The sequence below is a fragment of the Streptomyces sp. NPDC050674 genome, assembly GCF_040654575.1.
In the GTDB taxonomy this organism is placed as follows: Bacteria; Actinomycetota; Actinomycetes; order Streptomycetales; family Streptomycetaceae; genus Streptomyces.
On the sequence record NZ_JBFAIG010000029.1, the window covers coordinates 1 to 54533 of the forward strand.

At 72.3% G+C, this 54533-nt stretch carries 57 protein-coding genes (1 of these 57 running past the window's edge); 25 read left to right on the forward strand and 32 right to left on the reverse strand.

Translation table 11 applies throughout. The features are described from left to right. The 3 genes from AB0I06_RS32450 to AB0I06_RS32460 all read right to left on the reverse strand — a co-directional run. On the reverse strand, window positions 1-1391 hold a 1391-nt coding region (locus AB0I06_RS32450), incomplete at its 3' end, for a phosphoketolase family protein (RefSeq protein WP_363122440.1). A gap of 232 nt (window positions 1392-1623) precedes the next feature. Beyond that, window positions 1624-3501, reverse strand: coding sequence for an RICIN domain-containing protein (locus AB0I06_RS32455; RefSeq protein WP_363122441.1), 1878 nt, complete (start codon window positions 3499-3501; stop codon window positions 1624-1626). Between the two features lie 429 nt (window positions 3502-3930). Beyond that, a complete protein-coding gene (locus AB0I06_RS32460) occupies window positions 3931-4383 on the reverse strand; it encodes a DUF4442 domain-containing protein (protein ID WP_363122442.1) in 453 nt (150 codons plus the stop codon). 165 nt (window positions 4384-4548) lie between these two features. Here AB0I06_RS32460 and AB0I06_RS32465 point away from each other — a divergent pair, with 165 nt between their 5' ends. Together AB0I06_RS32465 and AB0I06_RS32470 are read left to right on the forward strand one after the other, a co-directional pair. Further along, window positions 4549-5556: a hypothetical protein gene (locus tag AB0I06_RS32465; protein WP_363122443.1), complete on the forward strand. Its 1008-nt coding sequence runs from the start codon at window positions 4549-4551 to the stop codon at window positions 5554-5556. Window positions 5557-5630: 74 nt separating this feature from the next. Next, window positions 5631-6935 carry an MFS transporter gene (locus AB0I06_RS32470; RefSeq protein ID WP_363122444.1) on the forward strand — a complete coding sequence of 435 codons (1305 nt, stop codon included), beginning with the start codon at window positions 5631-5633 and terminating at the stop codon, window positions 6933-6935. Here the strand turns inward: AB0I06_RS32470 and AB0I06_RS32475 are convergent. Both AB0I06_RS32475 and tuf read right to left on the reverse strand, forming a co-directional pair. Next, entirely contained in the window at window positions 6897-7742 is an 846-nt protein-coding gene (locus AB0I06_RS32475; RefSeq protein ID WP_363122445.1) for a fused MFS/spermidine synthase, read from the reverse strand. The two genes, AB0I06_RS32470 and AB0I06_RS32475, sit on opposite strands and share 39 nt — an antisense overlap. Before the next feature lie 85 nt (window positions 7743-7827). Beyond that, window positions 7828-8997: an elongation factor Tu gene (gene tuf / locus AB0I06_RS32480; protein ID WP_363122446.1), complete on the reverse strand. Its 1170-nt coding sequence runs from the start codon at window positions 8995-8997 to the stop codon at window positions 7828-7830. A 370-nt stretch (window positions 8998-9367) separates the two neighbouring features. Here tuf and AB0I06_RS32485 point away from each other — a divergent pair, with 370 nt between their 5' ends. Continuing rightward, window positions 9368-10159, forward strand: a complete 792-nt coding sequence (locus AB0I06_RS32485; RefSeq protein WP_363122447.1) for a VTT domain-containing protein — start codon at window positions 9368-9370, stop codon at window positions 10157-10159. Window positions 10160-10180: 21 nt separating this feature from the next. Here AB0I06_RS32485 and AB0I06_RS32490 read toward each other — a convergent pair whose 3' ends face one another. Continuing rightward, complete coding sequence (locus AB0I06_RS32490) at window positions 10181-11350, reverse strand: thiolase family protein (protein ID WP_363122448.1); 1170 nt, start codon at window positions 11348-11350, stop codon at window positions 10181-10183. Window positions 11351-11443: 93 nt separating this feature from the next. On the opposite strand from AB0I06_RS32490, the gene AB0I06_RS32495 reads away from it, so the two are divergent. The 3 genes from AB0I06_RS32495 (at window position 11444) to AB0I06_RS32505 (ending at window position 13227) form a co-directional block, all read left to right on the forward strand. Further along, on the forward strand, window positions 11444-11914 hold the full coding sequence (locus tag AB0I06_RS32495) for a helix-turn-helix domain-containing protein (protein ID WP_363122449.1): 471 nt from the start codon (window positions 11444-11446) through the stop codon (window positions 11912-11914). 159 nt (window positions 11915-12073) lie between these two features. Next, a complete protein-coding gene (locus AB0I06_RS32500) occupies window positions 12074-12949 on the forward strand; it encodes an undecaprenyl-diphosphate phosphatase (protein WP_363122450.1) in 876 nt (291 codons plus the stop codon). 98 nt (window positions 12950-13047) lie between these two features. Beyond that, complete coding sequence (locus tag AB0I06_RS32505; RefSeq protein WP_363122451.1) at window positions 13048-13227, forward strand: hypothetical protein; 180 nt, start codon at window positions 13048-13050, stop codon at window positions 13225-13227. 12 nt (window positions 13228-13239) lie between these two features. Here AB0I06_RS32505 and AB0I06_RS32510 read toward each other — a convergent pair whose 3' ends face one another. Beyond that, complete coding sequence (locus AB0I06_RS32510; RefSeq protein WP_363122504.1) at window positions 13240-13869, reverse strand: DUF4291 domain-containing protein; 630 nt, start codon at window positions 13867-13869, stop codon at window positions 13240-13242. A gap of 105 nt (window positions 13870-13974) precedes the next feature. Here AB0I06_RS32510 and AB0I06_RS32515 point away from each other — a divergent pair, with 105 nt between their 5' ends. Then, entirely contained in the window at window positions 13975-14445 is a 471-nt protein-coding gene (locus AB0I06_RS32515; RefSeq protein ID WP_363122452.1) for a nuclear transport factor 2 family protein, read from the forward strand. Window positions 14446-14513: 68 nt separating this feature from the next. Next, entirely contained in the window at window positions 14514-16079 is a 1566-nt protein-coding gene (gene lnt, locus AB0I06_RS32520; RefSeq protein WP_363122453.1) for an apolipoprotein N-acyltransferase, read from the forward strand. Here the strand turns inward: lnt and AB0I06_RS32525 are convergent. Next, window positions 16003-16908 carry a Gfo/Idh/MocA family oxidoreductase gene (locus AB0I06_RS32525; RefSeq protein ID WP_363122454.1) on the reverse strand — a complete coding sequence of 302 codons (906 nt, stop codon included), beginning with the start codon at window positions 16906-16908 and terminating at the stop codon, window positions 16003-16005. The genes lnt and AB0I06_RS32525 overlap by 77 nt on opposite strands. A 10-nt stretch (window positions 16909-16918) precedes the next feature. After that, window positions 16919-18103: an FAD-dependent oxidoreductase gene (locus tag AB0I06_RS32530; protein ID WP_363122455.1), complete on the reverse strand. Its 1185-nt coding sequence runs from the start codon at window positions 18101-18103 to the stop codon at window positions 16919-16921. A gap of 92 nt (window positions 18104-18195) precedes the next feature. Here AB0I06_RS32530 and AB0I06_RS32535 point away from each other — a divergent pair, with 92 nt between their 5' ends. From AB0I06_RS32535 to AB0I06_RS32545, 3 genes are all read left to right on the forward strand, one after another. Beyond that, on the forward strand, window positions 18196-18786 hold the full coding sequence (locus tag AB0I06_RS32535; protein WP_363122456.1) for a TetR/AcrR family transcriptional regulator: 591 nt from the start codon (window positions 18196-18198) through the stop codon (window positions 18784-18786). Window positions 18787-18829: 43 nt separating this feature from the next. Then, on the forward strand, window positions 18830-19342 hold the full coding sequence (locus AB0I06_RS32540; RefSeq protein ID WP_363122457.1) for a DinB family protein: 513 nt from the start codon (window positions 18830-18832) through the stop codon (window positions 19340-19342). A gap of 313 nt (window positions 19343-19655) precedes the next feature. Next, entirely contained in the window at window positions 19656-20021 is a 366-nt protein-coding gene (locus tag AB0I06_RS32545) for a hypothetical protein (protein WP_363122458.1), read from the forward strand. A 346-nt stretch (window positions 20022-20367) separates the two neighbouring features. Here AB0I06_RS32545 and AB0I06_RS32550 read toward each other — a convergent pair whose 3' ends face one another. The 5 genes from AB0I06_RS32550 to fabG all read right to left on the reverse strand — a co-directional run bounded on the left by AB0I06_RS32550 (window position 20368) and on the right by fabG (window position 25080). Next, complete coding sequence (locus AB0I06_RS32550; protein ID WP_363122459.1) at window positions 20368-20868, reverse strand: hypothetical protein; 501 nt, start codon at window positions 20866-20868, stop codon at window positions 20368-20370. A gap of 116 nt (window positions 20869-20984) precedes the next feature. Further along, a complete protein-coding gene (ung, locus tag AB0I06_RS32555; protein ID WP_363122460.1) occupies window positions 20985-21668 on the reverse strand; it encodes a uracil-DNA glycosylase in 684 nt (227 codons plus the stop codon). 92 nt (window positions 21669-21760) lie between these two features. Then, window positions 21761-23347, reverse strand: coding sequence for an ABC transporter substrate-binding protein (locus AB0I06_RS32560; RefSeq protein WP_363122461.1), 1587 nt, complete (start codon window positions 23345-23347; stop codon window positions 21761-21763). A gap of 200 nt (window positions 23348-23547) precedes the next feature. Continuing rightward, on the reverse strand, window positions 23548-24306 hold the full coding sequence (locus AB0I06_RS32565; protein ID WP_363122462.1) for an SDR family oxidoreductase: 759 nt from the start codon (window positions 24304-24306) through the stop codon (window positions 23548-23550). A gap of 12 nt (window positions 24307-24318) precedes the next feature. After that, window positions 24319-25080 carry a 3-oxoacyl-ACP reductase FabG gene (fabG, locus tag AB0I06_RS32570; RefSeq protein ID WP_363122463.1) on the reverse strand — a complete coding sequence of 254 codons (762 nt, stop codon included), beginning with the start codon at window positions 25078-25080 and terminating at the stop codon, window positions 24319-24321. A 228-nt stretch (window positions 25081-25308) separates the two neighbouring features. Between fabG and AB0I06_RS32575 the strand changes: the two genes are divergently transcribed. Next, window positions 25309-25809 carry an excalibur calcium-binding protein gene (locus AB0I06_RS32575; RefSeq protein ID WP_363122464.1) on the forward strand — a complete coding sequence of 167 codons (501 nt, stop codon included), beginning with the start codon at window positions 25309-25311 and terminating at the stop codon, window positions 25807-25809. Between the two features lie 36 nt (window positions 25810-25845). On the opposite strand, the gene AB0I06_RS32580 is transcribed toward AB0I06_RS32575, so the two are convergent. Together AB0I06_RS32580 and AB0I06_RS32585 are read right to left on the reverse strand one after the other, a co-directional pair. Next, window positions 25846-26259 carry a DUF3037 domain-containing protein gene (locus tag AB0I06_RS32580; RefSeq protein ID WP_363122465.1) on the reverse strand — a complete coding sequence of 138 codons (414 nt, stop codon included), beginning with the start codon at window positions 26257-26259 and terminating at the stop codon, window positions 25846-25848. Further along, window positions 26256-27011 carry a HipA family kinase gene (locus tag AB0I06_RS32585; protein ID WP_363122466.1) on the reverse strand — a complete coding sequence of 252 codons (756 nt, stop codon included), beginning with the start codon at window positions 27009-27011 and terminating at the stop codon, window positions 26256-26258. Before AB0I06_RS32585 ends, AB0I06_RS32580 begins: the two co-directional genes overlap by 4 nt. 198 nt (window positions 27012-27209) lie before the next feature. Between AB0I06_RS32585 and AB0I06_RS32590 the strand changes: the two genes are divergently transcribed. Then, complete coding sequence (locus tag AB0I06_RS32590; protein ID WP_363122467.1) at window positions 27210-27653, forward strand: Rieske (2Fe-2S) protein; 444 nt, start codon at window positions 27210-27212, stop codon at window positions 27651-27653. Here the strand turns inward: AB0I06_RS32590 and AB0I06_RS32595 are convergent. Further along, a complete protein-coding gene (locus AB0I06_RS32595; RefSeq protein ID WP_363122468.1) occupies window positions 27640-28290 on the reverse strand; it encodes a cysteine hydrolase in 651 nt (216 codons plus the stop codon). The two genes, AB0I06_RS32590 and AB0I06_RS32595, sit on opposite strands and share 14 nt — an antisense overlap. A gap of 132 nt (window positions 28291-28422) precedes the next feature. On the opposite strand from AB0I06_RS32595, the gene AB0I06_RS32600 reads away from it, so the two are divergent. Continuing rightward, window positions 28423-28893, forward strand: a complete 471-nt coding sequence (locus AB0I06_RS32600; protein ID WP_363122469.1) for a pyridoxamine 5'-phosphate oxidase family protein — start codon at window positions 28423-28425, stop codon at window positions 28891-28893. A gap of 145 nt (window positions 28894-29038) precedes the next feature. Here the strand turns inward: AB0I06_RS32600 and AB0I06_RS32605 are convergent, their stop codons facing one another. Continuing rightward, entirely contained in the window at window positions 29039-29941 is a 903-nt protein-coding gene (locus AB0I06_RS32605) for a LysR family transcriptional regulator (protein WP_363122470.1), read from the reverse strand. Between the two features lie 75 nt (window positions 29942-30016). Between AB0I06_RS32605 and AB0I06_RS32610 the strand changes: the two genes are divergently transcribed. After that, window positions 30017-30970, forward strand: a complete 954-nt coding sequence (locus AB0I06_RS32610) for a DMT family transporter (RefSeq protein WP_363122471.1) — start codon at window positions 30017-30019, stop codon at window positions 30968-30970. 79 nt (window positions 30971-31049) lie between these two features. On the opposite strand, the gene AB0I06_RS32615 is transcribed toward AB0I06_RS32610, so the two are convergent. Further along, window positions 31050-32381 carry an aminotransferase class I/II-fold pyridoxal phosphate-dependent enzyme gene (locus AB0I06_RS32615; protein ID WP_363122473.1) on the reverse strand — a complete coding sequence of 444 codons (1332 nt, stop codon included), beginning with the start codon at window positions 32379-32381 and terminating at the stop codon, window positions 31050-31052. A 35-nt stretch (window positions 32382-32416) separates the two neighbouring features. Between AB0I06_RS32615 and AB0I06_RS32620 the strand changes: the two genes are divergently transcribed. Both AB0I06_RS32620 and AB0I06_RS32625 read left to right on the forward strand, forming a co-directional pair. Next, entirely contained in the window at window positions 32417-33103 is a 687-nt protein-coding gene (locus AB0I06_RS32620) for a pyridoxamine 5'-phosphate oxidase family protein (RefSeq protein WP_363122474.1), read from the forward strand. Beyond that, window positions 33103-33735 (forward strand): FMN-binding negative transcriptional regulator, encoded by a 633-nt coding sequence (locus AB0I06_RS32625; protein WP_363122475.1) that lies wholly within the window; start codon window positions 33103-33105, stop codon window positions 33733-33735. The genes AB0I06_RS32620 and AB0I06_RS32625 overlap by 1 nt, the downstream gene beginning before the upstream one ends. Before the next feature lie 17 nt (window positions 33736-33752). Here the strand turns inward: AB0I06_RS32625 and AB0I06_RS32630 are convergent, their stop codons facing one another. The 3 genes from AB0I06_RS32630 to AB0I06_RS32640 form a co-directional block, all read right to left on the reverse strand. Continuing rightward, window positions 33753-34703, reverse strand: a complete 951-nt coding sequence (locus AB0I06_RS32630) for an EamA family transporter (RefSeq protein ID WP_363122476.1) — start codon at window positions 34701-34703, stop codon at window positions 33753-33755. 229 nt (window positions 34704-34932) lie between these two features. Beyond that, window positions 34933-35937: an EamA family transporter gene (locus AB0I06_RS32635; RefSeq protein ID WP_363122505.1), complete on the reverse strand. Its 1005-nt coding sequence runs from the start codon at window positions 35935-35937 to the stop codon at window positions 34933-34935. Window positions 35938-36021: 84 nt separating this feature from the next. Continuing rightward, window positions 36022-36519, reverse strand: a complete 498-nt coding sequence (locus tag AB0I06_RS32640; RefSeq protein ID WP_363122477.1) for a Clp protease N-terminal domain-containing protein — start codon at window positions 36517-36519, stop codon at window positions 36022-36024. A 271-nt stretch (window positions 36520-36790) separates the two neighbouring features. Between AB0I06_RS32640 and AB0I06_RS32645 the strand changes: the two genes are divergently transcribed. Then, the gene (locus AB0I06_RS32645; protein WP_363122478.1) at window positions 36791-37219 is read left to right on the forward strand and encodes an SRPBCC family protein; all 429 of its coding nucleotides are present in this window, start codon (window positions 36791-36793) and stop codon (window positions 37217-37219) included. Between the two features lie 59 nt (window positions 37220-37278). Here the strand turns inward: AB0I06_RS32645 and AB0I06_RS32650 are convergent, their stop codons facing one another. Then, window positions 37279-37905 (reverse strand): PadR family transcriptional regulator, encoded by a 627-nt coding sequence (locus tag AB0I06_RS32650; protein ID WP_363122479.1) that lies wholly within the window; start codon window positions 37903-37905, stop codon window positions 37279-37281. Between the two features lie 165 nt (window positions 37906-38070). On the opposite strand from AB0I06_RS32650, the gene AB0I06_RS32655 reads away from it, so the two are divergent. Continuing rightward, window positions 38071-38889, forward strand: a complete 819-nt coding sequence (locus AB0I06_RS32655; protein ID WP_363122480.1) for a PhzF family phenazine biosynthesis protein — start codon at window positions 38071-38073, stop codon at window positions 38887-38889. Between the two features lie 50 nt (window positions 38890-38939). On the opposite strand, the gene AB0I06_RS32660 is transcribed toward AB0I06_RS32655, so the two are convergent. After that, complete coding sequence (locus tag AB0I06_RS32660; RefSeq protein WP_363122481.1) at window positions 38940-39740, reverse strand: type II CAAX endopeptidase family protein; 801 nt, start codon at window positions 39738-39740, stop codon at window positions 38940-38942. Window positions 39741-39808: 68 nt separating this feature from the next. Further along, entirely contained in the window at window positions 39809-41326 is a 1518-nt protein-coding gene (locus AB0I06_RS32665) for a glutamate-cysteine ligase family protein (protein ID WP_363122482.1), read from the reverse strand. A gap of 542 nt (window positions 41327-41868) precedes the next feature. Between AB0I06_RS32665 and AB0I06_RS32670 the strand changes: the two genes are divergently transcribed. The 3 genes from AB0I06_RS32670 (at window position 41869) to AB0I06_RS32680 (ending at window position 44323) form a co-directional block, all read left to right on the forward strand. Next, on the forward strand, window positions 41869-42453 hold the full coding sequence (locus AB0I06_RS32670) for a hypothetical protein (protein WP_363122483.1): 585 nt from the start codon (window positions 41869-41871) through the stop codon (window positions 42451-42453). 432 nt (window positions 42454-42885) lie between these two features. Next, window positions 42886-43089: a DUF5999 family protein gene (locus tag AB0I06_RS32675; RefSeq protein ID WP_352119691.1), complete on the forward strand. Its 204-nt coding sequence runs from the start codon at window positions 42886-42888 to the stop codon at window positions 43087-43089. 208 nt (window positions 43090-43297) lie between these two features. Next, the gene (locus AB0I06_RS32680; RefSeq protein WP_363122484.1) at window positions 43298-44323 is read left to right on the forward strand and encodes a LacI family DNA-binding transcriptional regulator; all 1026 of its coding nucleotides are present in this window, start codon (window positions 43298-43300) and stop codon (window positions 44321-44323) included. 86 nt (window positions 44324-44409) lie between these two features. Here the strand turns inward: AB0I06_RS32680 and AB0I06_RS32685 are convergent, their stop codons facing one another. The 5 genes from AB0I06_RS32685 to AB0I06_RS32705 all read right to left on the reverse strand — a co-directional run bounded on the left by AB0I06_RS32685 (window position 44410) and on the right by AB0I06_RS32705 (window position 49182). Next, window positions 44410-44814, reverse strand: a complete 405-nt coding sequence (locus tag AB0I06_RS32685; protein WP_363122485.1) for a hypothetical protein — start codon at window positions 44812-44814, stop codon at window positions 44410-44412. A gap of 127 nt (window positions 44815-44941) precedes the next feature. Continuing rightward, on the reverse strand, window positions 44942-45991 hold the full coding sequence (locus tag AB0I06_RS32690) for an endo-1,4-beta-xylanase (protein ID WP_363122486.1): 1050 nt from the start codon (window positions 45989-45991) through the stop codon (window positions 44942-44944). Between the two features lie 57 nt (window positions 45992-46048). After that, the gene (locus AB0I06_RS32695; RefSeq protein WP_363122506.1) at window positions 46049-46813 is read right to left on the reverse strand and encodes a carbohydrate ABC transporter permease; all 765 of its coding nucleotides are present in this window, start codon (window positions 46811-46813) and stop codon (window positions 46049-46051) included. Between the two features lie 74 nt (window positions 46814-46887). Then, complete coding sequence (locus AB0I06_RS32700; RefSeq protein WP_363122487.1) at window positions 46888-47886, reverse strand: sugar ABC transporter permease; 999 nt, start codon at window positions 47884-47886, stop codon at window positions 46888-46890. A 6-nt stretch (window positions 47887-47892) separates the two neighbouring features. Beyond that, window positions 47893-49182 (reverse strand): extracellular solute-binding protein, encoded by a 1290-nt coding sequence (locus AB0I06_RS32705; RefSeq protein ID WP_363122489.1) that lies wholly within the window; start codon window positions 49180-49182, stop codon window positions 47893-47895. 424 nt (window positions 49183-49606) lie between these two features. On the opposite strand from AB0I06_RS32705, the gene AB0I06_RS32710 reads away from it, so the two are divergent. Continuing rightward, entirely contained in the window at window positions 49607-51586 is a 1980-nt protein-coding gene (locus tag AB0I06_RS32710; protein ID WP_363122490.1) for an amino acid transporter, read from the forward strand. 1 nt (window position 51587) lies between these two features. Here AB0I06_RS32710 and AB0I06_RS32715 read toward each other — a convergent pair whose 3' ends face one another. Continuing rightward, the gene (locus AB0I06_RS32715) at window positions 51588-52184 is read right to left on the reverse strand and encodes a DUF1707 domain-containing protein (protein WP_363122491.1); all 597 of its coding nucleotides are present in this window, start codon (window positions 52182-52184) and stop codon (window positions 51588-51590) included. A gap of 125 nt (window positions 52185-52309) precedes the next feature. On the opposite strand from AB0I06_RS32715, the gene AB0I06_RS32720 reads away from it, so the two are divergent. Both AB0I06_RS32720 and AB0I06_RS32725 read left to right on the forward strand, forming a co-directional pair. Then, window positions 52310-52705: a helix-turn-helix transcriptional regulator gene (locus tag AB0I06_RS32720; protein WP_363122492.1), complete on the forward strand. Its 396-nt coding sequence runs from the start codon at window positions 52310-52312 to the stop codon at window positions 52703-52705. 77 nt (window positions 52706-52782) lie between these two features. Next, entirely contained in the window at window positions 52783-53202 is a 420-nt protein-coding gene (locus AB0I06_RS32725; protein ID WP_363122493.1) for a TOBE domain-containing protein, read from the forward strand. A gap of 64 nt (window positions 53203-53266) precedes the next feature. Here AB0I06_RS32725 and gcvP read toward each other — a convergent pair whose 3' ends face one another. Beyond that, window positions 53267-54533, reverse strand: partial view of an aminomethyl-transferring glycine dehydrogenase gene (gene gcvP, locus AB0I06_RS32730; protein WP_363122494.1) — the 3' end only. Its footprint extends 1619 nt past the window's final position; only the last 1267 of its 2886 coding nucleotides appear in the window; the start codon falls outside the window, past its right edge; the stop codon is at window positions 53267-53269.

Sequence of the window (54533 nt, forward strand, 5' to 3'; positions counted from 1 at the left end):
ATCACCCGGCCGTGCCGGTCCAGGTGCTCGTCCACGGACAGGGTCCCGGCCTGCCAGGCCTTCCCGCTGGCGTCGTAGACGGCCTGGAGCCGGTTGGAGGCGGTCTCGTCCGGGCCGACCAGGCGGAAATCGCGGCGGTCGGAGGTGTCGCTCATGATCCGGGCGAGGAGGTCGCCGAGGACCCGGGTCGGTTCGTGCAGCGTCGTGCCGGGTTTGTCGACGGGGACGGCGAACTCGTCCAGCGGCGGGACGGGCAGGTCGCGGACGAGCAGTCCGCCGTTGGCGTACGGGGTGGCGCCAAGGCGCCTGGTGCCGTCGGGGACGCAGGCGAGGACGTCCGCGACGGGACGGCCCTCCGCGTCGAACAGCTCCTCGGGCCGGTAGGAGCGCAGCCAGGACTCCAGTTGCCGCAGATGGTCGGGGTTGTCGCGGACGCCGGACAACGGCACCTGGTGGGCGCGCCACGTGCCCTCGACGGGTTCGCCGTCGACCTCGGCCGGGCCGGTCCAGCCCTTCGGGGTGCGCAGCACGATCACCGGCCAGTGCGGGCGCCCGGTCACGCCCTCCTCACGGGCGGCGCGCTGAGCCTCGGCGATACGGTCCAGGGCGGTGTCCATGGCCTGCGCCATCGCGCGGTGGACGGTGGCCGGATCGTCGCCGGAGACGTGGATCGGCTCGTGGCCGTAGCCGCGCAGCAGCGCGTCGAGTTCGTCCTGCGGCAGACGGGCGAGGACGGTCGGATTGGCGATCTTGTAGCCGTTGAGGTGCAGGATCGGCAGGACGGCACCGTCGTGGACGGGGTCGAGGAACTTGTTGGCGTGCCAGGACCCGGCGAGCGGGCCGGTCTCCGCCTCGCCGTCGCCGATCACACAGGCGACGAGCAGGTTCGGGTGGTCGAGGGCGGCGCCGTAGGCGTGGGCGAGGGAGTAGCCGAGTTCGCCGCCCTCGTGGATCGAGCCGGGCACCTCGGGGGCGACGTGGCTGGGCACCCCGCCGGGGAAGGAGAACTGCCGCATGAGCAGCTCCATGCCGCGCGCGTCCCGGCTCGCGTCCGGGTACTTCTCGCTGTAGCTGCCCTCCAGCCAGGAGTTGGCCAGGACCGACGGCCCGCCGTGACCCGGGCCCCAGATGCACAGGGCGTCCAGCTCGCGGGCCTTGATGACCCGGTTGAGGTGGGTGTGGACGAGGTTGAGCCCGGGTGAGGTGCCCCAGTGGCCCAGCAGCCGCGGCTTGATGTGCTCGGGCCGCAGCGGCTCGGTGAGCAGCGGGTTCGCCAGCAGGTAGATCTGACCGGCCGCCAGGTAGTTGGCGGCCCGCCAGTGGGCGTCCAGCGTGCGCAGTTCCTCCTCGGTCGGTGCGGTCCTGCAGTCCCGGCGCGGGGCCTCGGGCATGAGCGACTCCCTGGGTTCTGCGGGCGGCCTCAGGAGGAGTACCAGTGTGGTCCGGTTCAATGCCTGGCGCCTCTCGGCGATGCCCGGACCCGCTCGATATCAGCCGCCGGCTCTTGCGGCCGGCCGCAGCGCGGGAGGTGTTGCCGACGGCGGCTCGGACCCCGGGCAGCCGTACCCCGGCGGGCGGCCCGCCCGCAGGACGACACCTCAACGGCGACGGCGCCCCCTGTTCCTACGGCAAGGTGACGGCGGGGAGGGCCGTCACCGTGTCCGTCACGGTGTCCGCCAGGGTGATGGTCACCGTGTCGAGGACGCCGGGGCCGGACCCGGTTTCGGTGTCCTCGGCACCGGACGGTGCCTCCTCGCAGCAGTCCACCTCCGCGAACCGCGGCTCGTACCGCTCCTGCGGCGGCTCCTCGGGCCGGGTGTGGGGCGGGCTGGGCCGGATACCGGGCGAGGCGTCGCCGTAGGGCTGCCGCCCCTGCTCGCGCCGGCTCTCCCGTGGAGGGTCCTCGGCGCGCTTGTGCCGTGACTCCCCCGGCCCCTCGGGACCGGGCACCGTTTCCAGGGCCCAGCGCTGGGCCGCGGATCCGTCGCGTCCGGTGACGACGACGTCCCGGTCCTTCCCGGGAGCCACGGCCCGTCCCCTGCTGCCGCGCGGCAGGAGCTCGCCGCGCACGGTCAGGTCGTAGCGGACGACTCCGGCGTGCACGAGGCACCCGGCCAGGACGACCGAGCCGTCGGTCGCGTCGGAGCCGAGGCACAGGGTGGGGTCGGCGGCGCTGCGCAGGACACCGTCGTCCTGGTACGACCAGCGCTGGGACCCGCTCGCGGAGCAGGCGGCCAGGGCGACGGGGGCTTCGGCCCGGATACGGCCGCCCCGGACGTCGAGGCACAGCCCGGCGCCGAGGTTGCGCAGCCGCCCGCGCGCCACTTCTGCGGGGTTGCCGACGGAGGCGGCCGAGGGCGGGCCGACGGACGGGGCCCCGCCGGCCGGAGCCCCGGACGAGGAGTTCGCGGCATCCGGGCCCGCGGGCGAGGATCCCCCGCCGTCCGGGCGGACGGAGTGGCCGCTGACCGCGCCCCAGGTGGCCTGCGGGCCGGTGGTGCCGTTCTCCTCCGTCCAGCCCCGGGCGGCGAGCAGGGTCGCGAGCAGGACGAGGGAGGTCACCCCGACCGCGGCCGCCAGCGCCTTGGTGTGCCTCCTCGACGGTCCGGGACGGCCGTGGACAGGCAGGGCACGCGTCCGGAGGCGGTGGCGTCCGCCGGGGGGCGTGATGCCCCGGTTCCCGTCGCGACCCGGCCGTGACTCCAGGTAGCGGCGGGCGCCCCAGCCGAGCACCGTCTCGGCGAGCAGCTCTTCAAGACCGCCTTCGAAATGGCTGAGTTGTTCGGCGGCGTGACGGCAGTAGCGGCAGGCCATGAGATGCCGTTGCACATCGGGCAGCAGGGCCCCGCCGCGACGCATGGGAACGTCCAGCAGACGGTTGTAGTAGCGGCATTCCCGCGTCGGCGCGAGTTCCCGGTGCGCTCGTACGCACCCCGCCCGGAATTGCTCGCGGGCCTCTTCCAGCGCTGCCGACGCGATGGCGGTGTCCACCCCCACCAGACCAGCCGGTACGGATATGGGTTCGGCTTCGACCTCGGTGTGCCACAGCAGGCATTGGGAGGCCGCCGGAAGGCCGTGGAAAGCACGCTCGGCGAGACGTCGCCTTTCGGGCGTACTGGACCGGGCGGCGCGCAGACCGCGGGCGCCGACGGTTTTGCGGAGTTCCGGCAGGACATGGGAAATGCCGTCGTCGGCGGCCCATGTCCCGACGGTCTCCCGGACGGCCGTCAGCAGGCGGGGACGCAGGGCGCCGGCGCCCGGCCCGGCCAGTTCCCCGCGGAAGGCGGCGGCTGCCGCCATCGACGCGGAGTCCTCAGCGGAGGCCAGGCAGATCACGGCGTATTCGTAGACCGCGCGCCAGTGCCGCGCCAGCAACAGCGCGACGGCGTGCGGCCCTTCATCCGGTTCGCCGACCCGGGCGAGGAGATTGCGGTCGGACTCGGCGGGCCCCGCTCCGGGGCGTGGCGAGTACGGCGGCCGTGGGGGGTGGGGGGAGTGCACGGAACCATGTCCTTCCAGCCGCGGAACGGCATGCGAATGGCGCGTCCGTCGGAAAGCAGGGGGTGATTGGTGCATACCTGTGCCGCATCTGCTGCGGACTCGGTGTGAGGCGGCTCACTTTCGCACACACGACTCACAGGTAACAAGGAGTTCGGATGACCCATGTTCAAAACGCGGCGAATTCAGATTGGTTACCGGCGGTATCCGCACCGGCTTTCGAAAATGCTGCCACTCAGGGACGCCAAGTTGTGTGCGCACAAAGGCGATCGGTCCACGAAATCTCCCCCTGGAGGTGCCGCTCAGTTCGTGGCGCGGCTGCGGGCCGCCCTCGGGGAACCGGACGGCGCACGCCCGGGGCGCCGTGGCAGGACTGCCCGGCATGCGAAAACCCCGGCACCGGGCCGGGGTCACGCATACTCGCGGGTGGGGTCAGCCGTTGGGCCGCAGGGTCCACACCACGGTCATCTCGCCGGTCACGGCGCCGTCGGCCCGCTGGATGGCGATGGCCACCGGGAACTCGGGACGCTCCCCGGCGTCCAGCTGCGCGACGACCTCGGCGGCCGGGCGGCCGAGGGTGGCCTTCGCGGTCACGGCGCCCATCGCCAGCTTCTTGTAGGAGATCTCGGCACTGACCGCGAGCGGCACGGCACGCGAGAGCTGGTCACCGAACGCGGCCAGCACGATCGCCCCGCTCGCGGACTCGCCCAGCGTGAACATCGCTCCGGCGTGCGGGCCGCCCACGTGGTTGTGGTACTCGCTCTGGTCCGGCAGCGACACCACCGCACGCTCCGGCGAGGTCTCCAGGAACTCGAGGTTCAGGGTCCGGGCCATGGGCACGGTGGCGGCGAGCATCTCGCCGATGGACATCTGCTCTGCGCTCATGACCGCATGTTACTCACGAGTAGAGAGGGCTGACCAGGGAGGTGTGACGACCGCCGCACCGACCCGTACTCCACCGGCCGCACCGCCGCGTACCCAGGGGTTGCTACGCCTCTGTCCACGGGCGGTGACCGAATCGTGTCCGGAGCGCGGCTAGGGTGGCTGCCCATGTGGCCAGGACAGCAGCCGCCCGGGGGCGAGCAGAACCCGCAAGGGAACAACCCGTACCAGCAGCCGGGGTACCAGCAGCCGAATCCGTACCAGCAGCCGGGATACCAGCAGCAGCCCAACCCCTATGGGCAGCAGCCGCAGTGGGGCACTCCGGCTCCGGCCGGAGCGCCGCAGCCCCCGCAGGGCGGCGGCGGCAAGAACCGGACGAAGCTGGTCGCGATCATCGCCGCCACCGCGGTGGTCGTGGCCGCCGGTGTGACCGGTTTCCTGGTGCTCGGCGGCGACAAGGACGACACGGCGGACGGCGGCGGCAAGACCGGCAAGGCGTCGTCGAGTCCGTCGGCCGAGGAGCCGAGCGCCCCCGCCACGGGCGACAACCCCCGCGGCGGCGAGGCGGAGCAGCCCACCGTCAAGGGCTGGAAGGTCGTCGTCAACCCCAAGTGGGGCACCGCCTTCGACGTTCCCGCGGACTGGGAGGTGGCCTCCCCCACCTCGTCCGTCTTCTTCGAGGACGAGAAGTCCGACGACGGCAAGGCGCTGATCATCATGTCGGCACCGGCGTTCTACAAGTCCAAGTGGTGCACGAGCGACGACAACAAGGACGGCAGGTCCGAGACCGAGTCCCTGGCCGGAGCCGGCACCAAGGGCGCCGACGGCGCCAAGAACACCGACGAGGTCGCGGTCAACCAGGTGGCCTGGTGGGTGTACGGCGGCTACACGCAGCCGGACAGGAAGAGCGTCAAGGCCGACGCCAAGGCCAAGCCCTACACCACCGCCTCGGGCGTGAAGGGCAGCGTCGCCTGGGCGCACTCGGAGAACACTCCCGACAAGGGCAAGTGCGCGAGCGACGGCAAGGCGGTCACCTTCGGTTTCAAGAACTCCGCCGGTGACTTCGTCGCCTGGAGCCTCTTCGGCGCCAAAGGCGTCAAGGGCGAGGTGCCCGAGAAGACCATCATGAAGATCCTCAGCACGGTCCGCCTGCACGGCGAGCCGACCGGAGGCTGACGCGGACGGAACGGCCCGCTCCTGTCCTGGGAAATCGTTTGGCGGAGCGGGCCACCGGCAGGGATAGTCACCCGGTGACATCCCCCACCGCCTCCTCCCGGAGCCCCCGCAGACCCGGCCGCGCCGGCCGCAACCACTCCCTGCTGACCGCCGCCGCGGTGATCACCGGCCTGGGCAGTAACGGCGCCTTGGTCGCGGGGGCGTTCGCGGTGCTGGAAGCGGGCGGCGACGGTGGCGACATCGGTCTGGTGGCGGCGGCGCGGACCCTGCCCCTGGTGCTGTTCCTGCTGATCGGCGGCGCCGTCGCCGACCGTCTGCCCCGGCACCGCGTGATGGTCGCGGCCAACGTCCTGAACTGCCTCTCGCAGGCCGCCTTCGCCGCCCTGGTGCTGGCCGGGGAGCCCCGGCTGTGGCACATGATGCTGCTCGCCGCCCTGGGCGGTACCGGCCAGGCGTTCTTCGGCCCGGCCGCCGAGGGCATGCTGATGTCCTCGGTCGAGGGCGAGAACGCGGGGCGCGCCTTCGCCGTGTTCCGGATGGCCATGCAGGGCGCCGCCCTGGGCGGTGCCGCGCTCGGCGGCGCCATGGTCGCGGCGATCGGGCCCGGCTGGGTGCTCGCGGCGGACGCGGCGGCCTTCGCGCTCGCCGGGGCGCTGCGTGCCTTCCTCGACGTCGGCCACATCCCGCCCCGGGCTCCGGGCGGCGGTCTGCTGGCCGATCTGCGGGACGGCTGGAAGGAGTTCGCCGGCCGCCCCTGGCTGTGGGGCATCGTCGTCCAGTTCTCCGTCGCCAACGCGGTCGTCGCCGCCGCCGACGCGGTCTACGGCCCGCTCGTCGCCCGCGACCACCTCGGCGGCGCGGGTCCCTGGGGCCTCGCCCTGGGCGCGTTCGGCGCGGGCACGGTCGCCGGTGCCCTGCTGATGACCCGCTGGAAGCCCCGCCGGCTGCTCCTCGCCGGCACCCTGTGCGTGTTCCCACTGGCCCTGCCCTCGGCCGCCCTCGCCGTCCCGGTGCCGGTGGGCGTCCTGTTCGCGGTGATGTTCTTCGCCGGAGCGACGGTGGAGGTCTTCGGGGTGTCCTGGATGACGGCCCTGCACCAGGAGATCCCCGAGCACAAGCTCTCCCGCGTCTCGGCGTACGACTGGTTCGGCTCGGTCGCGCTGGTCCCCCTCGCCACGGCCGTGGCGGGACCGACGGAGGAGGCCTTCGGCCGCACAGCCGCCCTGTGGGGCTGCTCGGGCCTCGTCGTCCTGGTCACGGCGGCCGTGCTGTGTGTCCCGGACGTCCGCAACCTGCGCCGCACGACCACACCGGTGGCCCGGGGCGGCACCGCGCGGACGTCAGCCGATGCCGAACGCCCCCTCGGGGGGCTCGGGTGAGGGCACGGCGTCCTCGTCCCGCACCGCCCGCGCGCTGCCGACGAACTCCCGCAGCGCGGCGTCGTGTTCGACCCGGGCCGGGAAGGCGTCGGAGGCCGTGAGCCGGGCCAGGGCGGCGACGTCGATCGGCCGGCGCCCGGCCACGAGCACCGCGTTCCCGAACCGCCGCCCCCGCAGCACGCCCGGCTCGGCGATGAGCGCGAGCTCCCCGAAGACGGTGGCCAGCGTGGCGAGTTGCGACCGCAGGAAGGCGAACGGCGCGGCGTCGGGGAGATTGGCGAGGTACGCCCCGCCGTCCCGCAGCACCCGCCCGGCCTCACGGACGTAGGCGACGGAGGTCAGGTGCGCCGGCACCCGCGACCCGGTGAAGACGTCCGCGACGAGAACGTCCGCCGAGGCGGCGGGAGCGTGCTCCAGCCAGTTCCGTGCGTCCGCCGCGTGCAGGGCGATGCGCGCGCCCCGCGGCAGCGGCAGATGCTCCGACACCAGCTCCAGCAGTCCCCGGTCGGCCTCGACGACGTCCTGCCGTGAGCCCGGCCGGGTCACGGCCACGTACCGGGGCAATGTGAGGGCCCCGCCCCCCAGATGCACCACGTCCAGCGCCCGCCCCGGCTCGGCCACGACGTCCAGCACATGACCGAGCCGCCGCGTGTACTCGAACTCCAGGTGCGCGGGTTCGTCGAGATCGACGTAGGACTGCGGCGCCCCGTCCACGGTCAGCAGCCAGGCCCGGTCCCGGTCGACGTCGGGCATGAGCTTGGCGGTGCCGTGATCGGTGACTCTGGTCACGGGAATGGGATCCTTCACCCCGCCATTGTGCAGGGGCGATCCCCCTTCGGGGCGCGGGGAACCACGCGGCCGGCCACCACGGCCCCGCGGTCCCCCGACGACCTCAACCCACCAGGGTCACGGTCCCCGCCCCCACGGTTCGCCCACCCTCACGGACGGCGAACCCGAGCCCCGCCTCCAGCGGCACGTCCCGCCCCAGCTCCACGGTCATCACCACCGTGTCACCGGGCCGGGCCACGGCCACGTCCCCCAGGTCGACGTCCCCCACCACATCCGCCGTACGGATGTAGAACTGCGGCCGGTACCCACTGGAGACAGGCGTCGTACGCCCGCCCTCACGCGCGGACAGCACATACACCCGCGCCGTGAACCGCCGGCTCGGCACCACACTCCCGGGCGCCGCGACCACATGACCGCGCCGGACGGCATCCCGAGGCACCCCCCGCAGCAGCACGGCCACGTTGTCCCCGGCCTGCGCCTCCTCCATCGGCTTGCCGAAGGTCTCCAGCCCGGTGACCACCGTCTCGACGGCGGCCCCGAGCACCTCGACCCGGTCCCCGACGCGCACCACGCCGCGCTCGACCGCCCCGGTCACCACGGTCCCGCGCCCGGTGATGGTCAGGACGTTCTCGACCGGCAGCAGGAACGGCGCGTCCAGGTACCGCTCCGGCATCGGAACGTAGGTGTCCACCGCGTCGAGCAGCGCCTCGATCGACGCCGTCCAGCGCGGGTCCCCCTCCAGGGCCTTCAGGCCGGAGACACGGACGACGGGCACGGAGTCGCCGCCGTAGCCGTGCGCGGTGAGCAGGTCGCGGACCTCCAGCTCGACCAGGTCGGTCAGCTCCTCGTCGCCCGCGTCGGCCTTGTTGAGGGCGACCACGATGTGGTCGACGCCCACCTGCCGCGCGAGCAGGACGTGTTCGGCGGTCTGCGGCATGATCCCGTCCAGCGCGGAGACGACGAGGATCGCCCCGTCGAGCTGCGCGGCGCCGGTGACCATGTTCTTGACGTAGTCGGCGTGGCCCGGCATGTCGACGTGCGCGTAGTGCCGGGTGTCGGTCTCGTACTCGACGTGCGCGATGTTGATGGTGATGCCGCGCGCCGCCTCCTCGGGCGCCCGGTCGATCCGGTCGAACGGCACGAAGGCGCCGCTGCCCCGGTCGGCGAGGACCTTGGTGATGGCGGCCGTGAGGGTCGTCTTGCCGTGGTCGACATGACCCATCGTGCCGATGTTGAGATGCGGTTTCGTACGGACGTAGGCCGTCTTGGACATGGCGGTACCTCGAAGCGTCTGATCGGCGGAGAAGAGCGTGGGACCCCGAGGACCTGCCCGACCCTCCCCTTGCGGGGTCCGCCGGACGAACCGGAGAGGGTCAGCTTCGGGCGCCGTCGGCGACGGCCGTGAGAACGGCGACGGCAGCCTTCGGGGCATCCGTGACCACGGATGCGGCGAGGGTGAAGGCGTGCCGGAACATGTCGTCGATCCTTGCCGACGCGTCATCGCACGTCGAATGGTTTTCGGCGCAAGGGTCCGCGCACGGGCTCGCGCACTGGCCTGCACACGGGCTTGCGCACCGCCGGCTGTGACGCTCGTGAGACGAACCATACGGCGATCACACACATTTGTCGGTTAGTGTCACCGGATGCTCGATGCCACCACCCGCTCTGGGGGCACCGCCACGGCCTCTCCCCGGGCCACCGCCGCGGAGCTCGCCGTCGCCGTCCCCCCGGCACCGACCGCCTCGACCGCCGTACCGACCCGTTTCGCCGCCCGCTGCACGAGAGTCCTGCTCTCGCCGTGGTCGCGGCTGTCCCTGCTCGCCGTGCTGCTCGCCGCGGGCGGGTGCGGGGTGCTGCTGTTCGAGCCGCAGCGGCTGCTGACGGAGGGTCTGCCGGCCCAGCTCGGCGGAGCCGCCGCGGCGCTGGTGTTCGCGGTGGCGTACGGCGTGTGCACCGTGGCGTTCGTGCCGAGGCCGCTGCTGAACCTCGCGGCCGGCGCGCTGTTCGGTTCGCAGCTGGGCCTCGGCGTCGCGCTGGCGGGCACGGTGCTCGGCGCCGGGATCGCCTTCTGCCTGGGCCGGGCGCTGGGCCAGGACGCCCTGCGGCCGCTGCTGCGGGGGCGCTGGCTCAAGGCCGCGGACGGCCAGCTCAGCCGGCACGGCTTCCGCTCGATGCTGGCGGTGCGGCTGTTCCCGGGCGTGCCGTTCTGGGCCGCGAACTACTGCGCCTCCGTCTCCCGTATGGGCCTGCTGCCGTTCCTGCTGGCCACGGCGCTCGGCTCGATCCCGAACACCGCCGCCTACGCCGTCGCTGGTGCCCGGGCCTCCGCCCCCACCTCTCCCGCCTTCCTGATCGCCCTGGCGTGCATCGCCCTGCCGGCGCTGGCGGGCGTGGTGGTGGCCTGGCGCAAGCGGCACCAGCTGCGCCGCCTCTGACGGGCGCTCAGCCCGCCCGGTTCATACCCGTTCCAGCACCAGGGCGTTGGCGAGGCCGCCCGCCTCGCACATGGTCTGGAGCGCGTACCGGGCGCCCCGTTCCCGCATCGCGTGCACGAGCGTGGTCGTCAGACGGGTACCGCTCGCGCCGAGCGGGTGGCCGAGCGCGATGGCGCCGCCGTGCACATTGACCCGGGCGAGGTCCGCGCCGGTCTCCTGACGCCAGGCCAGGACGACACTGGAGAACGCCTCGTTGACCTCGAACAGGTCGATGTCGTCGAGGGTCAGGGACGCCTTGCGCAGCACCTTCTCGGTCGCCGGGATCACGCCGGTGAGCATCAGCAGCGGGTCGGAGCCGGTGACGGCGAAGCTGTGCAGCCGGGCGAGCGGGCGCAGCCCGAGCCGGGCCGCCGTCTCGCTCGACGTGATGAGCACCGCCGAGGCGCCGTCGTTGACCGGGCTGGCGTTGCCCGCGGTGACGTTCCACTCGATCTGCGGGAAGCGCTCGGCGAAGACGGGGTCGTGGTAGGCGGGCCTGAGCCCGGCGAGGATCTCGGTGGTGCTGCCGGGCCGGACGCACTCGTCGCGCGCGACCCCCTCCAGCGGCGCGACCTCGGCGTCGAAGAGCCCGGCCTCCCAGGCCGCGGCGGCCTTCAGGTGGGAGGAGACGGCGAAGTCGTCCATCTGCTCGCGGCCGATCGACCACTTCGCGGCGATCAGTTCGGCGCTGATGCCCTGCGGGACGAGCCCCTCCGGGTAGCGCTCGGCGACTCCGGGACCGAAGGGGTCTGCCCCTGCGGGCACGTTGGACCACATCGGCACCCGGCTCATCGACTCCACCCCGCAGGCGACGACGAGGTCGTACGCGCCCGAGAGGACGCCCTGCGCCGCGAAGTGCACGGCCTGCTGGGAGGAGCCGCACTGGCGGTCCACGGTGGTCGCGGGCACCGACTCGGGAAAGCCCGCCGACAGCACGGCGTAGCGGGTGGTGTTCATGGCCTGTTCGCCGACCTGGTCGACGGTGCCGCCGATGACGTCGTCGATCAGGGCCGGGTCGATGCCGGACCGTTCGACGAGGGTGCGCAGGGTGTGGGCGAGGACCTCCACGGGGTGGACGTGCGCCAGGGAGCCGTTCGGCTTGCCCTTGCCGATCGGGGTGCGTACGGCTTCGACGATGACTGCGTCACGCATGTGCGGGCCTCCACGACTACTGGTGAGTAGGAAATCCGAACTCACCGTAGCCCGCAGGGTTGGAAATTCCAACCCTCTCTTAGACTGACCCCCATGGCCGCTCGCAAAGACCCGCGCCCCTGCTCCATCGCCGACACCCTGGCGCTCGTCGGCGAGAAGTACTCGCTGCTCGTGCTGAGGGAGGTGTGCCTGGGCAACGGCCGTTTCGACCAGCTGGTGCGCAACATCGGCGCCCCGCGCGACATCCTGGCCACCCGGCTGCGCCGGCTGGTCGACGCCGGGATCCTGGCCAAGCACCTCTACAGCGAGCGCCCGCAGCGCTTCGAGTACCGGCCGACCCGGGCGGGGCTGGAGCTGGAGCCGGTGCTGATGACCCTCATGGCCTGGGGCGACCGCCATCTGCGGCCGGACGGCGAGCGCCCGATGGTCCTGGAGCACTCCTGCGGCCAGGCCCTCGCCCCCGCCGTCACCTGCCGGGCGTGCGGCGAAGAGGTGCGCCACGAAGACCTCACGGCCCGCCCCCAGGTGCCCGGCTGGACGGTGACCGGACCCACCGCGGCCTGATCGCCGCAGCTCGGGAGCGGCTTCCAAACCCCTGTGTCCGGGCGGCCGTCCGGGGGCGCTACGCTTCCCCCTCGGCGCACATGATCCCCCGTTCCCCGCAACGGCGGTCCGGTGCGCCCGTCGTCCGTCCCACGATCGGCACTTGGACTCCGCTACCTCATGTCTTGGTTCGAATCACTCATCCTCGGACTCGTCCAGGGGCTGACCGAGTTCCTTCCCGTCTCCTCCAGCGCCCACCTGCGGCTGACGGCGGCCTTCTCGGGCTGGAAGGACCCGGGCGCGGCCTTCACGGCGATCACGCAGATCGGCACCGAGGCCGCCGTGCTGATCTACTTCCGCAAGGACATCGGGCGGATCATCTCGGCGTGGACGCGCTCGCTCACCAACAAGGAGCTGCGCAGCGATCCCGACGCCCGGATGGGCTGGCTGGTGATCGTCGGCTCGATCCCGATCGGCGTGCTCGGCGTGACGCTGAAGGACCAGATCGAGGGGCCGTTCCGCGACCTGCGGATCACCGCGACGATGCTGATCGGCATGGGCATCGTCCTGGGCATCGCCGACCGGCTCGCAGCCCGCGACGAGAGCGGCGGCAAGCACCGCGCGCCCAAGCAGCGCAAGGCACTTGAGGACCTGGGCGTCCGGGACGGCCTCATCTACGGCGTCTGCCAGGCCATGGCGCTCATCCCGGGCGTCTCCCGGTCCGGCGCCACCATCAGCGGCGGCCTGTTCATGGGGTACAAGCGTGAGGCCGCGGCCCGCTACTCCTTCCTCCTCGCCATCCCCGCGGTGCTCGCCTCCGGCGTGTTCGAGCTCAAGGACGCCACGGAGGGCGGCCATGTCTCGTGGGGCCCGACGATCTTCGCGACGATCATCGCCTTCGGGGTCGGATACGCGGTGATCGCCTGGTTCATGAAGTTCATCTCGACCAAGAGCTTCATGCCGTTCGTCTACTACCGCATCGCGCTCGGCATCCTCATCATCGTCCTGGTCAGCGTGGGTGCCCTGAGCCCGCACGCGGCCGAGTCGGCGGGCTGACCCGGGGGGTCTGTGACCGGGGTCTCGTGACCAACCGCATAGCGATCGGGTAGCCGTCCGGTAGCGGGCTGTCAGTGGCTGCCCCTAGGCTTGTCCGCATGTCCCCCGAATTCGTGACCCCTGGTTCCGTGCGGTCCGCTGCCGAGGTCAACGACGAGATCCGTGCGCTGTGGCAGCGCACGGGCGGCACCCTGTCGGCCGAGGAGCGCGCGGAGTACGAGCTGCTCGTCGTCGAGTGGGCGGCAGCGATGCGAGGAGCGGTCGTCGCAGCGGCCTGATCCCCGCCGCCCTCAGGGGCGCAGGGACGCCAGCACCTCGTCGTCGACGTCGTACGGCCGCTCCTCGGGCAACAGGGCCGCCGCCGACTCCAGTTGACCCGCCCGCACCAGCGCGTGGATCTCCGAGGCGAGCGGCGTGACGTCCTCGATCCCCACGATCCACTCGTCCGCGTACCGCGCGGCCGCCTCCCCCGCCAGTCCCAGCTGGAGCGACCGGTGCTGCAGCGGCTCGAGGCGCAGATCCCGTTCCGGATCCCACTGCACCCGCGTCGGCGCCCGCCTCAACTGCCGCTTCCAGTTCGCCTGGTCGCCGTGCAGGGCGGGGACGTAGTGGGACAGGCAGGCGTTGCGCAGGGCCCAGTGGAAGCCCTCCCGGTCGATCTCGATCGCCAGGACCGTCTCCTGCCCCTCCTTGGTGCCCCAGCCGCAGCGGTACATCATCCACAGGAACGACGGCTTGACCCAGGTCATGCGCTCCCGCTTCCAGGACGACGGGAAGCGGCCGTGGCGGGCGGCGGGGCCGCCGATCTCCGGGCGGTAGGCCTGGTAGACGGTGAGGGTGGACTCGGTGTGGCGGGCCCTTATGCGGAATCTCGGTTCGGTCCGTTCGCTGACACCGTTCACGTCGTATACGTCGTTCACATCGTTCACGAAGGACAGGCTGGGCCCCGGCGCCCCCCGGCGGCCACCGAATATCGCGTGCGCACGGCCCTTGGCCCTCCCCCCGCCATGCCCAACACTGGGGCGATGACGCAGCGTGTGGAGCTCGCCACCGTGAGGGACCGGCTGGCCGTCGACAGTCTGATCACCGATTACGCGGTGGCGGTCGACGACGGCGACTGGGAGGCCTACCGGCAGTTGTTCGCCCCGCGGGGACGGGCGGACTACCGGTCGGCGGGCGGCATCGAGGGCGAGGCCCGGGCGGTCGCCGGGTGGCTCGCGGAGAGCCTGCGCCTGTTCCTGATGCGGCAGCATCTGATCGTCAACCGGCGGGTGCGCTTCGGGATCTGGGAGCAGGACACCGGCGACACGGCCGAGGTCCAGGCCGACTACGTCAATCCCATGGCCACCACGGGGCCCGCCCCCGACTTCGTGTGCGGCGGCCGGTACGCCTTCGCGCTGCTGCGCACGGACGACGGCTGGCGGCTGAGCGAGGTGGTCGTGCGGGAGAAGTGGCGGCGCCTTCCCGAGCCGCGGACGGCACCTGTGGTCAACTGACCCGGCGTCCCGTGTCCTAGATCGTCCCCGGGGCGCACACTGGAGGCACCCGCGGGTAGGAGCCGCCTATGAAGACGCTCGGCCACTGGCTCACCTCCCCCTGGCGCCGCTCGGCGGTCGCGGCGGTCGCGGGCGCCCTGCCCGTCCTCGCCTTCCCCGCACCGTCCCTGTGGTGGTGGGCCTACGTCGCGCTGGTCCCCTGGCTCCTGCTGGTGCGCACCGCGCCGACCGGAAAACGGGCCGCGTACGACGGCTGGTGCGCGGGCCTGGGCTTCATGCTGGCCATGCACCACTGGCTGCTGCCGAGCCTGCACGTGTTCACGGTCGTCCTCGCCGCCCTCCTCGGTGCCCTGTGGGCCCCATGGGGCTGGCTGGTGCGTCGTCTCCTCGGCGGGGCCCCCTCCCCGGCCCGGGTCGCGGTGGCGCTGTCGGTGCTGCCGTCGGGCTGGCTGGCCGTCGAGCTGGTGCGGTCCTGGCAGGGCCTCGGCGGACCCTGGGGCATGCTCGGCAGCAGCCAGTGGCAGGTCGAGGCCGCGCTGCGGCTCGCCTCGGTCGGCGGGGTGTGGCTGCTCAGCTACCTGCTCGTGGCCGTCAACGTCGCCGTCGCCGTCCTCGTGGCGGTCCGCCGGGCCCGGGTGCCCGCGGTCGCAGGTCTGGTCGTCACGGCCGCCGCCACCTCCGCCGCCTGGACCTTCTCGCCGCGCCCCGCCGTCGACGGCCAGATCAGGCTCGCCGTCGTACAGCCGGGCGTCGTCGCGGGCCCGGACCACCGGTTCGCCCGCGAGGAGCAGCTGACCCGCCGGCTCGCCGGGCAGGACCTCGACCTGATCGTCTGGGGCGAGAGCAGCGTCGGCTTCGACCTCGACGACCGCCCCGACCTGGCGCGGCGGCTGGCGGAGCTGTCCCGCGCGACGGGCGCCGACATCCTGGTCAACGTGGACGCCCGGCGCTCCGATGTGCCCGGCATCTACAAGAGTTCCGTCCTGGTCGGGCCCGACGGCCCGACCGGCGAGCGCTACGACAAGATGCGCCTGGTCCCCTTCGGCGAGTACATCCCCGCCCGTTCCCTGCTCGGCTGGGCGACCTCCGTCGGGAAGGCCGCGGGCGAGGACCGCAGGCGCGGCTCGCAGCCGGTCGTGATGCACATAGGTGACGGGCTGCGCGCCGGACCGCTGGTGTGCTTCGAGACGGCGTTCCCCGACATGACCCGGCACCTCACGCGGGAGGGCGTCGACGTGCTGATCGGCCAGTCGTCGACCTCCTCGTTCCAGCACAGCTGGGCCCCCGGGCAGCACGCCTCGCTCGCCGCGCTGCGCGCCGCCGAGACCGGCCGCCCCATGGTGCACGCGACCCTGACGGGCGTCTCCGCCGTCTACGGCCCGGACGGACAGCGCGTCGGATCGTGGCTCGGTACGGACGCCTCCGCCACGCGGGTCTACGAGATCCCGCTCGCCCACGGCACCACGCCCTACGTCCGCCACGGCGACTGGACGGTGCACGCGGCGATGGTCGTCCTCGCCCTGTGGGCCGCCGGCGAGGGGGCGCGGACCCTGCGGCTCAGGCGCTCCGCTCCTGAACCGCGCGTACCACCCGTTCGCACAGTTCATGGGTCTCCAGCGCGTCCCGGGCGCTGAGCACCCTGCCCGCCCGGACCGCGTCCAGGAACGCGAGCACGGCCTGCTCGATCCCGCGTTGCCGGGCCACCGGCACCCAGTCCCCGCGCCGCCGCACGGTCGGCTGGCCCTTGTGGTCGACGACCTCGGCGAGATTGACGACCTGGCGCTTGGTGTCCTGCCCGGACACCTCCAGGATCTCCTCGGCGGAACCGCTGAGCCGGTTCATCACGCCGAGCGCGGTGAAACCGTCCCCGGCGAGCTGGAGCACCACGTGGTGCAGCAGCCCGTCCCGGACGCGGGCGCGCACGGTCACGTCGTCGATCTCGCCCGGCACCAGGAACCGCAGGGTGTCGACGACGTGGATGAAGTCGTCGAGGATCATCGCGCGGGGTTCCTCCGGCAGCCCGATGCGGTTCTTCTGCATCAGGATCAGCTCGCGCGGATGGTCCGCGCACTGCGTGTAGCCGGGGGCGTGGCGCCGGTTGAAGCCGACCGCGAGGCTCACCCGCCGCTCCTCGGCGAGCGCCACCAGCCGCGCGGAGTCCTCCAGCGCGTAGGCGAGCGGCTTGTCGACGTACGTCGGGACGCCGGCCTCCAGCAGCCGGGTCACGATCTCCGGGTGCGCCGGCGTGGGCGCGTGCACGAAGGCCGCGTCGAGGTCCGCGGCGAGCAGGGAGTCGAGGGTGGTGTGCCGCCGCTGCGGCGGGATGTGCAGGCCCTCGGCGACCCGGTCGAGCGTGGCGGGCGTGCGGGTCTGCAGGTGCAGCTCCACCTCGGGCCGGAAGGCGAGGACCGGAAGGTAGGCCTTCTGCGCGATGTCGCCGAGTCCGATGCAGCCGACCTTCACGGGGTCTCCTCTAACGGTTGCCTGCCGGGGTCTGCCCGGAAGCATACGGCCGCTGTGGGGGCGCCCAGTCCGCGATGCCGTCGAAGCTGCGCACGAAGAGGGCCGGGCCGGCCTTGGACACTGCGGCCATGGCCGTGTCCCGCAGGACGGTGCCGGTCCGGCCGCTCATGAGGCTCAGCCGGGCCACCCGCACGGCCTGGCGGACGATGGCGGTCGTGCGCGGCAGCCGGGCGGCGGTGTAGGCGGCGAGGTCGTCGCAGTGGTGGGCGAGCACGAGGGCGTCCTCGATCGCCTGGTTGCCGCCCTGGCCGAGGTTCGGGGGCATGGCGTGCGCGGCGTCGCCCAGCAGCGCGACCCGGCCGTGGTGGTGGGCGGGCAGGGGCTCGGCGATGTGGTGGACGTCGTGGCGCAGGACGTCCTCGGGCCGGGCGGCGGCGAGCACGGCGGGGATCGGGTCGTGCCAGTCTCCGAAGCGGCGCAGCAGCTCGGACCTCTCGTCGTCGGGCGCCCGGCCGCCGGCGGGGGCCAGGGCGGCGCCGTAGGCGTAGACGCGGCCGTCCTTCAGGGGATGGGTGCCCCAGATGCGGCCCCGGCCCCAGGTCTCGTGCGAGGCGAACCGGACGCCGGGGACGCGGGTCAGGACCCGCCAGGTGGTGAAGCCGGAGTAGACGGGCCCGGGGTGCCGGGGGAAGAGCGCGCCGCGCACGGCCGAGCGGACGCCGTCCGCGCCGACCACCAGGTCGGCTTCGAGGTCGCCGTCCGCCGCGGTGACGCGGGCCGCCCGGCCGGGGCCTCCACTGTCGGCGAGGGCCGCGGCGGTGCCCGTGCGGACGGCGCCCGCCGGGAGCAGGGCGGCCAGACGCTCGATCAGGGTGGCGCGGGGCAGCAGCACGAGCGGGCCGCCGAAGCGCGCGGCGGCGGCTTCGGACGAGGAGCGGGACAGCCACCGCCCGCGGGGGGTGCGCAGCCCCCCGTCCCCCGACCAGGCGGCGAGGTCGCGGATCTCGTCGCCGAGGCCGATGACGTCCAGTGCGCGCAGGGCGTTGGGCGCGAGGGAGATCGCGGCGCCGACCGGTTCCAGTGAGGGGGCGCGCTCCAGCACGGTGACGTGCAGGCCGCGCCGGTGCAGGGCCACCGCGGCGGTCAGGCCTCCGATGCCGCCGCCGATCACGACGACCCGCTCGGACTGTGTCATGGCTCCTGTCATGGCTCCTCCTGTATCCGACTACACCTGTAGTGACAGCACCGACGCTACTACAGATGTAGTCGGACGGGTAGCGTGGGCCCATGTCCGTACGCACCGCCGGCCCCGCCCGCTCCGACCTCGTCGCAGACACCGCCCTCGCCCTGCTCGCCGAGCGCGGGATGCGCGGCCTCACTCACCGGGCCGTCGACGAGGCGGCCGGGCTCCCCCAGGGCTCCACCTCCAACCTCGCCCGGACCCGACAGGCCCTGCTGGAACTGGCGGTGCGGCGCCTGGCCGACCGTGAGGCACGGGTGCTGGGGCTGCACGAGATGCCGGACCCCCGGGCCGGGACCGGCCCGCTGGCCGACGCGCTGGCACTGGCGACCCACCGGGCCCTGACGGGCGACCGCGCACTCACCCTGGCGCGCTACGAACTGGCCCTGGAGGCGACGCGCCGTCCCGAGCTGCGGGCCTACTTCGACGCCACGGGCGCCCGCTTCCGGGACCAGCTCGCCGTCCTGGTCGCCGGCATGGGCTCGACGGACCCGGCCCGGCACACCCTGTCGCTGATCGCCTGGGCGGACGGGCTGATGTTCAGCTGTGTGGCGGGGTCGTTCGGTGCCGAGGTGCCGAGCCTGGAGGAGGTGCGGGCCGGGCTGGGAGAACTGCTGGAGGGGATGCTCGGGGACTGAAAATCTTGTGGTGCGCCGGGGGCGGCTCGGAAAGGATGCCTCCATGACGAACGAACGCAGCATGCCCGCGACCACCGCCGACGAGCGCACCATGCTGGAGGGCTGGCTGGACTTCCACCGGCAGACCCTCGCGTGGAAGTGCGAGGGCCTGAGTGACGAGCAGCTCAGGTCCGCGGCCGTCGAGCCGTCCGACCTGTCCCTGCTGGGGCTGGTGCGGCACATGGCGCACGTCGAGCGGAGCTGGTTCCGCCGGGTGCTGACGGACGAGGACGCCGGGCCGCTCTACCGGAGCGATGAGGACCCCGACGGCGTTTTCCGCCTCACCGAGGCGGACACCTGGCAGGAGGCGTACGCCACCTGGCAGGCCGAGATCGAGACGGCCCGGCGCAACTGCTCCCGCTTCGGCCTGGACGACATCACCGAGGGCAAGCACCGGCGTACCGGCGAGCGGTTCAACCTGCGGTGGCTCTACACCCACATGATCGAGGAGTACGCGCGGCACAACGGCCACGCCGACCTGATCCGCCAGCGCATCGACGGCGCGACCGGCGACTGACGTCCCGGCCGTCGCGCCTCACCGTTCGCGGCCCTCACCGCACGTCACCCCCGTCACACCGGGGCCCTCCCTACGGGGTGCGAGATCACCCGTCCGGGGCAACGTCCGCCTGTCCGCCGCTCCATCTCGGGCCGGACGCACCAGAGTTGCGCGGGTGCATCGAACGACGACCACAGCGACGCTCCTGGTGACCGTGGCGGTCTCGGCCCTCTCCGGCTGTACGACGGTCCCTTCTCCCCCGACGCCGGGGCCCTCGGCGGCACCGTCCCGGCCGCCGGCGCCGCGGCCGGAGGGGGAGGCGACGCCACAGATCGTGCAGGCACCGGCCCGTGAGGCCCTGCAACTCATCGAAGAGGCCTCCCGCCGGCCGGAGCCGGCCCTGCCGACGCCCCGCCGGACCGACCGGCCGGAGGTCGCACCGGAGCAGGGGCAGCAGCCACGGCCCGGCCCTCGCGAGATCCACCGCCCGCGCCCCACCCGCCCGCACCGCACCGAGCCCGCACCGCACCGCCCCCAGCGGTCGCACGCCGACCTCCCCGATGTCCCGGACTCGGTACGGCGGGACGTCGACAGGAGCGTTCCGGACAACGCGGACGTGTGCGCGCTGGGCCGGCGCTACGGGGGGTGGCGGGCGGACAGCCCTGAAGCGACGATCTGCCGCGACACCTATGGCCGGTGACCCCCGCGACATCAACGGGCCTGGGCCCGCCGCGACATCAACGCCGGTGGCCTGCCGCGACATCGGCGGGCTTGGAAGCCGCCGTTACATCAACGGCCGGTGACCTACCGTGACACCAACGGCCGGTGACTTGCGGCAACACCACGGCCGTCGACCTGCCGCGGAACCCGCGGGCCTGGACCGCCGCGACACCACCGGCCAGTGCCCGCCGCAAAACCCACGGGCCTGGACCGCCGCGACACCAAGGGCCGTTGCCCCGCCGCGGAACCCACGGGCGCCGGTGACCTACCGCGGAACCCACGGGCCGGTGACCTACCGCAGCATCACCGGCAGGTGACCCACCGCCTCAGGGCCGCTGGCGCGGCGGCGTCCATGTTCCTGGCCCGTCCTCTCCCAGCCGGGCCTCCAGCCGGGCGATGGCCGCCCACACGCCCTCGCCGTAGCTGTCGTCGGCGAGGGCCGCGGCGGCGTCCCGGGCCCACCGCAGATGGGTGCGGGCGGCATCGCCGCGGCCGAGCCCGAGGTAGTCGTCGGCGAGGTCGAGGTGCAGCAAGGGGTAGAGCGCGGTCACCGCGGTCACGGCGACCGCCGCCTCCCTGGCCTCCTCCGCCGCCATCAAGGCCCGCAGGTCCCAGGCCAGTTCGTCCGCGGGGTCGTCATGGGTGTCGGCCAGGTAGTGGGCGAGGGTGCAGCGGTGCAGCGGGTCGCCGTGCTCCCCGAGCTCCGCCCACAGGCCCAGGAACCGGTGCCGGGCCTCCTCGCGGTCCCCCGCGTGGTGCAGCATCACGACCTGCCCGATCCGTGTCAGCACGGCATCCGGCGCCGCCTGCCCCTGTCGCTCCGCCACGACGCCCTCCGCGCACTCGCCGGCTGTTCCCGCCGACGCTAACCGCAGGTGGCGGCGATCCGGCTCAGGCGGCTCCGGACACCGCCGGACCCGTCACGGCCGCGTGCCCGGTGTCCTCAGCCCAGGTTCGGGATCGTCCAGTCGATCGGGGTGTGGCCCTGCGCCGCCACGGCCTCGTTGATCTGCGTGAAGGGACGCGAGCCGAAGAACTTCTTCGCGGAAAGGGGCGAGGGATGCGCGCCCTTGACCACCGCGTGCCGGGACTGGTCGATCAGCGGCAGCTTCTTCTGCGCGTAATTGCCCCACAGCACGAAGACCGCCGGGTCGGGGCGCTCGGCCACGGCCCGGATCACGGCGTCGGTGAACTTCTCCCAGCCCCGGCCCTTGTGCGAGTTGGCCTCGCCGCCGCGGACCGTGAGGACCGCGTTGAGCAGCAGCACGCCCTGCTGTGCCCACGGCATCAGATAGCCGTTGTCCGGGACCGGCGTGCCCAGCTCCTGGTGCATCTCCTTGTAGATGTTGCGCAGGGACGGCGGGACCCGTACCCCCGGCCGGACCGAGAAGCACAGACCGTGCCCCTGCCCCTCGCCGTGGTAGGGGTCCTGACCGAGGATCAGGACCTTGACCTCGTCGTACGGCGTGGCGTCCAGCGCGGCGAAGACCTCCTCGCGAGGCGGGTAGACGGGACCCTTCGCCCGCTCGTCCTCGACGAACTCCGTCAGCTCCTTGAACCAGGGCTGCTGGAGTTCGTCACCCAGAACCCCGCGCCAGGACTCGGGCAGCATGGCGATGTCGGTCACGTCAACGTCCTCACGATGTGCGGTCACTTCAGGCCACAGAACCTACAGGCGACCACTGACAACGCGCCCGGGAACGCCCGGGTCCGGGCCGCCTACCAGGCGGTCTTGCGGTGCAGCTCCCACATCATCATGATCGTCGACGGGTCCATGGCGCGCTCGGCGCCCGAGACGTCCCGGCTGGCCGCCACGTACTGCCGGCCCTGCCACAGCGGCAGCAGCCGCGCGTCGTCCACGAGGATCTGCTGCGCCTCCTCGATCTCCTTCACCACGTTCGCGCGGTCGCTCTCCCTGCGCGACCGGGGCAGCAGGTCGCCGGTGATCTCGGGGGCGGGATAGGGCGTACCGAGGGCGTTCTGGTCGCCGACGAACGGCGCGATGAAGTTCTCGGCGTCCGGGAAGTCGGGGAACCAGCCGCGCCCGAACACCGGGTACTCACCCTTCTGGTACCCCTCGACGTACGTCTTCCAGGGGCGGCTCTTCAGGCTGACCGTGAACAGGCCGGAGGCCTCGAGCTGACGCTTCAGCTCCTTGAACTCCCCGGCGGTCTCGGAGCCGTAGCGGTCGCTCGTGTACCAGAGGGTGAGCGGGACGCGCTGGTTGATGCCGGCCCCGGTGAGGATCTTGCGGGCCTTGGCGACGTCCGGGTCGCCGTAGTCGTCGAAGAAGCCCGTGGTGTGGCCGGTGAGGCCCTTGGGGACCATGGAGTACAGCGGGTCGACGGTGTCCTTGTAGACCTTGTGGGCGATGGCCGCCCGGTCGACGACCTGCGCGATCGCCCGGCGCACGGCCTTCTTGTTCGCCCAGGGGTCCTTCGGGTTGAACACCAGGTAGTTGATGTCGGTGCCGGTGCCCTCGACGAGCTGGATCTCGTCGTCCTTGGAGGTCTTGCTCTGGAGCTCGACGACGTCACCGGCGGCCAGACCGCGGTAGGTCACGTCGATCTTCCCGTCGCGCAGGGCCTTCACCATGGCGCCGGAGTCCTGGAAGTACCGGACGGTCACGGCGTCGTTCCGGCGCTCCGCGTAGCCCTTGTAGTCGTCGTTGCGGACGAGGACGGCTTCCTTGCCGTCGGAGTACGAGTCGAGGGTGTACGGCCCGGACCCGACGACGTCGCCGTCCTTGCGCAGGCCGTCCGCCGGGTAGGACTGCGGGGACACGATGGACATCGCCGGGGTGGCCAGCACGAACGGGAAGGTGGAGTCCGGCTTGTTGAGGTGGAAGATCACCTCACGGTCGTTCCGCGCCTGGACCCGCTCCAGGCTGCCCAGCAGACCGGCCGGGCCGCCGTTGACGTTGATCTTGCGGATCCGGTCGAACGAGTACTTCACGGCCTGGGCGTCGAGCGCGCTCCCGTCGGAGAACTTCAGGCCCTCATGCAGTTCGCAGCGGTAGACCTGGTTCGAGGAGTCGGTGAAGCCGCACTGCTCGGCGGCGTCCGGCTGGGGCTCGCTCGCTCCGGTCGGATAGCTCAGCAGCGTTTGGTAGATGTTGCGGAACAGCTCCCAGGAGCTGTCCCACGAAGCGGCAGGGTCGAGCGTGCTCGGGGCACTGGTGGTGCCCACGACGATCGGTCCTTCGTCCTCCGGGGTGTCGGACGACAGCACGCCGCACCCGGCGAGCAGGGACGATATGGACGCGATGGCCGCCACCTGCCACAGGCACCGGTTCCGCTTGAACACGCGCACGCTCCTCGATCTGCCATACCAAGGGTCGGCAGACCATACCGCAGTGCCGCGCCGGCTGACCCTCCCCGGAACATGACCTCTTGATCGATAAACCTTTGACGACGTTGTCATCGGTCTTTGCGGTTGCTTTGCACCGGCGCGGGCGCCCTCCGGTGCCGGCGGGCGCCCGTGCCGGTGCGTGTGCGCGGTCCTCGTCAGCCGGTGCCGGCGTTGAGGAAGATGCCGCCGTCCACGACGAGCGTCTGGCCGGTGACCCAGTCGGACTGGTCGGAGGTCAGGAACGCGGCCGCGCCCCCGATGTCGGAGGGCACGCCGAGCCGGCCCAGCGGGTACGCCGCGGCGGCCTCCTCCTCCCGGCCCTCGTACAGGGCCTGGGCGAACTTGGTCTTGACGACGGCCGGGGCGATGGCGTTGACCCGCACCCTGGGCGCGAACTCGTGCGCGAGCTGCACGGTCAGGTTGATCATCGCGGCCTTGCTGACGCCGTACGCGCCGATGAACGGTGAGGGCGACAGACCCGCGACGGAGGCGATGTTGACGATCGCGCCGCCGTTGTCCTTCTGCCAGGCGTGCCAGGTCCGCTGGGCGAAGCCGAGCGCCGAGACGACGTTGGTCTCGAAGACCTTGCGGGCGACGTTCAGGTCGAGGTCGGCGATCGGCCCGAACACCGGGTTGGTGCCCGCGTTGTTGACCAGGTAGTCGACGCGGCCGAAGGCCTCCATCGTGCGCTCGACGGCGACGGCCTGGTGGGCCTCGTCGTGCGCCTTGCCGACCACGTAGACCGCGCGGTCGGCGCCGAGCCGCTCGACGGCCTCCTTGAGGGCGTCCTCGTTGCGGCCCGTGATGCACACGCGGTCGCCGCGGGCGACCAGGGCCTCGGCGACGCCGTAGCCGATGCCGCGGCTGGCGCCCGTGACGAGGGCGGCCTTGCCGGAGAGTTCCACGGAAGTCATGTTCTGGGTCCCTTAGTCGAGCGGTCCGCCGGCCACGTACAGCACCTGGCCGGAGACGAACCCGGCCGCCTCGCCGGTGAAGAAGGCGATGGCGTTGGCGATGTCCTCCGGCTCACCGACCCGGGCCACCGGGATCTGGGTGGCGGCGGCGGCCTTGAAGTCCTCGAAGCCCATGCCGACGCGCTCGGCGGTGGCCTTGGTCATCTCGGTGGCGATGAAGCCGGGGGCGACGGAGTTGGCGGTGACGCCGAACTTGCCGAGCTCCTTGGCGAGGGTCTTGGTGAAGCCCTGGAGGCCGGCCTTGGCCGCCGAGTAGTTCACCTGGCCGCGGTTGCCGAGAGCGGACGACGACGACAGGTTGACGATGCGGCCGAAGCCGGCGTCCACCATGTGCTTCTGACAGGCCTTGGACATCAGGAAGGCGCCGCGCAGGTGCACGTTCATGACGGTGTCCCAGTCGGAGACGCTCATCTTGAACAGCAGGTTGTCGCGCAGCACGCCCGCGTTGTTGACCAGGATCGTCGGCGCGCCGAGCTCCTCGGCGATCCGGGCGACGGCCGCCTCGACCTGGGCCTCGTCCGAGACGTCGCAGCCGACCGCGAGGGCCTTGCCGCCCGCGGCGGTGATCTTCTCGACGGTGTCCTTGCAGGCCGCCTCGTCGAGGTCGAGCACGGCGACCGCGCGGCCCTCGGCGGCCAGTCGTACGGCGGTGGCGGCACCGATGCCGCGCGCGGCACCGGTCACGACGGCAACCCGCTGCTCAGTGGTGGACATGACTGCTACTCCTCAGGTGAGCGACCGCTTAGTACCTTCAGTGGGAGTGACGCTAGAAGCCCTGGCACGCGGTGTCAACGGCCAGGGTCGGCATGTGATCCATCCCCCGGCCCGACCCTGCCCCGCGGCGCACCGGCGGACACCCGATCGGCCCATGGCCGCGCGCCGCGGCGCCCCTCGGCGCCTAGCGTCGGAGCGCGAGCCACCCGTGTCGGAAGGAGGCGCTCCATGCGCCGTCGTACCGGTGCCATCGGCGCGCTGTTCGCGATCGCCGCGATCATGCCGCTGGCCGACCCCGCTCACGCCCGGCAGGACCTGGACTGCCGCGACTTCGCCTTCCAGGAGGACGCGCAGGCGGTCTTCGACGCGGATCCGAGTGATCCCCACCGACTGGACGAGGACCCGGGCCGGGACGACGGCATCGCGTGTGAGGCGCTGCCGCGCCGCGGTGTCATCTCCCCCGTCACGCCGTCGCCGACGGCCCCGTCACCGAGCCTCTCCGTCAGCCCGTCCGTCAGTCCTTCGATCAGTCCGCCCGCCAGCGCGTCGGTCAGTCCCTCCGCTCATGTCACCGCCACGCCCAGCGGCACTCCGAGCCAGGGCGTGCGCGGGGGACTCGGCGGCGCGGTGGACTCGGGACCGAGCCGCTGGGACGTCGCCATCGGCCTGGCCTTCGCGGCGGGGGCCGCCGTCGCCGCCGGTTACGTGCTGAGGCGCCGCAGGCGCTGATGAGAGCCGGGCAGGGTGCCCGTCACCTCGTGCCCGTCACCTCACCAGCAGGTCCAGCAACCGTTCGGGCTCCGCCGCCGCATCCATGGTCAGGCCGGTGTGCACGGGCCCGGGCTGGACGATCGTGGAGCGGGGGGCGACGAGCCAGCGGAAACGGCGGCCCGGGTCGTCGGAGGCCGCCTGACCTGCCTCGCTCCCACCCGCGCAGAGTCCCTCGATCGCCCGTAGGGCCGCCCGGACCCCGGCCACGTCGGCCCGGGGGTCGAGGGCCAGCAGGCGGGTCTCGTCGAGGTGGGTGCGGGCACCGACGTAGGCCTCGGCGCGGCAGTACACGAGGACCCCGGCGTTGATGCACTCACCGCGTTCGACGCGCGGGACGACCCGCAGCACGGCGTACTCGTAGACGTGGCGCTCCCGCGGTCCGCCCCTGATGATGTGCCGGTCGTTCACGTGAGTCCCTGGATGCGGTCGTGGATGACGGCGGCCCGGGCGAGCAGCGGTCGCGCGTAGGCCCGCCGCAGGTCGTCCGGGGTGGGGAAGCCGGGTTCGTCGGTGAGCCAGGCGTCCGGGATCTGAGCGGTCACGTCGGCGAGGAGGTCCTCGGTGACCTGGGGCGCCAACTCGGCCGCGGCGGAGGCGACATCGGGCGCGAAGGACGCCAGCGCGTGGTCGGAGGCGTCGTACGGGCGCGCGGCGGAGGCCTCCACACTCGGCCAGTTGTGGTGCCAGATCATCGTCGCGCCGTGGTCGACCAGCCATAGTTCGCCGCGCCACCTCAGCAGGTTGGGGTTGCGCCAGGACCGGTCGACGTTGTTGATCAGAGCGTCGAACCAGACCACCCGGCCGGCCTCCTCGGGGCTCACCGGGAAGGCGAGCGGGTCGAAGCCGAGCGCGCCGGAGAGGAAGTCCATGCCGAGGTTGGTGCCGCCGCTGGAGCGGAGCAGACTTTGCACCTGCTCGTCCGGCTCGCCCAGCCCCAGCTCGGCGTCGAGTTCGACGGTGACCAGGCGCGGCATGCGCAGACCCAGCCGACGGGCGAGTTCCCCGCAGACGACCTCGGCGACGAGCGTCTTGCGGCCCTGTCCCGCGCCGGTGAACTTCAGGACGTAGGTGCCGAGATCGTCGGCCTCGACCAGGCCCGGCAGCGAACCGCCCTCGCGCAGGGGCGCGATGAAACGGGTCGCGATCACTTCCTTGAGCATCGCCCCAGGTTACTGACGCGGGCAGCGCTCGTGGCGGGGGCCTCGCGGTGGCGGGGCGGAACCCGACAGCCAACCGACAGCTCCGCTTTACCCGTGTCCTTCCGCGAACGCGTCAGGATTTCGGCAAGCTCTGAACAGCCGGTCCCCAGGGGCCGTACCACTCGGCAGATCACGAACCTCCCCGGAAGGAACGTCAGCATGACCAGCGAATCAGTTCAGCCGATGTCGGGACCGAGCCGCCGCACCGTCGTGGCGGCGGTCGGCGCGGCGGGGCTCACCGTGGCGCTGACGGCGTGCGGGTCGGACGACAAGGCGTCGGACCCGTCCACCGAACAGGGCGGAGCCGGGGCGGGCGGTGCGGCGCTCGCGAAGACCGCCGACATCCCGGAGGGCAGCGGCAAGATCTTCAAGGACGAGAAGGTGGTGGTCTCGCAGCCGGCCGCGGGCGACTACAAGGCCTTCTCGACGATCTGCACCCACCAGAAGTGCCCGATGGTCGACCTCAAGGACGACATCATCTCCTGTGCCTGCCACGGCAGTCAGTTCTCGGTCCTCGACGGCAGCGTGAAGAAGGGACCCGCGGTCGAGCCGCTGGAGGCGAAGCAGATCAGTGTGAAGGGCGACTCCATCACGCTCGCCTGACGCCGTCCGGACCCTTCAGGCAGGCCAGCACCTCGTCCGTGGTCGCGACCGTGGCGACCAGCGCGAGGGTGTGGCGGATCATCGCGGCGGTGTAGTCGGCGGGCACTCCCGCGATCGCGTCGGCCGGAACGACGACCGTGTAACCGCGGTTCACGGCGTCGAACACGGCGTTGGGCACGGCCACGTTGGCCGAGACCCCGGTGACGATCAGCGTGCGGCAGCCGAGGTTGCGCAGCAGCGGATCGACGTCGGTGCCCTGAAGGGGTGAAAGCCCGTGCAGCCGCCGTACGACGAGGTCCTCCTCGGCGACCTCGATCGGGGCCGCCACCCGCACCGCCGCGGTGCCGGTCACCTGCTGGACGGGCAGGCGCGCGGCGGCGCGGAAGAGGCGGGCGTTGCGGTTGGCGCCGCGGCCGTCGGGCCGGCGCTCGGCGACGGCGTGCACGACCTGCACACCGAGGGCGTGGGCGGCCGCCACCAGACGGGCGACGTTGGCGAGGGCGCCGCCGGCGCGGGCCTGCGCCGCGAGTTCGGGCAGGGCGCTGCCGGCCCCGACGACGCCCTCCTGGCACTCGACGGTGAGCAGCACGGTGGTGCGCGGTTCGAGGAGCTCGCTGAGCGCGTCGTACGAGGGCATGTCTCCCCCTGTCACCGGCGGCCGGGCGGGCGAGCGTAGCCACCATTGCGCACGGGCGGAAGAGCACCCATCCTTTTCTGACGTGATGTCAGAGGATCTCCTCTGGCACGACGTGGGAGAAAGAGGGGGCGCATGACCGTCACGCAGCAGCGCAGGGGCCGGAAGATCATGATGACGCCGGGCGAGCTGGACGACTTCCTGACCACGCAGCGCACGTGCCGGGTGGCCACGGTGTCCGCCGACGGCGCGCCGCACGTCAGCACGCTGTGGTTCGCCTGGGACGGGGCCTCCATGTGGCTGTACTCGGTCGTCCGCAGCAAGCGGTGGACCGACCTGCGGCGCGACCCGCGCGTGGCGGTCGTGGTCGACACCGGCGAGGAGTACGACGAGCTGCGCGGCGTCGAGCTGTCCGGCACGGTCGAGTTCGTGGGCGAGATACCGCGCACGGGCGAGCTGCGCGCGGAACTGGACGTGCCGGAGACGCTGTTCGCGCGGAAGAACTTCGGCCTGGAGGAGATGCCGCACGACGGCCGCCACGCCTGGATCCGGCTGACGCCACAGAAGATCGTCTCCTGGGACTTCCGCAAACTGGCCGGCCGATAGCGGCTCGCCGGGAGCGGCAGTGCTTCCTCTCCGCTACTTCCGCACACTTGCCGGGCTGTAGCGGCGCGCCCGGAGCGGCAGCCGCACCTGCGCACATCCACCCGAGGTCCGGGTCATACCACCTGCGACAGCCGCTCCCGGCGCGTCAGTCGACGTTCTCCCCCGCCGCCCGCAGGGCCTCCACCGCCGCCCGGATGGACGGGCGGCGGTCCGCGTCCGCGCGCCAGACGACGTACACGTGCCGCCGGACCCGCTGCTTGAGGGGGACGGTCACCACCCCGGCGGGCACGGGGTGGCGGCCGAGCACCGGGGCGATGCACACCCCGAGTCCCGCCGCGACCAGCGCGAGCTGGGTGTGGCTCTCGGCGGCGCGGTGCCCGACGATCGGCTCGACGCCCTTGGAGCGCAGCGTGAACATCAGCCACTCGTGGCAGAACTCGCCCTCGCCCCAGGTGATCCACTCGTCGTCGGCGAACTCGGCGAGGTCCACCTCGTCGCGCTCCGCGAGCCGGTGGCCGAGCGGCATGGCGACCTCGGCGGGGTCGTCCAGGATCGACGCCTTGACGAGCCCGTCGGGCAGCGCCATCGGCTTGTTGTACCAGTCGAGCACCACGGCCAGATCGAGGTCGCCGCGCACGACCCCGGCGATCCCCTGCTCCGGTTCGAGTTCGCAGGAGCGCAGCCGGAGCGCGGGGTGCCGCTCGCGCAGCGCGGCCAGCGCGTGCGGGAACAGCCCGCGTGCGGCCGTCGGGAACGCCGAGAGCCGGAGCTCGCCGACGACCTGCCCGCGCTGGGCCTCCAGGTCCGACTGGGCGAGTTCGACCTGGGACAGGATGCGTGCGGCGTGCTCGGCGAGCAGTCGGCCCGCGTCGGTGAGCCGCACGCCCCGGCCGTTCTTGGCGAGGAGCTGCTGGCCGACCTCCCGCTCCAGCTTGGACAGCTGCTGGGAGACGGCCGAGGTCGTGATGTGCAGCCCCTCGGCCGCGCCGCTCACCGAGCCGTGCCGGGCGAGGGCGTCGAGGGTGCGCAGGCGCTCCAGGTTCAACATGTAAGCAATGCTACGTGGTACCGGGTGCGAAATCTCGATTGTGCTACGAGGTCGCGGTGCCGCATCGTGGCAGGCATGAGCACCGTCACCACCTCGCCCGGCCGGGTCGCCACGGCCCCGTCCGCACCGCCCCGCCGTCGTCTCGACTGGCGTCTCCGGTTCGCCGCGCTGTCCCTGATCTGGGGTTTCAGCTTCCTCCTGATCAAGGTGGGCACCGGTGGCTACGCCCCGTTCCAGGTCACGCTCGGCCGGCTGGTGTTCGGCACGGTGGTGCTGGCCGCGGCGATGGTGGTGCGACGCGAGCGGCTGCCGCGCGGGGCCCGCGTCTGGGGGCATCTGGCGGTCGCCGCGTTCCTGCTGAACGCCCTGCCCTTCTCCCTGTTCGCGTACGCCGAGCTGACCATCCCGTCCACGCTGGCGGGCATCTGCAACGCGACCTCCCCGCTGTGGGGCATGGCGCTGTCGCTGGTCGCCCTCTCGGAGGACCGGCCGACCCGGGTGCGGGTCGCCGGGCTCGGACTCGGCTTCCTCGGGGTGCTCACGGTGCTGGGCGCCTGGCAGGGCTTCCACGGCCTGGACGCCACCGGCACGGCACTGGCCCTGCTCGCCTCCCTGAGCTATCCGATCGGCTGGATCTACGTCCGCCGCACCCTGGCCGGGACCGGCGACTCGCACCTGTCGATGACCGGCGCCCAGCTGCTGCTCGCGACGGTCCAGCTGGCCGTCGTCACCCCGCTGTTCACGTCCCTGCCCACCCGTGTGTCCGTGGTGCCGCTGCTGGCGATCGCCGCCCTGGGCGCGCTGGGCACGGGCCTGGCGATGCTCCTCCAGTACGGCATAGTCGCGGAGGTGGGACCGACGACCGCGCAGATGGTCACGTACTTCGTTCCGGTCATCGCCACGGCCGCGGGCGTCGCCCTCCTCGGCGAGTCGCTCGCCTGGTCGACGCCGGTGGGAGCCCTGATCATCCTGACGGGCGCGGCACTCACCCAGGTACGCCCGAAGCCCCGCACCGCGCCCCAGCCGTAGCGGCGGTCCGGGGCCGGGTGCCTCGGCGGCGCCCCCGATCATGCCCGCCACCACGGGCGGACGGAGTCCCTGCTCCGCCTCAGTCGTAGCTCCGGGCCGGTGCCGGCCCGACCGCCGAGGCGATCGCGTCGGCCAGCGCCTCGATGTCGTCCCCGGTGAGCGTCGAGACCGTGACCCGGATGCCGGGCGGTGCGCTCAGCCGGAAGCGGGCGCCGGGGGCCACCGCCCACCCGGCGTGCAGCAGCCGGGCGACGGCGCCGGTCTCGTCCGGCACGGGCACCCACACGTTCATGCCGCTGCGCCCGTACGAGGCGACGCCGCGCCGGTCGAGCGCAGCGATCAGCGCCTCCCGCCGCCGCCCGTACGACGCCGCCACCCCGGCCGTGTCCACCGCGCCGTCGGCCCACAGCCGCACCAGGGCCCGCTGCATCAGCCGGCTGACCCAGCCCGGCCCGAGGCGGTGCCGCCCGCGGACCCGGTCGACGGTGACGGCGTCCCCGGTGAGCACGGCCAGCCGCAGGTCGGGGCCGTAGGCCTTGGCGGCCGAGCGCACGAACGCCCAGTGCCGGGTGGTGCCCGCCAGCGGGTGCAGGGGGAGGTCGACGATGCCGTGTCCGTGGTCGTCCTCGATCAGCAGGACCTCCGGGTGCTCGCGCATCACGGCCCGCAGGGCGTGCGCGCGGGGGCCGCTCACCGCGGCGCCGGTCGGGTTCTGCGCCCGGTCCGTCACGATCAGGGCCCGCGCCCCGGCCTCCAGCGCCTCGCGGACGTCGCACTCCAGCGGCCCCTCGTCGTCGACACCGACGGGCAAGGTCCGCAGCCCGAGCGCGGGTACGAGATCGAGGGTGCGGCCCCAGCCGGGGTCCTCGACGGCGACGGTGTCCCCGGGCTTGAGGTGGGCCGCCAGCACCCGTTCGACACCGTCGAGTGCCCCGGAGACCACGGCGAGCGGCCCGTCCGGCACCCCGTCCGCGTCGAGTCCGGCCCGGGCGATCCGGGCGAGCTCGGGTTCCACCGGCAGGTCTCCGTAGAGAACGGGTGCCCGGTCGCCCTCGGCGGCGGCCGCCGCGAACGCGCCCCCGAGCGGCGGCAGCAGCGCCGGGTCCGGGTTGCCCTGCGCCACGTCCCGCACGCCTTCGGGGACGTCCACCCTGATGTGGTCCCGCCCGGTCGTCGCGGGTGCGGAGCGGACCCGGCTGCCGCGCCGGCCCGCGGTCTCGATGACCCCTCGCTCGCGCAGCGTCCGGTACGCGGCCGCGACGGTGTTCGGGTTCACCCCCAGCCGCTCCGCCAACTCCCGCATGGGAGGCAGAAGTTGGCCGGGCCGCAGTTCACCGGCTCCCACCGCCCGCTCGATGCTCGCGGAAATGTCCGCTGCGCGACGCCCACTGATCGGATACTCTCCTAGCACAAAGCCAATTATGCACTAGTGCAATGGAGAGCGCCATGCAGGGGACCCCGCAGACGCCGTCGCAGCCCGACTCCCGCTACACCCCGACCGACCGCACCGTCCCCACCCGCTCCCCGGACCGGGCCTCGTACGACAAGGAGTTGGTGCACGCGATACTCGACGAGGCCTACGTCTGCCATCTCGGCTTCGTCCGCGACGGAGCGCCGGTCGTCCTGCCCACGCTGTACGCCCGGGTGGGCGAGCGGCTGTACGTGCACGGCTCGACGGGCTCGCGTCCGCTGCGCGCGGCCGGACAGGCCGACCCCGGCCTCGCGGTGTGCCTGACGGTCACGCATGTCGACGGGCTGGTCCTGGCCCGTTCGGCCTTCCACCACTCGATCAACTACCGCTCGGTGGTGGTGCACGGCGTCGCCCACGACGTGACGGACCCCGAGGAGAAGCGCCAGGCCCTGGACGCGCTCGTCGACCATGTCGTGCCCGGCAGGTCCGCCGACTCCCGGCCCGCCAACAAGAAGGAGCTGGCCGCCACCGCCGTCATCCGCCTGGACCTGGAGGAGGTCTCCGCGAAGCTGCGCACCGGCGGTGTGAACGACGAACCGGAGGACCTCGCCCTCCCCCACTGGGCCGGTGTCGTCCCCGTACAGCGCGTCTACGGCACTCCGCTGCCCGACCCGGACCTGGCCCCCGGCACCGGCCTGCCCGGCTACCTCGGGACCCTGTGATGCTGATCCACCCCTGGGACGCGGCGCGCGACGACACCGAATGGCGACGGTGGCTGGCCGACCACGACTTCGGCCAGCTCGCCGTCAACGGCCCGCCGGGCGAGCCGCCCCACGTGCAGCCCCTGCACTTCGCCTACGACGCCGAGCGCGGCGAGATCCTCACGCACCTCGCCCGCCCGAACCCGCTCTGGCCCGCGCTGGAGGCCCACCCGGACGTCCTGCTGAGCGTGGTCGACGACTACGTGTTCGTGCCCGGCCCCTGGCAGGCCGCCCCGGACGTCCCGCCCGAGCACGGCACACCCACGAGCTTCTACACGGCCGTGCAGCTCCGCTGCCGTGCCCATGTCGTGGACGACCCGGCGGACAAGGCGGCACTCCTCAACCGCCAGGTCGACCACTTCCAGCCGCGGGGCGGCTCCGCGCGGGCAGCGGCGGGTGAGGCCCCGTACGGCAGGCTGCTCGCCGGCATTCGCGGTCTGCGCCTCGAAGTGACGGACGTACGGGCCAAGTTCAAGTACGCAAACCACAGGCCGGCCGAGGTCCGGGAGCGGATCGCCGCGGGGCTCGCGGCCCGCGGCGGACCGGGCGACTCCAGGGCGCGCGACCACCTCCTGCGCAGGCGGGAGACGTAGGCCGCGCGACCCCGGTCTCACACCGCCATCACCTGCTCCTCACGTACCCGGGCGCCTCGCGCCTCCCCCACCGCGAGGCCCGCCACCGAGCCCAGCATCACCAGGGTCCCGGTCAGGGTCGCCGCCGTGAGGTGCTCGCCGAGCAGGACGACGGCGAGCACCGCGGCGCTCACCGGTTCGAGCAGCATGATCACCGACACGGTGGCGGACCGCACGACGGCCGCGCCGGCGAAGTACAGGCCGTAGGCGAGCGCGGTGGGCACGGCGGCGACGTAGGCCAGCAGGAGCAGCAGCCGGACCGGTTCGCCGGTGTGCGGCAGCAGTCCCTCGGCCAGGGCGAACGGCAGCAGGCACACGCTCGTCACGGCGAAGGCCCCGGCGGTCGTCCGGGAGGCGTCGGCCTCGCCGTCGCGGCCCCACCGGCGGGTGAGCAGCGTCATCACGCTGTACCCGGCCGCGGACAGCAGCGCGAGCAGCACACCCGACGGGCGGACGCTCGTGGCCCCGCCCCCGAGGACGAGCACCACGAGCCCGGTGAGGGCGCCTCCCACGGCGAGGGCACCGCCCCGGCCCAGGCGCTCGGCCAGGGTCAGGCGCGCGCCGAGCGCGATGAGGACGGGGCCCGCGCCCAGGGTGACGACGGTGGCCACGGCGAGGCCGGTGGCGGAGACGGCCGCGAAGTACGCGGTCTGGAAGACGGCGAGCCCCAGCCCGGTGATGCCGGTCCGCAGCGCCCGGCGGCGCAGCGGCTCACGGGCGGGCGCCGGGGCGCCGGGCCGCAGCAGGCGGACGCCGAGCAGCAGCACGAGGCCCGCGGCGCAGCGCCAGAAGGAGAGGGCGACGGGCCCCAGGTCACTGGCCCGGTAGACCAGGGAGGCGGCGGCGCCCGCGGTGCCCCAGGCGGCACCGGCGACGATCAGGTAGAGGAGGCCTCGCCCGGTGGGCAGGCCGGATGCGGTGTTCGACACGTGTTCTCTCCGCAGGCGCGCCCGGCCGGCCGCACCCGCGTGGGGCGGCGGTCGGCGCGCGGAAGTTCGGGAAGGGCCCCGGATCGGTCGGGATCAGCGGGGCCGCGGACTTCGTCTGCGGGCAGCACCGTTCAGCGCGCCGGCGCATCGCCGGGCGCGGTCTGCTCAGGGCCCGCCTCAGGCGGCCGGAGGCGGAAGAACGAGTGCGTTCGAAGGCATGATCGGCACCTTATGCGCTGGTCCCGCGCCTGGACAATTCCCTTTCCGGGCCGCCGCCGGCCACCGGCCGGTCCGATCCCTTCACGGGGGTCGAGGACTGCGCGATGAACGCGCCCACCAGCACGATGGCCCCACCGGCGATCTGCGGCGCCGAGAGGTGCTCGCCGAGCAGGATCCAGGCCAGGACGGTGGCGATGACCGCTTCGAGGCAGGCCACGACTCCCGCGACCTGCGGGGAGAGCCGGCGCACGGAGACCACGCCGGTGACGTAGGCGAGGACCGTGGCGACGAGGACGATCCACGCCAGGAGCACCACGGCCGCGACGGGAGTGCCGTCCATGCTCCCGGTGCCCCGGAGCACCGACCAGTCCATGGACCAGGGCCGGGCGACGACGGTGAGCACGGCCGCGCCGACCAGCAGTCCGTAGGCGATGACGCCGAGCGGGTCGGGCGCCTCGTCCCCGGCGTCGCTGCCCTGGTCGGACAGCACGAAGTAGCCGACCTGACAGCAGGCCGCGCCGAGCGCGAACAGCAGCCCGAGGGCGTCGAAGCTCAGGCCCGACCAGACCTCCACGACACAGGCGAGTCCGCCGACGGCGAGGACGACACCGACGGCGGCGGCACGCGTCACGGGCCGCTTCTGCACGAACCGCACCCAGCCCAGGACGAGGGCGGGAGCGAGGTACTCGATGAGCAGGGCGACGCCGACGGGGATCCGGGAGAGCGCGGCGAAGTAACAGGCCTGGACACCGGCGACGGCCAGCAGCCCGAACCCGACGAGCAGGCCGGGGCGCCGGCGCGGCAGCGCGCGGTGCCGCACGGCGAGCGGCAGCATGACCAGGGCGGCCCCGGCCACGCGCAGCCACACCACGTGCAACGGGTCCAGGCCGGCCTCGATCAGCGGCTTGGCCGCGACACCGGATCCGCCGAAGGCCACCGCGGACAGGAGCGCGAGGCCGAGCCCCACTCCCCTGCCGCGCCCGTCCGTGCTGCTGTCAGAGGTACGCACCGGCACATGATGGCAGGCCATGACAGGAGCGTCATCCCCGGTGGCACCTGTCTCACAGCCTGGACGGGGCGCGGCCTGACGCCGGGCGGCTCAGCAGGTGCCTTCGCCGCACTCCTCGGGGAGGCCGGACCAGCCGTCGAGCCGGGCGAACACCTCGTGCGGGTCGATGCCGGCCCGTGTCAGCACCTCCACCGCGCGCGCCTGCGGGTCGACGACGATCGCCGCGAGCAGGTCGGTGCCACGGGCCTGCTCTCCGCGCACGGCGGCACGTCGGCAGGCGCACTCCAGGGACGCGGCGGCGAGCGGGGAGAATCCGGCCGTCCCGGCCACCGTGGGGACGGCCCCGGAATCCTCCACACCGCTCTGCCAGCGCAGGCCGTAGCCGATGCTGCGCTGGACGAGGTAGCCGAGCAGCCGCGCGATCTGCGGCCCCTCGCCGAAGACGGCACGCGCCTGCGGCTCGGACTCCAGCAGCGAGTGGAGCAGATGGGCGGTGTCGATCTGCCGGTCGCCGTCCCGGACCGCCCGGCGCCGGGCACCGCTGATCACCGACGCCAGCTCGTCACTGAGCCTGGCATCGTTGTCCACGCGCTGGATGCCGTGCTCACGGGCCGACTGCCGGGGGGTACAAGGTTGCACACCCCTACCCCATCAGCCCCGAGGGCCCGGGGCATCCCCGGCGGGAAGCATCTTCGCGTCCCACGGGAAGTGGACTCCGCAGGCCCGAATCTCCTCCTTGCGGAGGAGATCAGGCGGCTGTGGAGGGACGCCGCCGAAGCTGACGGTTCGTCAGTATGGAACATTGCGACCGTCGCGGCTACGTTCCGCGACACCCAGCCCGACACGAAGAGGTGGTCGCATGGCCGAAGTCAGCGCGCAAGCACGCATCGGGGCGCCGGCCGAGAAGGTGTGGGCGAGACTCACGGACTGGTCGATGTACGGCGAGTGGAACGCGACCCACACGAGTTTCCCCGCGGGGGGTCCCGAGCCCCTCGAAGTGGGCGCGCGGTTCCAGGAGAACATGCGGCTGATGAACTTCCCGGCCGAGGTGGCGTGGACCGTCGAGCAGCTGGAACCGGCCCGTGTGCTCGCCCTCCGCGGCAAGGGCCCGATGGCGGTGACCGTCGGGACGCGCTACACCCTGACGCCGGACGGCGACGCCACGACGGTCCGCATCGACGGTGAGTTCACGGGCGCGACGGTGTCCCTGATGGCGGGCAGGCTCAAGGACTCGGCCACGGCGGCCCTGCACGAGTCGCTGCGCAGGCTGGCCGGGCTGGTGACCTGACCCCCGCAACGCCGAGGCGCCCCCGGACCGCTCCGGGGGCGCCTCGTGCGCCGTGCCGCTCAGTCCTCGTCGGCGAGGATGAGATACAGCTTCTTGCGGGCCTCGTTGATGACACCGAGCGCCTTCTCCCGCTGCTCCTTGCTGCCGGTCTTCCAGACCTGGCCGAAGGCCTCCATCAGACCGAAACCGGCCTGGCGGATCTCGCCGAGGGCCTCCCAGTCGACCCCGCGGGAGGCCTCCTCCCAGGGCGCCTCGGGACCCTCCCCGGCCGCCTCACGGCCCGCCTCGGTGAGGGAGAACAGCTTCTTGCCGCCCTCGGACGCACTGACGATCAGCCCCTCGTCCTCCAGCAGCTGGAGGGTCGGGTACACCGAGCCGGGGCTGGGCTTCCACGCCCCGCCGCTGCGCTCGGCGATCTCCTGGATCATCTCGTAGCCGTGCATCGGCCGGTCCTTCAGCAGAACCAGGATCGAGGTCCGCACGTCACCGCGCCGCGCCCTCCCCCTCGGCCCGCCGCGCCCTCGCCCGCCCCAGGGGCCCGGACCGAAGCCCGGTCCGCCGGGACCGCCCCAGCCCGGGCCTCCGGGACCGAACGGACCGAAGGCCGCACGCAGTCCTTCGAAGCCGCCCCGGCCGGGGTGCGGGCCGCCGTGTCCATGTCCACGCTCGAATCCGTGGGTACGCATCGCAACCACTCTCCATTCCATCGTTGATCTGTCGCGATGCTTCAACGATATATCGGTAACTGCGGGACAGGCAAGACCCTCAGGCGGGGCCCGGACCGCCGAACCAGGCCGCCACCCGCGAATTGGCCTTGGCCTGCGGCGTCGGCGGAGCCGTAGCGTCGCGGCATGCGAATCCGGATCGTCGACGCCTTCACCGATCACCCCTTCTCCGGCAATCCGGCCGGGGTCCTGCTCCTGACCGACGCGGACGCCTTCCCGGACGACACCTGGCTGCAGAACGTCGCCCTGGAGGTCAACCACGCCGAGACGGCCTTCGCCCACCGTCTCCCCGAGGGGGCCGCGGCCGACTGGGCGCTGCGCTGGTTCACACCGGCCGCCGAGGTCGCGATGTGCGGCCACGCGACCCTCGCCACCGCCCACGTCCTGCACACGACCGGCGCCCACGAGGGTCCGGTGCGGTTCGCCACCCGCAGCGGCGTCCTGGTCACCACCCCCGCCGCGGACGGCTCGGTCACCATGGACTTCCCGACGGCCCCGCTCACCCGCCTCGACCCGCCGGACGGCCTGGCCCGAGCCCTGGGTGCCGAGCCGCTCACCGTCCTCGACACCGGCCCGAACGTCGGCGACCTGCTCGTCGAGGTCGCCGACGAGAAGACGGTGCACGCCCTCAGCCCCGACCCGAAGGCCCTGGCCGCCCACTCCGAGCGGGGCATCATCGCCACCGCCCGTGCCGAGGACCCCGCCCGGGGCTACGACTTCGTCTCGCGCTGCTTCTTCCCGAACGTCGGCATCGACGAGGACCCGGTGACCGGCAGCGCCCACACCGCGCTCGCCCCCTTCTGGGCCGAGCGTCTGGGCCGTCCCCGCCTCACGGGGCTCCAGGCCTCACCCCGCTCCGGCCGTGTGCGCACGGAGCTGCGGGGCGACCGCACCCTGCTGACCGGCAGGGCCGTCACCGTCATCGAGGGCGATCTCCTGGTCTAGCGACGGGGACAGGGGCGTACGACGGTGTCGTACGCCCCTGTCCCCGTGCTTCAGGCCGTCGGCAGCCAGCCCACCTTGCCCGCCAGCAGCGCGTACCCGACGAACGCCCCGATGTCGAGCAGCGAGTGGGCTACCACGAGCGGGCCGACGCGGCCCCAGCGGCGGTAGAGAAAGACGAAGACGACGCCCATGACCATGTTCCCGACGAAGCCGCCGATGCCCTGGTAGAGGTGGTACGACCCGCGCAGCACCGCACTGCCGGCCAGCGCGGCCGTCGGCGTCCAGCCCAGCTGGCCCATGCGGCGCAACAGGTAGCCGACGACGATCACTTCCTCCAGCACGGCGTTCTGGATCGCCGAGAGGATCAGCACCGGGTACTTCCACCACACCTCCGGCAGCGCCTCGGGCACCACGGTGAGGTTGAAGCCGAGGCCGCGGGCCGCGAGGTAGAAGGCGATGCCGGTGCTGCCGATGACGGCCGCGACCGCCGCCCCACGGCCGAGGTCGGGCCAGGGGCGCGTGCGGTCGAAGCCGATCGTGCGCAGACTCGCGTTCTCCCGCAGCAGGAAGTGCGCGACGAGCGCCACGGGCACGAGCGCCGTGGAGATCCCGAAGAGCTGCCAGGCGAGGTCGAGCCAGGGCCGGCCGGGCGCGGCCGAGGCGTTCATCGTGGCCGCCTGGTCCTTGAGCCCGCCCGGCTTGGTGACCGACCCGATGAAGCTGATCAGCGCGGACACCCCGCTCGCGCCCAGCGAGAGCGCGAGGACGAGCAGGGTCTCGTGGCGGAGCATCCGCCGCGAGAGCCCCTGCTGGGGAATGGATTCGCCCACCGGGCTCGCCTCCGCCTGCACACCCGCCTCCACTTCACCGACCTGTCGGATCAGTATGGCGGCAGCGGGAGGCCGGCCCGGCGGCGGCATCAGCCCAGCGACACCGGCTCCGGCAGCCCCACCGGCCAGTGGTGCACCGGCTCTCCCTTGTGCATCAGCTCGCGGTAGCGCCGGGTCGTGGCGGCCAGCGCGTCGTCCCGGGAGAGGCCGGCGTCCAGCGCGGTGTGGAAGGTGGCGGCCTGCCAGCTCGCCCCGTTCACCCGGCGCCGGCAGCGCTCCTCGATCACGCCCAGGTACAGATCGCGGTCGGCCGGCTCGATGCCCCAGGCGTCCAGCCCGGCCTCGGCCAGCGGCAGCAGCTCGTCGCGGATCAGGCTCACCGCGTCGACCTCGGTCGTGCCGCTGTACCGGCCGCGCCGGGGCCAGGTGAAGCGGGCGTCGATGCCGTCCTTGCACGCGGCGTCGAAGTTGGCGGCGGCCGCCTCGAAGGGCAGCCGGGACCACACCGGCCGGGACTCCTCGGCGAGCGCCCGGACGACCCCGTAGAAGAAGGCCGCGTTGGCGACGACGTCGATGACGGTGGGTCCGGCCGGCAGGACGCGGTTCTCCACGCGCAGGTGCGGGACGCCGTCGGCGACGCCGTAGACCGGGCGGTTCCAGCGGTAGATCGTGCCGTTGTGCAGGACGAGCTCGGCGAGCGAGGGCGTGCCGCCCTGGTCGATGACCTTCAGCGGGTCCTCGTCGTCGCAGATCGGCAGCAGGGCCGGGTAGTAGCGCAGGTTCTCCTCGAAGAGGTCGTACGCCGAGGTGATCCAGCGCTCCCCGAACCAGGTGCGGGGCCTGACGCCCTGGGCCTGGAGCTCGGGCGGGCGGGTGTCGGTGGACTGCTGGAACAGCGGCGGCCGCGACTCGCGCCACAGCTCACGGCCGAACAGGAACGGCGAGTTGGCCCCGACGGCGATCTGCGCGGCGGCGACCGCCTGGGCCGCGTTCCACACGTCGGCGAAGCGGGCCGGGGTGACCTGGAGGTGCAACTGCACGGAGGTGCAGGCGGCCTCGGGAGCGATGGACTTCGAGGTGCAGCTCAGGTGCTCCACCCCGTCGATGTCGAGGGTGAACTCCTCGCCCCGGGCGGCCACGATCTGATCGTTCAGGAGGGTGTAGCGGTCGACGTCGGAGAGGTTCGACGACACCAGGTCGTCACGGTCCAGAGTCGGCAGAATACCGATCATCACAATACCGGCGTCGACCTCGCCCGCTTTTCGGTCGGCATATGCCAGCGACGTACGGAGTTCCTCCGCGAGCCGGTCGAATACCCGACCTCCCAGGCGGTGTGGGGGAATGTTGACTTCCAGATTGAACATGGCGAGTTCTGTTTGGAAATCGCGACTCGCGATGCGCTCGAGGACTTGCCCGTTCAACATTTTGGGCATGCCGTCGGCGCCCGCGAGATTCAATTCGATCTCCAGCCCCATGAGGTTCTTGGGGCGGTCGAACCGCTTCTCCGCCAGGAGTCGCTCCAAGCCCGTCAGACACTGACGCAGCTTGTCACGGTAGCGCTGGCGATCGGACAGGTCGAACCGCCCTGCCACGACCTTCTCCCCCATCGAAGCGTCCCTTCTCGGTGATGCGGGCCGGGATCCGGCTGCCTGGGTCCCGGTCAGGTGGAGGATGCCCAGCAAAAGCGATCGATAACGTCCCGGGCCGGCCCGGCGGCCGCTACGCTGGTCATGTGTGACCGGTGGCACATTCACGCGGCATGACGCGCCGGACGGTTCCGGCCCCTCACGAACTCGTGAAAAACGCCGACGAGAATAGGCCGACCGGCCCACGGACATTCGCCGAGGTCATCGCCGCGTACCCGCAGCCGGAATCGGGATGATTCTCGCGTATCGCCGACCGAATGTACCCTTGTTCTACTCACCGGAAACGACTAGACGAAACACAGTCTGAACCCGTGTCGTATAAACTCCGCGAACAAGGCAGAAGGTTGGCGCCCACGGTCGACGGGTCCTGCCGTCGAGGCGACGCGGACCCCACCCTCCTCTCGTTCACGACCCGGCCCCTGCCTCTCTGACCCTCGTGAGCTGACAGCGCCGTCCGCCCCCGCCCTCGCGCCACCGTGCCTTTGAATGAGAGGCGACCCACCATGCCGCTGCATGTCCCTCCGGCTCCCGCGCCCGCACTCCGTTCCGTCCTCACCGCGCTCTCCTCTCCCACCGCGGTCCGCGAAGCCCGAACTCCCTCCCTGCTCGGCACCCAGGGACCCGCCACACCCGAGCTCCCGCTGCCCGTCCACGTTCTCGACCACGTCACGGCCGAGGGCGTCTCCGCCACCCGGCTGGCCGGGTGGCGCTTCCTGATCCGCTGCGGCGACCGCGCGGTGGCCGCGGCGGAGACCATGCTGACCCCCGACGGCTGGGCCTTCTCGCACTTCTTCGAGGGCCCGTACATCACCTCCACCGAGCGCGCCCTGCGCCAGGCGGAGACCATGCCGCAGCCGTACCAGCCCCGCCTGCTGTCGGTGCCGGGCCTGTACATGCTGACGCTCTGGCTGCACGAGGACTGCGCCGCCGACGGTGCCGCCGGCCACCCCGCCGCCACCGACCTGCTCGTCCCGCTCGCGCCCGCCCCTCCCGGCATCGCGGCCCACCGCCCGCACCGCGTCGCGGAACTCCTCCCCGTACTGACCCACCGGGTGGCTCCCACCAGATTGCTGGGCTCGCCCGCCTGAAGAGCCACGAGTTCCCCTGCCCCGTCGCCGCAATCCGGCGGCGGGGTTCTTCGTCCACCGCCAAGCCGTCCGCGCGGTCACTTCTCCCCCTCGCGCGATCACCTTCCGCTCGCATGTTCGCTCAGGCGAGCCGCCATCGGCTCGTACGAGCCGGAACGGCCCTCGCCCCGAGCGGACTAGCCCTATCCGGCCACTGCGAACCACCCGAAGGGACACCCCAGTTGGGATGAACCGTCCGCGCGGGTGACGCGTCCTGAACCTGTGAGAAGCGGTGCGGCGAAATCCCTGCGGATCCACGCCCGTGGGGCAACACTGGGTTCCGACGACTTATCACAACGGGGGGCGGCCATGAACGACACTTCTAGCCGCGGAACAGACACGTCAGCCAACGAAGTCCCATCGTCCGTCTCGACCCAGCGAAAGATCCCACCCATGTGCCAGCACCAGACCCAGTGCCCCTCAGCCGACTCCGCCGACCGGGAATCCGCCCGCCTCGTGGCGCACCACCCGGAGCAGGGATGGAGCCTGCTGTGCAACGGCGTGGTGCTCTTCGAGGACACCGGCGAGCTCCTGCCGGACGGCCGGGCCATCGCCCCGCACCGTCCGCCGGCCGGCCAGGTGATGACGGCCGCCTGAGGCCGTTCGGCGGGGCGACGACCCGTCGGCAGAGATGAGGGGCCGGCCGCAGGACACCCTGCGCACCGGCCCCGACGCGCACCCGGGCCCCGTCACGCTCCGTGACCCGCTGCCACGTCCCGTTCCCGCCCAGCAGCCTTCCCAGGGATGCCCGTCTTCCGGAAGACTCCTGGAAGTTTCGCGGTCACCGTCGACGGAGGTGGGGCAAGTGGGAGTACGTGAGGCCGGCGCCGGGGGAAAGGTCACCATCACGGAGATCGCCCGGCAGGCCGGCGTGTCCGTACCGACCGTGTCCCGCGTCGTCAACGGCCGGTCCGACGTGTCGCCGCAGACCCGGGCCCGTGTCGAGGACCTGCTGCACCGGCACGGCTACCGCAGACGCCCCGCTGCCCCGGGCAACCGCGCGGCCCTGCTCGACCTGGTCTTCGACGACCTCGACAGCCCCTGGGCCGTGGAGATCATCCGCGGGGTCGAGGAGGTCGCCCACGCGGAAGGGATCGGCACCGTGGTGTCGGCGGTCCACGGGCGGTCGGGCGACGCCCGCGCGTGGATGCGCAACCTGAGGGCGCGCGCCTCCGACGGGGTCGTCCTGGTCACCTCCGCCCTGGATGCGACGCTGCACGAGGAACTGCGGATCCTCGGCGTGCCCCTGGTGGTCGTCGACCCGGCGGGCTCCCCCTCCCCGGGCGCCCCCACGATCGGCGCCGCGAACTGGTCGGGCGGACTGGCGGCCACCGAGCACCTGCTGTCCCTCGGCCACCGCAGGATCGGCCTGATCGCCGGCCCGCCCGGCCTGCTGTGCTCCCGGGCCCGGCTGGACGGGTACCGCGCGGCCCTGGAAGGTGCCGGCCTCACGCCGGACGCGTCCCTGATCGTCACCGGGGACTTCCGCCCCGAGTCCGGATTCACCGCCTGCGCCACCCTGCTCGACCTGCCCGAACCGCCGACGGCCCTGTTCGCTGCCGGTGACCGGATGGCGCTCGGCGCGATCGAGGCACTGCGCCGGCGAGGGCTGCGGGTGCCGCAGGACATGAGCGTGGTCGGCTTCGACGATCTCCCGGAGGTCCGCTGGTCCTCGCCGCCCCTGACGACGGTCCGCCAGCCCCTGGCCGACATGGGCAGGCTGGCCGTGCGCACGGCACTCGGGCTCACCCGCGACGAGCAGCCGGACTCCCCGCGGGTCGAGCTCGGCACCGACCTGGTGGTACGCGCGAGCACCGCACCTCCCGGCTGAGCCCGGCACGGCGAGGCTGTCGGCGCAGCCATGGAAAGAACCGCAGTGTCCGCCACCACCACCGGGCACGGGCCGGTCCGCCCGTCTCACACCTCGCGGCACTCCTGGCGATCAAGCAGCGAAGCGAGCTCCTGCGCCGTGACCGGCCCGCCGTCGCGAACGGGCCGGCCGATGTCGGCCGGCCAACCGGGTCTGACACGTGCGACGAAGTCCGCGAAGTCCTCCCGCACATACCGCTGGTCGCACGGCTTCAGCCGGATCTGCTGACGGCGGTCCGCCCACCAGACCTCGAAATCGGTGATGGTTCCTTCGGCGGGCCAGTGTTCCGCCCGTTCCGGCAGCAGCAGAACGTCGACGAAGCCCCCGACGCCCCTTCCGATGTCCACGAAGACGCCGATCGCCCCGGGCCTGGGCACCGCCACCACAGTGCCCCGCACCACCTGCCCGTAGCGCAGACTCCCCCGAATCCGCTCCCACTTCGCATCCGTCACCACACAGCGCATCCTCGCAGCCTCACGGCCCCGAGCCGGCCCGGTTCTCGTGGCGGGCACGGGCCCGCCACGTGATCGGGCCGACTGTGGTGGCGTCCCCGGCCCGGCAGGGCGCCGCCCACCCCCGCTACTTCGCGCCGAGCACCTCGCGCAGCGCGAAGTACGCCGGCTTGGGCCGCAGCTCCTCGTCCCACGGCAGGGCGGCGCCCTCGCCGGGGAAGAACGCCGGGATCCACGAGTACTTGTCGGTGTAGTCCCACAGGGTGATGCCGACGCAGCGGCGGACCGCCAGGCACGCCTCGGTCAGGTCGGCGTACCACTGGGCCTGCTGGGCCAGCTTCTCGTCCGTGGCGGGCAGCTGCATCCGTATATCGACCTCGGTGAGCGCGGTGTCGAGGCCGAGCCGGGAGAAGCGGCGCAGGTTGTCCTCCAGCGTCGTGGGATAGCCGTACTGCAGGGCCAGGTGGGCCTGGAGGCCGATGCCGTGCAGCGGGACGCCCTTGGCCTTGAGCTCCTTGGCCAGCTTGTAGTACGCGTCGCTCTTCGGACCGATCCCCTCGATGTTGTAGTCGTTGAGGTAGAGCTTGACGCGCGGATCGGCCTGGTGCGCCCAGCGCAGCGCGTCGGCGATGTAGCCGGGCCCGAGCGTCTTGTAGAACACCGACTCCCGGTAGGTGCCGTCCTCGTTGAAGGCCTCGTTCACGACGTCCCAGGCGAACACCTTGCCCCGGTAGTGGCGCACCTCGGTCTGGATGTGCTTCTTCAGCACGGCCCTCAGCTCGGGTGCCGTCCACTGCCTGTTCGTGATCCATTCGGGCAGTTGGCTGTGCCAGACCAGCGTGTGGCCGCGCACCTTCTGCCGGTTGGCCCGGGCGAGGTTCACGATCTCGTCGCCGGCCGAGAAGTCGAACACGCCCTGCTCGGGCTCGGTGGCGTACCACTTCATGCCGTTGCCGGGGGTGATCTGGTCGAACTCGCTGCCGAGCAGGGCCTTGTACGGCCCGTCCACGAGCTCGGGGTTGTCGGTGGCGCTGCCGAAGTAGCGGCCGTGCCGCTGGGCGAGGTCGGCGAGGGTGGGCTGCTGGTGACTCGCCTGGGCGGGCGTGCCGGCGCCGATGCCGGCGGCGATCAGGAGCGCCGTGACGGCGCCGGCGAGTCTGAGACGGTTCTTGCGCATGGTGCGACTCCTCACGACGGGGACGGGGAGAACAGAGCCGTACGTTCGCGGCGCGCGTCAGCCCTTGGTGGCGCCGGCGGTGAGGCCGCCGACGAGCTGGCGCTCGGCGACCGAGTAGAAGGCGAGGGCGGGCACCATGGCCAGCACCAGATAGGCGAAGACCTTGGCGTACTCCGCGGAGTACTGCCCCTGGAACTGCTGGACGCCGATCGGCAGCGTCCACCACTGCGCGTCGGTGAACACCAGCAGCGGCAGGAAGAAGTTGTTCCAGCTGGTGACGACTGCCAGTACGGAGACCGTGCCGAGGGCGGGCCGTGCCATGGGCAGCAGCACCCGCCAGAAGAAGCCGAAGGAGGTGCACCCGTCGAGCGTGGCCGCCTCCTCCAGCTCCCCGGGGATCTGCCGGAAGAAGCCGCGCAGGATGATGATCGTCATCGGCAGTCCGAAGGCGGCCTGCGGGAGGATCACGCCGAGCGGGTTGTCCAGCAGGTCCAGGGAGCGCAGCAGCAGGAACAGCGGCAGGGCGGCCACCGCGAACGGGAACATCAGCCCCATGGTGAACAGGGTGAACAGCGCCTCCCGGCCCCGGAAGGCGAACCGCGCGAAGGAGAAGGCCGACAGCGCGGACACCGCGACGACCAGGACGGTCGTGCCCACCGCGATCAGCGTGCTGTTGCCGATCAGCCGCCAGAAGTCCCCCGAGCCGAGGATCTGGGTGTAGTTGGAGGTCACCCACGACTCGGGCAGGCCGACCGGGTTGCGGGAGAGCTCGTCGGTCGTCTTGAAGCCGGAGAGCACGGCGTAGAGCAGGGGGACGGCCATGACCGCGCCGACGACGGTCAGGACGAGGTGCAGGCTCCAGACCCTGGCGCCCCCACGGGTCTTCCGACTGGCTGTCACTTTCCGTCCCCCCGCATGGTCGTGGTGGCCCCCTGGAGGTCGCGTCGCAGGACGAACCGCTGGTAGGCGAGGGCGAAGACGAGGCTGATGCCGAACATGACCACGCTGATCGCGCTGGCATAACCGACCTGGTAGCGCTTGAAGCCGTACTGGAACATGGTCACGGCCATGGTCTCGGAGTGGTGGTCGGGACCGCCCGCCGTGGTCACCCACACCAGGTCGAAGAGCTGGATCGAGCCGATGACCGCCAGGAACACGCTGATGCGCAGGGTGGGCGCGAGCAGGGGCAGCGTCACGTTGCGGAACCGCTGCCAGGCACTGGCGCCGTCGATGAGCGCCGCCTCGGTCAGTTCCTTCGGCACGGCCTGGAGCGCGGCCAGGTACAGCATCATGTGGAAGCCGAAGTACTTCCAGGTCATGACCAGGAACACGGTCGCCATGACGGTGGAGGGGTCCGCGAACCACTCGCCGCCCAGCCCGGACAGTCCGATCTTGCCGAGGACCTGGTCGGCGAAGCCGTCGTCCGGGGCGAAGATCATGCCGAAGAGGATTCCGGTGATGGCCTCCGACAGGACGTACGGGGCGAAGAACAGCATCCGGTACACCGCCCGGCCGCGCACCCGCTGGTTGAGCAGCACGGCCATGGCGAGCGCGAACGGCAGCTGGACGGCGAGTGACAGCACGACCAGGAGCAGGCAGCGCCACAGGTCGCCGAGGAAGACGTCGTCCTGGAAGAGCCGGGTGAAGTTCTCGCCGCCGATGTAGTCGGAGGGCATGCCGAAGCCGCCCCAGCGGAAGAACGCGGCGTACAGGGCGAACAGCATCGGCAGCAGCACGAGCCCCATGAACAGCACCAGGGCAGGGAGCTGGAAGCCGGCCGCGGTGAGCCAGTGCAGTGCGCGGCGCCGGGACCGCCCCGTGGGCCGCTCCGGCGCCGGGGGCGGGGAACCGGCGCCGCGGCGGGTCCGTTTGTCCGGCAGGAACGTGGAGGTCATCGCCGGCTACTGCTCTTCCTTCGCGGTCTTCGTGATCGACTGGGCGACCTGGCCGGGCGACTTGGAGCCGGCGATGAGCCCGGCCACGCTGTCGTTGACCTCCTGTCCGACGGCGGGCGCGTACGCCTGGTCCAGGTAGAGCTGGAAGCCGGTGGCGGCCTTCAACTGGGCCTGGACGGCCTTGAGGTTGGGGTCGGCCATGGCGCTCTCGGCCGTGGGCACCACGGGCAGGACACCGGTCTTCTTGACCAGTTCCCGGTCGGTGGCCTCGGACGCGAAGAACTTGAGGAAGTCGACGGCCTCCTGAGGGGCGCCCCGGCGCAGCGCGTGCCCGCCCCCGCCGCCGAACACCTCGGTGAGGGCGCCCTTGCCGCCCTCCACGGCCGGGAACGGGAAGAATCCGAGGTCCTTGCCGAGGCCCTTGCCCGCGTCGGCCTGGACCGTGGGCGCCCACTGGCCCATGAGTTCCATCGCCGCCTTGCCGTTGCCGACGGTGGCGGCCTGGCCGGTGGGGGTGGAATAGGCGGCGCCTAGGTAGCCCTTCTGGAACGGCTGGAGACCGACCAGTTCCTTGAGGTGCTCGCCCGCCTCGACGAAGGGCGCTCCGGTGAAGTCCTTGGCGGCGTAGGCCTTCTCGAGCGCGTCGGCGCCGGCAGTGCGCATCGCGAGGTAGGCCCAGTAGTACATGCCGGGCCACTTCTCCTTGCCGGCCAGTGCCAGCGGGGTGACCTTGGCGGCCTTGAGCTTGCGTACGGCGTCGAGGAAGCCGTCCCAGGTGGCCGGCGGTTCCGCGATGCCGGCCTTCGCGAAGAGCGCCTTGTTGTACCAGAAGCCGATCATGCCGATGTCGAACGGAACGCCGTAGGCCTGGTCGTCGAAGAGGTACGGCTCCCGGGCGACCGGCAGCAGGGCGTCGCCCCAGGGCTTGGTCCGGTCGGTGAGGTTCTCGACGAGCCCGGCGTCGACCTGCTGCTTGAGCACGCCGCCGCCCCAGGTGTGGAAGATGTCGGGCAGCTTCCCGGAGGCGGTCAGGGCCGTCATCTTCGACTTGTAGGCGTCGTTCTCCAACTGGACGATCTTTATCTTGACCTTGGGGTTCTGCGCCTCGTACTTGCGGGCGAGAGCGGCCCAGACGCCCTTGGCCGGCTGCGTGGTGGAGATGTTCCACCACTCGATGGTGGTCGTCCCCGACGACCCCTTGTCCTCTCCGCCGCATGCGGTCAGGGCCGTCATCCCCAGTCCGGCAGCGGCGGAGGCCCCCAGGAAGCTGCGGCGGGACAGTGCCGGGTCGCCCATCATGCGCTCCTCGAAAGTTTCGAATGAGATCCAGAAAGCTTCGCTGTTGCCGCACCCTAGAGACAGCGCCCAAACGGTGGCAACCCCCTGTGCACGGTGAATCTTTCACCGGCAATGGGCGTGAGGACTGAGGGCGAAACATTCGGGAGAGGGCGCGAACGTTCCGAGACGGGCGCGGGAGTGATCACGCACGGTATCCACCCGCGCGCCGGCCGGCCAGGGCCGCCCACTCCGCCGACTGGGCCGTCTCACGGCCTCTCAGCTCGCGTTTTCGCGGGTGGCGCCGCCCCGCCCGCCAGTCTTAACGGAAGTTTGACGCGCTCGGCCCGCTCATCCCCGGGCCACGGCATCACGCTCCGCTTACGCTGATCGGGCTGTCCGGCGATGGCCGGAAACCCGCCGATCCGCACACGGGAGCACGTCGATGGCCACCACCGAGCACCCGGCACCGAGCCGTCCGGAGCCCAACGCCCCCAGCCGCCTGCGCGCCTGGATGCTGGAGGGCCTGTCCGACATGGGCAAGGGCGGCGGCCACACCGGGCCGCACGCGGAGCCGAAGCCGCCGTACCGGGGTCAGCCCTGGTGGCGGGTGATGTGCCTGACCGGTGTCGACTACTTTTCGACCCTCGGCTACCAGCCGGGCATCGCGGCCCTCGCCGCCGGACTGCTGTCACCGATCGCGACCATCGTCCTGGTCGTCGTCACGCTGGCCGGGGCCCTGCCCGTCTACCGCCGCGTGGCCGAGGAGAGCCCGCACGGCGAGGGCTCGATCGCGATGCTGGAACGGCTGCTGTCCTTCTGGCAGGGCAAGCTCTTCGTGCTGACGCTGCTGGGCTTCGCCGCCACCGACTTCCTCATCACCATCACCCTGTCGGCGGCCGACGCCTCCACCCACCTCGTGGAGAACCCGCATCTGACCGGTGTGCTCCAGGACCACCGGATGCTGATCACGCTGATCCTCGTGGCCCTGCTCGGGGCGGTGTTCCTCAAGGGGTTCCTGGAGGCGGTCGGCGTCGCGGTCGCCCTCGTCGGTGCCTATCTGGCGCTGAACGCGGTCGTGGTGGTCGTCGGCCTCTACCACGTGGCCACCGCGGGCCATGTGGTCGCCGACTGGTCGAGCGCGCTCACCGCCCAGCACAGCAACGTCTTCGCGATGATCGGCGTCGCCCTGCTCGTCTTCCCGAAGCTGGCCCTCGGCCTCTCCGGGTTCGAGACGGGTGTCGCGGTGATGCCTCACGTCAAGGGCGACCCGGGCGACACGGAGGCCCGCCCGGCCGGCCGCGTCCGCGACACCAGGAAGCTGCTCACCACCGCCGCTGTGATCATGAGCGGCTTCCTCATCACCACCAGCTTCATCACCACCCTCCTCATCCCGGAGAAGGAGTTCGAGTCGGGCGGCCAGGCCAACGGCCGGGCGCTCGCCTACCTGGCGCACGACTACCTGGGCAACACCTTCGGCACGGTCTACGACATCTCGACGATCGCCATCCTGTGGTTCGCAGGCGCCTCCGCGATGGCGGGCCTGCTCAACCTGATGCCGCGCTACCTGCCCCGCTACGGCATGGCCCCGCACTGGGCCCGGGCGGTGCGGCCCATGGTCATCGTCTTCACCCTGATCGCCTTCCTGGTGACCTGGATCTTCGACGCGGACGTCAACGCCCAGGGCGGTGCCTACGCCACCGGTGTGCTTGTCCTCATCAGCTCCGCCGCGATCGCCGTGACCATCGCCGCCCGCAAGGCCCGCCAGCGGAACTGGACCCTCGCCTTCGCGGTGATCTCCGCGGTGTTCCTCTACACGACCGTGCTCAACGTCATCGAGCGCCCCGACGGCGTGAAGATCGGCGGCTGCTTCATCGCCGGCATCATTCTGGTGTCCCTGCTGTCACGGCTGGCCCGGGCGTTCGAACTGCGCGTGACCAGCGTGACGCTGGACGACATGGCGGAACGCTTCGTCCGGGACATGGCCAGCCGCCGGATGCGGTTCATCGCCAACGAGCCCGACCGGCGCGACATCGCCGAGTACCGCGACAAGATCGAGCAGATCCGGCACGACAACGACGTACCCGGACAGGAGGACTTCGTCTTCGTCGAGGTGACGGTGACCGACCCGTCCGAGTTCGAAGCGGGGCTGACCGTGCGGGGCGAGGTGCTGCACGGCCGCTACCGGGTGCTGACCCTGGAGTCGTCCTCCATCCCCAACGCCCTGGCGGCGCTCTTGCTGTATGTGCGCGACGCGACCGGCCGCACGCCGCACATCTACTTCGAGTGGACCGAGGGCGGGCCCTTCGCCAACCTCCTGCGCTTCTTCCTGTTCGGCCAGGGCGAGGTCGCGCCGGTGACCCGCGAGGTGCTGCGGGAGGCGGAACCGGACCGGAAGCGGCGGCCGAGGGTGCACGTGGGCTGAGTCAGGCGGTCGCGCCCCTCCGGCCGAAGCCCCGGCGCCGCGGGCGCACCACGATCTGCCCGTAGTGGACCTCGCCCGTGATCCGTATCCGCAGCAGGACGGGGGCGTCGGCCGGCCGACGTGCCTTGATCCCGGAGTAGTGCAGGTCCAGGCCACCGGTGTCCACGACAACGCCCGGCCGGGTCAGAAGCTTCAGGGCACCGGCGCGCAGGTCCAGGTCGATGTCCAGCGTGTCGTGGACGATCACCGCGTCGGTGAGGTCGAGCGTGACCTCGCCCCACGCCGAGCGGATCTCCAGCCGCCGGGGCACCACCCAGCCGTCGCCCCGCCGGGTCGAGGCCCCCTCCTGGCGGATTCGGACCACGTCCTCGGCCTGGGTGACGGCCTGGCCGGCCGGCACGGGCAGATCCGCCGTCAGCACGGCGAGCTCACCGACCGTACGGGCGGACAGCGCGGCCTCCAGTCGCTCGTCGAGCTCCTCCAGGGTCAGCCGGCCGTCTCCCGCGGCGACGCGCAGTACCTCCACGGTCCGGTCCCGGTCCGCGTGCGACGCCCTCACCTCGGGCGATCCCGCGCTCCGCACGATCTCGGCCACCATCACTCCACCCCCGGTCCCCGGGCACTCCGCCCGGCCGTCCACTCGACGACTAACGCTATATCGCGTTATACCCGATGGCCAACCCCGCATCCGCCGTCGCCTCTTCCCGCCCCTATCGTGACCGGATGCAGTCCTACACGATCGGCCAGGCAGCACGGCTGCTCGGCGTGAGCCCCGACACCGCCCGGCGCTGGGCGGACGCGGGGCGCGTCACGACCCACCGCGACGAGACCGGTCGACGGCTCATCGACGGGCGGGACCTGGCCGCCTTCTCGGTCGAGCTCGCCCGCTCCGGAGCCACCGAGGAGGACACCCCCTACACCTCGGCCCGCAACGCCTTCCCCGGCATCGTCACGGCGATCAAGCTGGGCGACGTCGCCGCCCAGGTGGAGATCCAGGCCGGCCCCCACCGGCTCGTCTCCCTGCTCACCCGCGAGGCGGTGGAGGAACTGGGCCTGGAGGTCGGCATGGAGGCCACGGCCCGCGTGAAGTCGACGAACGTCCACATCGACCGCGTCTGAGCGCCGGGGGCGACGGCACCGCCGACGCAGGCACGCGCATCCCCGGCTCGGCGCGGCCCCGGGGCTACCGTGCACCCATGAGCCTGAGCATCCGCAACCAGCTCCCCGGCACCGTCACCGCCGTCACCTCCGACGAGGCCATGGCGGCGGTCGGGGTCCGTCTCGATGGCGGTCAGGACCTCACCGCCGCCATCACCCGTGAGGCCGCGGAGGACCTCGGTCTCACCCCGGGCACCGCCGTGCGCGCCTTGATGAAGTCCACGGAGGTCTCGTTGGCCACGGCCCCGATCGAGGGCCTGTCGATCCGCAACCAGCTCCCCGGCACGGTGACGGACATCGTGGCCGGCGACGCGATGGCCTCGGTCCGCGTCACCGTCGAGGGCGGCGAGCTGACCGCCGTGATCACCAGGGACGCCGCTGACGAGCTCGCCCTGTCGCCCGGGATCCCGGTGGTCGCCCTGGTCAAGGCGACCGAGGTGTCACTCGCCACCGCCTGACGGCCCGGCGAACGCCGGGAGGGGCCCCGCACCGCGGAGCCCCTCCCCGTGACCGGGCGGCCGGTCAGTCCTCGTACGCGTCCAGCGGCGGGCAGGAGCACACGAGGTTGCGGTCGCCGTAGGCCTGGTCGATGCGGCGCACCGGCGGCCAGTACTTGTCGGCGGGCGAGACCCCGGCCGGGAAGACGGCCTCCTCACGGCTGTAGGCGTGCTCCCACGCCCCGGCCAGCGCGCCGGCGGTGTGCGGGGCGCCGCGCAGCGGGTTGTCCTCCGCGGGCCACTCACCGGAGCCGACCTTCTCGATCTCCGCGCGGATGGCGATCATCGCGTCGCAGAACCGGTCGAGTTCGGCGAGGTCCTCCGACTCGGTCGGTTCGATCATCAGCGTCCCGGCCACCGGGAACGACATGGTCGGCGCGTGGAAGCCGTAGTCGATGAGCCGCTTGGCGACGTCGTCGACGCTCACCCCGGTCGCCTTGGTCAGGGGCCGCAGGTCGATGATGCACTCGTGCGCGACCAGGCCGCCGGGGCCGGTGTAGAGCACCGGGTAGTGCGGCTCCAGCCGCTTGGCGATGTAGTTGGCGCTGAGCACCGCCACCTGCGTGGCCCGCTTGAGCCCCTCGCCGCCCATGAGGCGCACGTACGCCCACGAGATGGGCAGGATGCCCGCCGAGCCCCACGGCGCCGCGGAGATGGGCCCGACGCCCGTCTCGGGGCCCGCCTCGGGCTGCAGCGGGTGGTTCGGCAGGTACGGGGCGAGGTGTTCGCGCACGGCCACCGGGCCGACGCCGGGGCCGCCGCCGCCGTGCGGGATGCAGAAGGTCTTGTGCAGGTTCAGGTGCGAGACGTCGCCGCCGAAGTGCCCCGGCTTGGCGAGCCCGACGAGCGCGTTGAGGTTGGCCCCGTCGACGTAGACCTGCCCGCCGGCCTCGTGCACCTGCGCGCAGATGTCGGCGACGTGCTCCTCGAACACGCCGTGGGTGGACGGGTAGGTGATCATCAGTACGGCCAGCTCGTCGCGGTACTGCTCGATCTTCGCCCGCAGGTCCTCGACGTCGATCTCGCCGTCCCCGGCGGTCTTCACGACGACGACCTTCATGCCGGCCATGACCGCGCTGGCGGCGTTGGTGCCGTGCGCGGACGACGGGATCAGGCACACGGTGCGCTGCTCGTCGCCGTTGGCCCGGTGGTACCCGCGGACGGCGAGCAGACCGGCCAGCTCGCCCTGCGACCCGGCGTTCGGCTGGAGGGAGACCTTGTCGTAGCCGGTGACCTCGGCGAGGCGGTCCTCCAGCTCGTGGATGAGGGTGAGGTAGCCCGCCGCCTGCTCG

Excerpts from the sequence above, each read along its gene's own strand:
- AB0I06_RS32695 (WP_363122506.1), bottom strand. The coding sequence starts at position 46,813 with ATGGCCGTCCCCCTGCTCTACGCCGTGCTCTCCGGCTTCAAGACGACC.
- AB0I06_RS32690 (WP_363122486.1), bottom strand. The coding sequence starts at position 45,991 with ATGCGCAAGAACCGTCTCAGACTCGCCGGCGCCGTCACGGCGCTCCTG.
- AB0I06_RS32585 (WP_363122466.1), bottom strand. The coding sequence starts at position 27,011 with ATGCTCAAGGAAGTGATCGCGACCCGTTTCATCGCGCCCCTGCGCGAG.
- AB0I06_RS32465 (WP_363122443.1), top strand. The coding sequence starts at position 4,549 with ATGTGGCCAGGACAGCAGCCGCCCGGGGGCGAGCAGAACCCGCAAGGG.
- AB0I06_RS32590 (WP_363122467.1), top strand. The coding sequence starts at position 27,210 with ATGACCAGCGAATCAGTTCAGCCGATGTCGGGACCGAGCCGCCGCACC.
- AB0I06_RS32610 (WP_363122471.1), top strand. The coding sequence starts at position 30,017 with ATGAGCACCGTCACCACCTCGCCCGGCCGGGTCGCCACGGCCCCGTCC.
- AB0I06_RS32720 (WP_363122492.1), top strand. The coding sequence starts at position 52,310 with ATGCAGTCCTACACGATCGGCCAGGCAGCACGGCTGCTCGGCGTGAGC.
- AB0I06_RS32460 (WP_363122442.1), bottom strand. The coding sequence starts at position 4,383 with ATGAGCGCAGAGCAGATGTCCATCGGCGAGATGCTCGCCGCCACCGTG.
- lnt (WP_363122453.1), top strand. The coding sequence starts at position 14,514 with ATGAAGACGCTCGGCCACTGGCTCACCTCCCCCTGGCGCCGCTCGGCG.
- AB0I06_RS32620 (WP_363122474.1), top strand. The coding sequence starts at position 32,417 with ATGCAGGGGACCCCGCAGACGCCGTCGCAGCCCGACTCCCGCTACACC.
- AB0I06_RS32530 (WP_363122455.1), bottom strand. The coding sequence starts at position 18,103 with ATGACACAGTCCGAGCGGGTCGTCGTGATCGGCGGCGGCATCGGAGGC.
- AB0I06_RS32565 (WP_363122462.1), bottom strand. The coding sequence starts at position 24,306 with ATGACTTCCGTGGAACTCTCCGGCAAGGCCGCCCTCGTCACGGGCGCC.
- AB0I06_RS32665 (WP_363122482.1), bottom strand. The coding sequence starts at position 41,326 with ATGGGGGAGAAGGTCGTGGCAGGGCGGTTCGACCTGTCCGATCGCCAG.
- AB0I06_RS32600 (WP_363122469.1), top strand. The coding sequence starts at position 28,423 with ATGACCGTCACGCAGCAGCGCAGGGGCCGGAAGATCATGATGACGCCG.
- AB0I06_RS32495 (WP_363122449.1), top strand. The coding sequence starts at position 11,444 with ATGGCCGCTCGCAAAGACCCGCGCCCCTGCTCCATCGCCGACACCCTG.
- AB0I06_RS32575 (WP_363122464.1), top strand. The coding sequence starts at position 25,309 with ATGCGCCGTCGTACCGGTGCCATCGGCGCGCTGTTCGCGATCGCCGCG.
- AB0I06_RS32505 (WP_363122451.1), top strand. The coding sequence starts at position 13,048 with ATGTCCCCCGAATTCGTGACCCCTGGTTCCGTGCGGTCCGCTGCCGAG.
- fabG (WP_363122463.1), bottom strand. The coding sequence starts at position 25,080 with ATGTCCACCACTGAGCAGCGGGTTGCCGTCGTGACCGGTGCCGCGCGC.
- AB0I06_RS32675 (WP_352119691.1), top strand. The coding sequence starts at position 42,886 with ATGTGCCAGCACCAGACCCAGTGCCCCTCAGCCGACTCCGCCGACCGG.
- AB0I06_RS32710 (WP_363122490.1), top strand. The coding sequence starts at position 49,607 with ATGGCCACCACCGAGCACCCGGCACCGAGCCGTCCGGAGCCCAACGCC.
- AB0I06_RS32700 (WP_363122487.1), bottom strand. The coding sequence starts at position 47,886 with ATGACCTCCACGTTCCTGCCGGACAAACGGACCCGCCGCGGCGCCGGT.
- AB0I06_RS32725 (WP_363122493.1), top strand. The coding sequence starts at position 52,783 with ATGAGCCTGAGCATCCGCAACCAGCTCCCCGGCACCGTCACCGCCGTC.
- AB0I06_RS32490 (WP_363122448.1), bottom strand. The coding sequence starts at position 11,350 with ATGCGTGACGCAGTCATCGTCGAAGCCGTACGCACCCCGATCGGCAAG.
- AB0I06_RS32650 (WP_363122479.1), bottom strand. The coding sequence starts at position 37,905 with ATGCGTACCCACGGATTCGAGCGTGGACATGGACACGGCGGCCCGCAC.
- AB0I06_RS32625 (WP_363122475.1), top strand. The coding sequence starts at position 33,103 with ATGCTGATCCACCCCTGGGACGCGGCGCGCGACGACACCGAATGGCGA.
- AB0I06_RS32595 (WP_363122468.1), bottom strand. The coding sequence starts at position 28,290 with ATGCCCTCGTACGACGCGCTCAGCGAGCTCCTCGAACCGCGCACCACC.
- AB0I06_RS32670 (WP_363122483.1), top strand. The coding sequence starts at position 41,869 with ATGCCGCTGCATGTCCCTCCGGCTCCCGCGCCCGCACTCCGTTCCGTC.
- AB0I06_RS32485 (WP_363122447.1), top strand. The coding sequence starts at position 9,368 with ATGCTCGATGCCACCACCCGCTCTGGGGGCACCGCCACGGCCTCTCCC.
- AB0I06_RS32705 (WP_363122489.1), bottom strand. The coding sequence starts at position 49,182 with ATGGGCGACCCGGCACTGTCCCGCCGCAGCTTCCTGGGGGCCTCCGCC.
- AB0I06_RS32540 (WP_363122457.1), top strand. The coding sequence starts at position 18,830 with ATGACGAACGAACGCAGCATGCCCGCGACCACCGCCGACGAGCGCACC.
- AB0I06_RS32500 (WP_363122450.1), top strand. The coding sequence starts at position 12,074 with ATGTCTTGGTTCGAATCACTCATCCTCGGACTCGTCCAGGGGCTGACC.
- AB0I06_RS32605 (WP_363122470.1), bottom strand. The coding sequence starts at position 29,941 with ATGTTGAACCTGGAGCGCCTGCGCACCCTCGACGCCCTCGCCCGGCAC.
- AB0I06_RS32645 (WP_363122478.1), top strand. The coding sequence starts at position 36,791 with ATGGCCGAAGTCAGCGCGCAAGCACGCATCGGGGCGCCGGCCGAGAAG.
- AB0I06_RS32535 (WP_363122456.1), top strand. The coding sequence starts at position 18,196 with ATGTCCGTACGCACCGCCGGCCCCGCCCGCTCCGACCTCGTCGCAGAC.
- tuf (WP_363122446.1), bottom strand. The coding sequence starts at position 8,997 with ATGTCCAAGACGGCCTACGTCCGTACGAAACCGCATCTCAACATCGGC.
- AB0I06_RS32715 (WP_363122491.1), bottom strand. The coding sequence starts at position 52,184 with ATGGTGGCCGAGATCGTGCGGAGCGCGGGATCGCCCGAGGTGAGGGCG.
- AB0I06_RS32655 (WP_363122480.1), top strand. The coding sequence starts at position 38,071 with ATGCGAATCCGGATCGTCGACGCCTTCACCGATCACCCCTTCTCCGGC.
- AB0I06_RS32515 (WP_363122452.1), top strand. The coding sequence starts at position 13,975 with ATGACGCAGCGTGTGGAGCTCGCCACCGTGAGGGACCGGCTGGCCGTC.